General features: G+C 74.3%; 54 protein-coding genes and 1 pseudogene (1 of these 55 only partly in view). 32 read left to right on the top strand and 23 right to left on the bottom strand.

Annotation, left to right across the window (positions count from 1 at the left end; translation table 11 throughout):
* From DQ240_RS23925 to DQ240_RS05310, 3 genes are all read right to left on the bottom strand, one after another.
* Positions 1-183, bottom strand: a 183-nt coding sequence (locus DQ240_RS23925) for a hypothetical protein (RefSeq protein ID WP_233498512.1), incomplete at its 3' end; no start/stop codon positions are given.
* Between the two features lie 147 nt (positions 184-330).
* Complete coding sequence (locus DQ240_RS05315) at positions 331-960, bottom strand: alpha-ketoglutarate-dependent dioxygenase AlkB (RefSeq protein ID WP_113838549.1); 630 nt, start codon at positions 958-960, stop codon at positions 331-333.
* A 53-nt stretch (positions 961-1,013) separates the two neighbouring features.
* A complete protein-coding gene (locus tag DQ240_RS05310) occupies positions 1,014-3,239 on the bottom strand; it encodes a RecQ family ATP-dependent DNA helicase (protein WP_113838548.1) in 2,226 nt (741 codons plus the stop codon).
* A 73-nt stretch (positions 3,240-3,312) separates the two neighbouring features.
* Here DQ240_RS05310 and DQ240_RS05305 point away from each other — a divergent pair, with 73 nt between their 5' ends.
* Genes DQ240_RS05305 through DQ240_RS05295 form a run of 3 tightly spaced genes read left to right on the top strand, consistent with a single transcriptional unit; the run spans position 3,313 to position 6,354 of the window.
* Positions 3,313-4,152: a PHP domain-containing protein gene (locus tag DQ240_RS05305; protein ID WP_113838547.1), complete on the top strand. Its 840-nt coding sequence runs from the start codon at positions 3,313-3,315 to the stop codon at positions 4,150-4,152.
* A 50-nt stretch (positions 4,153-4,202) separates the two neighbouring features.
* A complete protein-coding gene (locus DQ240_RS05300) occupies positions 4,203-5,246 on the top strand; it encodes a carbamate kinase (RefSeq protein WP_113838546.1) in 1,044 nt (347 codons plus the stop codon).
* Between the two features lie 4 nt (positions 5,247-5,250).
* Positions 5,251-6,354 carry a ring-opening amidohydrolase gene (locus tag DQ240_RS05295; RefSeq protein ID WP_113838545.1) on the top strand — a complete coding sequence of 368 codons (1,104 nt, stop codon included), beginning with the start codon at positions 5,251-5,253 and terminating at the stop codon, positions 6,352-6,354.
* Positions 6,355-6,432: 78 nt separating this feature from the next.
* Here the strand turns inward: DQ240_RS05295 and DQ240_RS05290 are convergent, their stop codons facing one another.
* Positions 6,433-6,855, bottom strand: a complete 423-nt coding sequence (locus DQ240_RS05290) for an organic hydroperoxide resistance protein (protein WP_113838544.1) — start codon at positions 6,853-6,855, stop codon at positions 6,433-6,435.
* A gap of 105 nt (positions 6,856-6,960) precedes the next feature.
* Here DQ240_RS05290 and DQ240_RS05285 point away from each other — a divergent pair, with 105 nt between their 5' ends.
* Entirely contained in the window at positions 6,961-7,527 is a 567-nt protein-coding gene (locus DQ240_RS05285; protein WP_199589077.1) for a TetR/AcrR family transcriptional regulator, read from the top strand.
* Here DQ240_RS05285 and DQ240_RS05280 read toward each other — a convergent pair.
* Positions 7,516-8,055: an RNA 2'-phosphotransferase gene (locus DQ240_RS05280; protein ID WP_113838542.1), complete on the bottom strand. Its 540-nt coding sequence runs from the start codon at positions 8,053-8,055 to the stop codon at positions 7,516-7,518. The two genes, DQ240_RS05285 and DQ240_RS05280, sit on opposite strands and share 12 nt — an antisense overlap.
* 49 nt (positions 8,056-8,104) lie before the next feature.
* A complete protein-coding gene (gene rpsD / locus DQ240_RS05275; protein WP_113838541.1) occupies positions 8,105-8,707 on the bottom strand; it encodes a 30S ribosomal protein S4 in 603 nt (200 codons plus the stop codon).
* Positions 8,708-8,766: 59 nt separating this feature from the next.
* On the opposite strand from rpsD, the gene DQ240_RS05270 reads away from it, so the two are divergent.
* On the top strand, positions 8,767-9,540 hold the full coding sequence (locus tag DQ240_RS05270; RefSeq protein WP_199589075.1) for a DUF2470 domain-containing protein: 774 nt from the start codon (positions 8,767-8,769) through the stop codon (positions 9,538-9,540).
* Between the two features lie 85 nt (positions 9,541-9,625).
* Positions 9,626-10,708, top strand: coding sequence for a PP2C family protein-serine/threonine phosphatase (locus DQ240_RS05265; protein ID WP_233498511.1), 1,083 nt, complete (start codon positions 9,626-9,628; stop codon positions 10,706-10,708).
* Here the strand turns inward: DQ240_RS05265 and DQ240_RS05260 are convergent.
* On the bottom strand, positions 10,705-12,099 hold the full coding sequence (locus DQ240_RS05260; RefSeq protein ID WP_113838540.1) for a DUF1116 domain-containing protein: 1,395 nt from the start codon (positions 12,097-12,099) through the stop codon (positions 10,705-10,707). The two genes, DQ240_RS05265 and DQ240_RS05260, sit on opposite strands and share 4 nt — an antisense overlap.
* A complete protein-coding gene (locus DQ240_RS05255) occupies positions 12,096-13,562 on the bottom strand; it encodes an FdrA family protein (protein ID WP_233498510.1) in 1,467 nt (488 codons plus the stop codon). The genes DQ240_RS05260 and DQ240_RS05255 overlap by 4 nt, the downstream gene beginning before the upstream one ends.
* 142 nt (positions 13,563-13,704) lie before the next feature.
* Between DQ240_RS05255 and DQ240_RS05250 the strand changes: the two genes are divergently transcribed.
* The 5 genes from DQ240_RS05250 (at position 13,705) to DQ240_RS05230 (ending at position 19,768) form a co-directional block, all read left to right on the top strand.
* Positions 13,705-15,174 (top strand): uracil-xanthine permease family protein, encoded by a 1,470-nt coding sequence (locus tag DQ240_RS05250; protein ID WP_113838539.1) that lies wholly within the window; start codon positions 13,705-13,707, stop codon positions 15,172-15,174.
* Positions 15,171-16,049 carry a xanthine dehydrogenase family protein subunit M gene (locus DQ240_RS05245; RefSeq protein ID WP_113838538.1) on the top strand — a complete coding sequence of 293 codons (879 nt, stop codon included), beginning with the start codon at positions 15,171-15,173 and terminating at the stop codon, positions 16,047-16,049. The genes DQ240_RS05250 and DQ240_RS05245 overlap by 4 nt, the downstream gene beginning before the upstream one ends.
* On the top strand, positions 16,046-16,561 hold the full coding sequence (locus DQ240_RS05240) for a (2Fe-2S)-binding protein (RefSeq protein WP_113838537.1): 516 nt from the start codon (positions 16,046-16,048) through the stop codon (positions 16,559-16,561). The genes DQ240_RS05245 and DQ240_RS05240 overlap by 4 nt, the downstream gene beginning before the upstream one ends.
* Before the next feature lie 94 nt (positions 16,562-16,655).
* Positions 16,656-19,073 carry an aerobic carbon-monoxide dehydrogenase large subunit gene (cutA, locus tag DQ240_RS05235; protein ID WP_113838536.1) on the top strand — a complete coding sequence of 806 codons (2,418 nt, stop codon included), beginning with the start codon at positions 16,656-16,658 and terminating at the stop codon, positions 19,071-19,073.
* On the top strand, positions 19,070-19,768 hold the full coding sequence (locus DQ240_RS05230; protein ID WP_113838535.1) for a carbon monoxide dehydrogenase subunit G: 699 nt from the start codon (positions 19,070-19,072) through the stop codon (positions 19,766-19,768). The genes cutA and DQ240_RS05230 overlap by 4 nt, the downstream gene beginning before the upstream one ends.
* A gap of 40 nt (positions 19,769-19,808) precedes the next feature.
* On the opposite strand, the gene DQ240_RS23100 is transcribed toward DQ240_RS05230, so the two are convergent.
* Positions 19,809-20,810: a hypothetical protein gene (locus DQ240_RS23100; RefSeq protein WP_147261941.1), complete on the bottom strand. Its 1,002-nt coding sequence runs from the start codon at positions 20,808-20,810 to the stop codon at positions 19,809-19,811.
* A gap of 264 nt (positions 20,811-21,074) precedes the next feature.
* On the opposite strand from DQ240_RS23100, the gene DQ240_RS05220 reads away from it, so the two are divergent.
* The gene (locus tag DQ240_RS05220; protein WP_158548543.1) at positions 21,075-22,451 is read left to right on the top strand and encodes an alpha/beta fold hydrolase; all 1,377 of its coding nucleotides are present in this window, start codon (positions 21,075-21,077) and stop codon (positions 22,449-22,451) included.
* A gap of 9 nt (positions 22,452-22,460) precedes the next feature.
* Here the strand turns inward: DQ240_RS05220 and DQ240_RS05215 are convergent, their stop codons facing one another.
* The 4 genes from DQ240_RS05215 to DQ240_RS05200 form a co-directional block, all read right to left on the bottom strand.
* The gene (locus DQ240_RS05215; protein ID WP_113838532.1) at positions 22,461-23,384 is read right to left on the bottom strand and encodes an SDR family NAD(P)-dependent oxidoreductase; all 924 of its coding nucleotides are present in this window, start codon (positions 23,382-23,384) and stop codon (positions 22,461-22,463) included.
* Positions 23,385-23,424: 40 nt separating this feature from the next.
* Positions 23,425-24,369 carry an NADP-dependent oxidoreductase gene (locus tag DQ240_RS05210; RefSeq protein ID WP_113838531.1) on the bottom strand — a complete coding sequence of 315 codons (945 nt, stop codon included), beginning with the start codon at positions 24,367-24,369 and terminating at the stop codon, positions 23,425-23,427.
* A gap of 150 nt (positions 24,370-24,519) precedes the next feature.
* A complete protein-coding gene (locus DQ240_RS05205; RefSeq protein WP_113838530.1) occupies positions 24,520-25,023 on the bottom strand; it encodes a MarR family winged helix-turn-helix transcriptional regulator in 504 nt (167 codons plus the stop codon).
* Positions 25,024-25,122: 99 nt separating this feature from the next.
* Positions 25,123-26,250: a serine hydrolase gene (locus DQ240_RS05200; protein WP_113838529.1), complete on the bottom strand. Its 1,128-nt coding sequence runs from the start codon at positions 26,248-26,250 to the stop codon at positions 25,123-25,125.
* Positions 26,251-26,300: 50 nt separating this feature from the next.
* Between DQ240_RS05200 and DQ240_RS05195 the strand changes: the two genes are divergently transcribed.
* The 4 genes and pseudogenes from DQ240_RS05195 to DQ240_RS05185 all read left to right on the top strand — a co-directional run bounded on the left by DQ240_RS05195 (position 26,301) and on the right by DQ240_RS05185 (position 29,556).
* Positions 26,301-27,062: an SDR family oxidoreductase gene (locus DQ240_RS05195; protein WP_113838528.1), complete on the top strand. Its 762-nt coding sequence runs from the start codon at positions 26,301-26,303 to the stop codon at positions 27,060-27,062.
* Between the two features lie 89 nt (positions 27,063-27,151).
* Positions 27,152-27,604, top strand: a pseudogene (locus DQ240_RS23920) (D-alanyl-D-alanine carboxypeptidase family protein); the annotation flags it as partial.
* A gap of 189 nt (positions 27,605-27,793) precedes the next feature.
* Positions 27,794-28,456 carry a response regulator transcription factor gene (locus tag DQ240_RS23915; protein ID WP_233498517.1) on the top strand — a complete coding sequence of 221 codons (663 nt, stop codon included), beginning with the start codon at positions 27,794-27,796 and terminating at the stop codon, positions 28,454-28,456.
* Complete coding sequence (locus DQ240_RS05185; protein ID WP_113838526.1) at positions 28,453-29,556, top strand: HAMP domain-containing sensor histidine kinase; 1,104 nt, start codon at positions 28,453-28,455, stop codon at positions 29,554-29,556. The genes DQ240_RS23915 and DQ240_RS05185 overlap by 4 nt, the downstream gene beginning before the upstream one ends.
* 3 nt (positions 29,557-29,559) lie before the next feature.
* Here the strand turns inward: DQ240_RS05185 and DQ240_RS05180 are convergent, their stop codons facing one another.
* The gene (locus tag DQ240_RS05180) at positions 29,560-30,168 is read right to left on the bottom strand and encodes a TetR family transcriptional regulator (RefSeq protein WP_113838525.1); all 609 of its coding nucleotides are present in this window, start codon (positions 30,166-30,168) and stop codon (positions 29,560-29,562) included.
* Positions 30,169-30,303: 135 nt separating this feature from the next.
* Between DQ240_RS05180 and DQ240_RS05175 the strand changes: the two genes are divergently transcribed.
* The 4 genes from DQ240_RS05175 (at position 30,304) to DQ240_RS05160 (ending at position 36,657) form a co-directional block, all read left to right on the top strand.
* Positions 30,304-32,502 carry an MMPL family transporter gene (locus DQ240_RS05175; RefSeq protein WP_113838524.1) on the top strand — a complete coding sequence of 733 codons (2,199 nt, stop codon included), beginning with the start codon at positions 30,304-30,306 and terminating at the stop codon, positions 32,500-32,502.
* 309 nt (positions 32,503-32,811) lie between these two features.
* The gene (locus tag DQ240_RS05170; RefSeq protein ID WP_113838523.1) at positions 32,812-35,214 is read left to right on the top strand and encodes a hypothetical protein; all 2,403 of its coding nucleotides are present in this window, start codon (positions 32,812-32,814) and stop codon (positions 35,212-35,214) included.
* Complete coding sequence (locus DQ240_RS05165) at positions 35,204-36,022, top strand: ABC transporter ATP-binding protein (RefSeq protein ID WP_113838522.1); 819 nt, start codon at positions 35,204-35,206, stop codon at positions 36,020-36,022. Before DQ240_RS05170 ends, DQ240_RS05165 begins: the two co-directional genes overlap by 11 nt.
* Positions 36,019-36,657 carry an ABC transporter ATP-binding protein gene (locus DQ240_RS05160; RefSeq protein ID WP_113838521.1) on the top strand — a complete coding sequence of 213 codons (639 nt, stop codon included), beginning with the start codon at positions 36,019-36,021 and terminating at the stop codon, positions 36,655-36,657. Before DQ240_RS05165 ends, DQ240_RS05160 begins: the two co-directional genes overlap by 4 nt.
* Positions 36,658-36,667: 10 nt before the next feature.
* Here DQ240_RS05160 and DQ240_RS05155 read toward each other — a convergent pair whose 3' ends face one another.
* The 4 genes from DQ240_RS05155 to DQ240_RS05140 all read right to left on the bottom strand — a co-directional run bounded on the left by DQ240_RS05155 (position 36,668) and on the right by DQ240_RS05140 (position 41,908).
* Positions 36,668-37,744 carry an alkene reductase gene (locus DQ240_RS05155; RefSeq protein ID WP_113838520.1) on the bottom strand — a complete coding sequence of 359 codons (1,077 nt, stop codon included), beginning with the start codon at positions 37,742-37,744 and terminating at the stop codon, positions 36,668-36,670.
* 147 nt (positions 37,745-37,891) lie between these two features.
* Positions 37,892-38,794, bottom strand: coding sequence for a diguanylate cyclase domain-containing protein (locus DQ240_RS05150; protein WP_233498509.1), 903 nt, complete (start codon positions 38,792-38,794; stop codon positions 37,892-37,894).
* Positions 38,795-38,879: 85 nt separating this feature from the next.
* The gene (locus tag DQ240_RS05145) at positions 38,880-40,361 is read right to left on the bottom strand and encodes an MFS transporter (protein WP_233498508.1); all 1,482 of its coding nucleotides are present in this window, start codon (positions 40,359-40,361) and stop codon (positions 38,880-38,882) included.
* A 110-nt stretch (positions 40,362-40,471) separates the two neighbouring features.
* A complete protein-coding gene (locus tag DQ240_RS05140) occupies positions 40,472-41,908 on the bottom strand; it encodes an MFS transporter (protein ID WP_113838595.1) in 1,437 nt (478 codons plus the stop codon).
* 153 nt (positions 41,909-42,061) lie between these two features.
* Here DQ240_RS05140 and DQ240_RS05135 point away from each other — a divergent pair, with 153 nt between their 5' ends.
* Entirely contained in the window at positions 42,062-43,267 is a 1,206-nt protein-coding gene (locus DQ240_RS05135) for an EAL domain-containing protein (protein WP_113838519.1), read from the top strand.
* A 7-nt stretch (positions 43,268-43,274) separates the two neighbouring features.
* Here DQ240_RS05135 and DQ240_RS05130 read toward each other — a convergent pair whose 3' ends face one another.
* Positions 43,275-43,817 carry a GNAT family N-acetyltransferase gene (locus tag DQ240_RS05130; protein ID WP_233498507.1) on the bottom strand — a complete coding sequence of 181 codons (543 nt, stop codon included), beginning with the start codon at positions 43,815-43,817 and terminating at the stop codon, positions 43,275-43,277.
* Between the two features lie 64 nt (positions 43,818-43,881).
* Between DQ240_RS05130 and DQ240_RS05125 the strand changes: the two genes are divergently transcribed.
* Genes DQ240_RS05125 through DQ240_RS05110 form a run of 4 tightly spaced genes read left to right on the top strand, consistent with a single transcriptional unit; the run spans position 43,882 to position 49,830 of the window.
* Positions 43,882-44,706 (top strand): SDR family oxidoreductase, encoded by an 825-nt coding sequence (locus DQ240_RS05125; protein ID WP_113838518.1) that lies wholly within the window; start codon positions 43,882-43,884, stop codon positions 44,704-44,706.
* A gap of 43 nt (positions 44,707-44,749) precedes the next feature.
* Positions 44,750-45,832, top strand: coding sequence for a winged helix DNA-binding domain-containing protein (locus DQ240_RS05120; RefSeq protein WP_113838517.1), 1,083 nt, complete (start codon positions 44,750-44,752; stop codon positions 45,830-45,832).
* A 42-nt stretch (positions 45,833-45,874) separates the two neighbouring features.
* Entirely contained in the window at positions 45,875-47,959 is a 2,085-nt protein-coding gene (locus DQ240_RS05115) for a hydantoinase/oxoprolinase family protein (RefSeq protein WP_113838516.1), read from the top strand.
* The gene (locus DQ240_RS05110) at positions 47,956-49,830 is read left to right on the top strand and encodes a hydantoinase B/oxoprolinase family protein (RefSeq protein WP_233498506.1); all 1,875 of its coding nucleotides are present in this window, start codon (positions 47,956-47,958) and stop codon (positions 49,828-49,830) included. Before DQ240_RS05115 ends, DQ240_RS05110 begins: the two co-directional genes overlap by 4 nt.
* A 66-nt stretch (positions 49,831-49,896) precedes the next feature.
* On the opposite strand, the gene DQ240_RS05105 is transcribed toward DQ240_RS05110, so the two are convergent.
* The gene (locus tag DQ240_RS05105) at positions 49,897-50,292 is read right to left on the bottom strand and encodes a RidA family protein (RefSeq protein WP_113838515.1); all 396 of its coding nucleotides are present in this window, start codon (positions 50,290-50,292) and stop codon (positions 49,897-49,899) included.
* Between the two features lie 95 nt (positions 50,293-50,387).
* Between DQ240_RS05105 and DQ240_RS05100 the strand changes: the two genes are divergently transcribed.
* Positions 50,388-51,356, top strand: coding sequence for a YafY family protein (locus DQ240_RS05100; RefSeq protein WP_113838514.1), 969 nt, complete (start codon positions 50,388-50,390; stop codon positions 51,354-51,356).
* 29 nt (positions 51,357-51,385) lie between these two features.
* Complete coding sequence (locus DQ240_RS23200) at positions 51,386-51,538, top strand: hypothetical protein (protein ID WP_158548541.1); 153 nt, start codon at positions 51,386-51,388, stop codon at positions 51,536-51,538.
* Here DQ240_RS23200 and DQ240_RS05095 read toward each other — a convergent pair.
* Positions 51,527-52,306, bottom strand: coding sequence for a helix-turn-helix transcriptional regulator (locus tag DQ240_RS05095; protein WP_113838513.1), 780 nt, complete (start codon positions 52,304-52,306; stop codon positions 51,527-51,529). The genes DQ240_RS23200 and DQ240_RS05095 overlap by 12 nt on opposite strands.
* 87 nt (positions 52,307-52,393) lie before the next feature.
* Between DQ240_RS05095 and DQ240_RS05090 the strand changes: the two genes are divergently transcribed.
* Together DQ240_RS05090 and DQ240_RS05085 are read left to right on the top strand one after the other, a co-directional pair.
* Entirely contained in the window at positions 52,394-52,792 is a 399-nt protein-coding gene (locus DQ240_RS05090; protein WP_113838512.1) for a hypothetical protein, read from the top strand.
* A 17-nt stretch (positions 52,793-52,809) separates the two neighbouring features.
* Positions 52,810-53,175: a nuclear transport factor 2 family protein gene (locus DQ240_RS05085; RefSeq protein ID WP_113838511.1), complete on the top strand. Its 366-nt coding sequence runs from the start codon at positions 52,810-52,812 to the stop codon at positions 53,173-53,175.
* A gap of 48 nt (positions 53,176-53,223) precedes the next feature.
* On the opposite strand, the gene DQ240_RS23550 is transcribed toward DQ240_RS05085, so the two are convergent.
* Together DQ240_RS23550 and DQ240_RS05080 are read right to left on the bottom strand one after the other, a co-directional pair.
* A complete protein-coding gene (locus DQ240_RS23550) occupies positions 53,224-53,385 on the bottom strand; it encodes a hypothetical protein (RefSeq protein ID WP_199589074.1) in 162 nt (53 codons plus the stop codon).
* Positions 53,386-53,472: 87 nt separating this feature from the next.
* The gene (locus DQ240_RS05080) at positions 53,473-53,943 is read right to left on the bottom strand and encodes a DUF1992 domain-containing protein (RefSeq protein ID WP_158548539.1); all 471 of its coding nucleotides are present in this window, start codon (positions 53,941-53,943) and stop codon (positions 53,473-53,475) included.
* A 37-nt stretch (positions 53,944-53,980) separates the two neighbouring features.
* On the opposite strand from DQ240_RS05080, the gene DQ240_RS05075 reads away from it, so the two are divergent.
* The 3 genes in view from DQ240_RS05075 to DQ240_RS05065 are tightly spaced (at most 59 nt apart) and all read left to right on the top strand, a layout consistent with a single transcriptional unit that may run on beyond the window.
* Positions 53,981-54,526 carry an NUDIX hydrolase gene (locus DQ240_RS05075; RefSeq protein WP_113838509.1) on the top strand — a complete coding sequence of 182 codons (546 nt, stop codon included), beginning with the start codon at positions 53,981-53,983 and terminating at the stop codon, positions 54,524-54,526.
* Positions 54,527-54,585: 59 nt separating this feature from the next.
* Positions 54,586-56,064, top strand: a complete 1,479-nt coding sequence (locus DQ240_RS05070) for a SulP family inorganic anion transporter (RefSeq protein WP_113838508.1) — start codon at positions 54,586-54,588, stop codon at positions 56,062-56,064.
* Positions 56,064-56,253 carry the beginning of a MerR family transcriptional regulator gene (locus DQ240_RS05065; RefSeq protein ID WP_113838507.1) on the top strand. 206 nt of this gene lie beyond the right edge of the window, so 190 of the gene's 396 nt are visible here — the first part of the coding sequence; its start codon is at positions 56,064-56,066; its stop codon lies beyond the right edge, outside the window. The genes DQ240_RS05070 and DQ240_RS05065 overlap by 1 nt, the downstream gene beginning before the upstream one ends.

Here is a 56,253-nt window from a genome sequence, read left to right as displayed (position 1 = left end):
GCTGACACTCGCGATATCAATCAACCAAAGGAATCCCAGCACCACGAACCCGAAGATCCGCAGCACACGGGGTATTACTTGGCACTGACTTTCGGCACGCTGTTGAGTTCTCAAGGAACGGACGCGCTCGTACTCCGGCCTTTTCAGGCGTTCGTGCGAGGCGGTGTTCTCACTGTACCCCACGCTCCGCAACAGTGGTCCCTCGAGGGGCGCTTCCGGCGGTTGACCGGGCTGGAGGCCCGGTCCGTTCTCGCGTGGTGCAGGGAGAACCATACACGCCTCTGAGGGGGTCGTGCAGGGGGGTCCCCGGTGGGTGTCGGAGCCCCCTGCTCAGAGCACTCCGCGGGGGCGGAACTGGACGCTGACCCGCGGCCCTACCGGCTTCGCCGTCTTGGGGATGCAGTGCTCCCACGTGCGCTGGCACGAACCACCCATGACCACGAGGTCGCCGTGCCCGACGGGGAAGCGCAGGCTCTCGCCGCCGCCCACGGGGCGCAGCATCAGCGGCCGCGGGGACCCGAACGAGACGATCGCGACCATCGTGTCCGCGGACCGAGCCCGGCCCAGACGGTCGCCGTGCCAGGCCACGCTGTCCCGCCCGTCCCGGTACAGGCACATGCCGGCGCTGACGAACGGCTCGCCGAGCTCCGGGCCGTAGTGCTGGTTCAGCGCCGCCCGCGCCTCGGTGACCAGGGGGTGCGGGAGCTCCTCGTCGCCGCCGTACCAGCGCAGCAACCGCGGAACGGCGACCTCGCGCTCGTACATCTGCCGCCGGTCGGCCCGCCAGCCGATGTCGCCGAGCAGCACCTCGAGCACCGACTCCGAGCCGGTGACCCAACCTGGCAGGTGGTCGACCCAGGCGCCCCGGCTCAGGTGGTGCCGCTGCACCCGCCCGGCCAACGGCGTCAGAGCGGGTTCCTCGGCGAGGTCCCACATCGACGGCTGGTGCGCGAGCGACATGGGCAGAGGCTAGCGGAACTTTCGCACAGCTGTTCGAAAACCTGTGGAGAAGCTCACGCGGCGAGCGCCAGCGCGAAGGGCAGCACCCGCGAGGCACCGGCGAGCCGGAGCTCCCGGCCGGCGACCGTCATGGTCCAGCGCGAGTCGGCCAGGTCGTCGACGAGCAGCACCGGTACTGGGCCCAACTGGTCGAGCCGCTCCCGCAGCTCCGGTCCGACGACGATCCGCTGCCACACCGCGGCCAGCCGGAAGGCGCTGTTGCCGCCCGGTCCGCCGGTCGGGCCGCCGTGTGCCAGGGAGAGCTCGCCGAGGTACGGCAGCCGCCCCATCCGGGCCAGCCCCTCGGCGAGACCGGTCACCAGCCGGGGCCGCCGGCGGGAGGGGATCGCGACCACCGCGGCCGGCCGCTCGGCCCAGTCCCAGGCGCCGAGCACCCGCCCGCACGCCCGGAGCAGCTCGTCGTCCGGGGGCACGTCGGTGACCGACCGCCGGACCGGGACGTCGAAGGCCGCGTCCGGGTCCTCCTCGATGCCCGGCGCCTCCAGGTCGAGCACGACGGTGCCGCCCACGCCGTCGTCCCCGAGCAGCGTGCGCAGCCGCTGTCCCCAGCCCAGGTCGGTCAACCGGGCGACGGCGCGGCCGGGGTCGAGCTGCTCGGCCGGCGCGATCTTGCCCTTGACGGTCACGCCGAGCCGGTCGGCGCCGGTGGGCCACTGCGCCCGCGGCGGCAGCTCGACGCCCGGGCGGTCCAGGGCGGCCGAGGCCGCGTCCGCGGCGCCGGTGGGGATCTCCGTCGGGTACCAGGGGCCGGCGCAGACGTCGCAGCGACCGCAGGGGGCGGCAGTCGGGTCGTCCAGGGCCTCCTGGAGGAAGGCCATCCGGCACTGCGCCTCGTCGACGGGGCGGGCGTAGGTGATCATCGCCCGCTGCTCGGCCTCCCGGGTGCGCGCGACGCGGCCGTACCGGTCGGCGTCGTAGACCCACGGGACGCCGGTCGAGCGCCAGCCGCCCTGCACCCGCTCGACCGCGCCGTCGACGGCGAGCACCTTGAGCAGCAGCTCCAGACGGGACCGCCGGACGTCGGCCACCGTCTCCAGCCGGGCGACCGACCACGCCTTGCCGTCGGCCATCGCGGTGAGGACGGCGGCCGCGTGGTCCTCCCGCGGCATGGACGACGTCGCGAACCACTGCCAGATGGCGAGGTCCTCGGGGCCGGGGAGCAGCAGCACGTCGGCGTGCTCGACGGCGCGGCCGGCACGGCCCACCTGCTGGTAGTAGCTGACCGGCGACGACGGCGCCCCGAGGTGGACGACGAAGCCGAGATCGGGCTTGTCGAAGCCCATGCCCAGCGCAGAGGTGGCGACGAGCGCCTTGACCCGGTTCTCCCGGAGCGCCTCCTCGGCGTCCTTGCGGTCGGCGTCGTCCAGGCGCCCGGTGTAGGCCCGCACCTCGTGGCCGGCGTCGCGCAGCAGCGACGCCGTCTCCTCGGCCGCCGCGACGGTCAGCGTGTAGACGATGCCGCTGCCCGGCAGGTCGCCCAGGTGCGCGGCGAGCCAGGCGAGGCGAGCGCGGTCGGTGGGCAGCCGCAGGACGCCGAGGCGCAGCGAGTCGCGCGCCAGCGGACCGCGCACCGTCGTGACCTCGACCCCACCCGCACCGAGCTGCTCGGCGACGTCGGCGACCACGCGCTCGTTGGCCGTGGCCGTCGTCGCCAGCACCGGGGTGCCGGCCGGGAGCGTGCCGAGCAGGTCGCGGATGCGGCGGTAGTCGGGCCGGAAGTCGTGCCCCCAGTCCGACACGCAGTGCGCCTCGTCGACGACGACCAGCCCGCACCGGGCCACGAGCCCCGGCAGCTGCTCCTCGCGGAAGCGCGGGTTGGTCAGCCGCTCCGGGGAGACGAGCAGGACGTCGACGTCGTCGGCGGCGAGCCGGGCGGCGATGTCGTCCCACTCCGTCACGTTCGAGCTGGAGATCTCCACGGCGCGGATGCCGGCGCGGGACGCCGCGGTGACCTGGTCGCGCATCAGCGCGAGCAGGGGGCTGACCAGCAGCGTCGGGCCGGCACCGCGGCGGCGCAGCAGCGCGGTCGAGACGAAGTAGACCGCCGACTTGCCCCAGCCGGTGCGCTGCACGACCAGCGCCCGCTGGGCACGCTCCACGAGGGCGGAGACGGCGACGTCCTGCCCGTCGCGGAACTCCGCGTCGGGCCGGCCGGTCAGCTCGCGCAGGATCTCCAGCGCCTCGTCGGCGACGGGGGACGGCGGCGCGCTGGTGGTCATGTGCCCGACAGTAGGCATGCCCGCCGACATCCCGCGGCGCCCTGTGGAGAGCGGCGGGAGAGGATGGACGGCGATGCCCGCCAGCCCCGACCGGACGCCGCCGCCGGACAACCACGTCCACACGCACTGGTCGTGGGACACCGCCGCCACCTCCACGATGGCGCGCGCCTGCGAGCGGGCGGTCGCGCTGGGGTTGCCGGCGATCGCCTTCACCGAGCACCTCGACTTCACCGTCTGGGACCCCGACGACCGAGCCACCGACGAGGGCCTGGTCGAGCGGCACGCCTCCCGGCACGCGGAGATCGACGTCGAGAGCTACTTCGCGGAGCTCGAGGAGGTGCGCGACCGCTTCCCGGAGCTGCGCATCTGGTCCGGCGTGGAGGCCGGCGAACCGCACCTGTTCGGCGCGAGCATCGCCGCCCACCTGCGCAACGGCCCGGTCGACCGCGTCCTGGGCTCGCTGCACTCCCTCTCGTGGGGTGGCCGGCTGTACGGCGTCGGCCACCTGCTGTGGGAGGACGACGACGGGACCATGCGCCGCTACCTCGCCGAGGTCGTCGACATGATCGAGAGCAGCGACGTCTTCCAGGTCCTAGCGCACGTCGACTTCCCGCGGCGCTACTGGCCCGGCGGCACGCACCGGTACGTGGAGAAGGACCACGAGGAGGAGTACCGGGCCGTCTTCCGGGCCCTGGCCGGGACCGGGCGCGCCCTGGAGGTCAACACCAGCAGCCCGCTGGCCTCGGTGGACCAGGTCCGCTGGTTCCGCGAGGAGGGCGGCGAGGCGATCAGCTTCGGCAGCGACGGGCACCAGCCCGGTGCCGTCGGTCAGCGCTTCGACCTCGCCGTCGACATCGTCGAGGCGGCCGGCTTCCGTCCCGGACGCGACCCGTTCGACTTCTGGCGCCGCTAGGTCCCGTCAGGTACTTCACCGCTAAGCAACTCCTCGCTAGGGTCGCCGGGGTGACCCTCCCCCGCCGTGCCGTGGTCGCGCTCGGGGGCAATGCCATGACCGGGCCGGACGGCTCGGCGACCCCCGAGGCCCAGCAGGCCGCGCTGCGCGTGGCCGCCGGGCACGTGGCCGAACTGGTCGCCGCCGGCGTCGAGGTCGTGCTCACCCACGGCAACGGCCCCCAGGTGGGCAACCTGCTGGTGAAGAACGAGCTGGCCGCGCACGAGGTCCCCCCTGTCCCGCTGGACTGGAACGTGGCCCAGACCCAGGCGACGATCGGCTTCACCCTCGCCGACGAGCTCGACGCGGCGCTCGCCGCGCTCGGCCTGCCCCAGCGCACCGCGGCCCTGGTGACCCGCACGCTCGTCGACGCCGCCGACCCCGGTCTCCTGACGCCGTCCAAGCCGGTCGGCCGGTTCCTCCCGCGCGAGCACGCGGAGCGGCTGATCGCGCTCGGTCAGACCTGGGAGGACCGCGGCCCGCGTGGGTGGCGGCGGATCGTCGCCTCGCCCGAGCCGCGCTCGGTGGTCGACGGGCCGGCGGTGCACGCGCTGGCGGCCGCCGGCTTCGTCGTCGTCTGCGCCGGCGGGGGCGGGATCCCGGTCACCGACGACACCGGTGCCGCGTTGCGCGGCGTCGAGGCCGTCATCGACAAGGACCTCACCGCCGCCGTCCTGGCGCGCGACGTCGACGCCGACGTCCTGGTCCTCGCCACCGACGTCCCGAACGTCATGGTCGGCTTCGGCACGCCGGACGCCCGTCCGCTCGGCCGGGTGACCCCCGCCGAGCTGCGCGCGCACGCCGCCGCCGGGGAGTTCGCCGGCGGCAGCATGGGCCCGAAGGTCGAGGCCGCGCTGCGCTTCGTGACCGGCGGCGGCCCCATCAGCCAGAGACGCAGAGCCGTCGTCACCACGCTCGAGTCCATCACCGACGCCGTCACCGCGGACGACGTCGGCACCGTCCTGCAGAAGGACTCTCCTGCCCCCCACCGCTCGCAGGCTCGCGGCGGGCCCCTGCAGGAGGGCCACCCGTACCCGACACCAGAGGAAGAGTGACCGAATGCCCGCACCGATCGAGGTCCGCAAGGTCCCCCTGCACAACGTCAGCGACGCCTCGGAGCTGGCCAAGCTCATCGACGAGGGCGTCATGGAGGCCGACCGGGTGGTCGCCGTCATCGGCAAGACCGAGGGCAACGGCGGCGTCAACGACTACACGCGGATCATCGCCGACCGCGCCTTCCGCGAGGTGCTGCTGGAGAAGGGCACCCGGTCGAAGGAGGAGGTCGGGGAGATCCCGATCGTCTGGTCCGGCGGCACGGACGGCGTCATCAGCCCGCACGCCACGATCTTCGCGACGCTCCCGGAGGACGCCGTGGAGAAGACCGACGAGCCGCGGCTGACCGTCGGCTACGCGATGAGCGACGTGCTGCTGCCCGAGGACATCGGCCGCATCTCGATGGTGGAGAAGGTCGCCGAGGGCGTCCGCCGCGCGATGGAGGCCGCGGGCATCACCGACCCGGCCGACGTCCACTACGTGCAGACGAAGACGCCGCTGCTGACCATCGAGACCATCCGCGACGCCAAGTCCCGCGGCAAGGAGACGTACTACGAGGAGCCGCACGGCTCGATGGACCTCTCCAACGGGACGACGGCCCTGGGCATCGCCGTCGCCCTCGGCGAGATCGAGATGCCGGAGCAGAAGCAGGTCATGCGCGACCTGTCGCTGTTCAGCGCCGTGGCCTCGTGCTCGTCCGGCGTGGAGCTCGACCGGGCGCAGATCGTCGTCGTCGGCAACGCGCGCGGCCACGGGGGCAACTACCGCATCGGGCACTCGGTGATGAAGGACGCGCTGGACCAGGACGGTATCTGGGACGCCATCCGCCAGGCGGGCCTCGACCTGCCCGAGCGGCCGCACGTCAGCGACCTGGGCGACCGGCTGGTCAACGTCTTCCTCAAGTGCGAGGCGGACCCGACCGGCTACGTGCGCGGCCGGCGGAACGCGATGCTCGACGACTCCGACGTCTTCTGGCACCGGCAGATCAAGGCGACGGTCGGCGGGGTCGCGGCCTCGGTGACCGGCGACCCGGCGGTGTTCGTGTCGGTCGCGGCGGTGCACCAGGGCCCGTCCGGCGGCGGCCCGGTCGCCGCGATCATCAAGGCCTGAGGACTCGACGAGATCTGCACAGTCGTCGCCATCAGCGGTCGATGGTGACGACTGTGCAGATCTCGCGGAGGAGGGGGCTCAGGCGACGGTGGCCGTGAGGGTCACCGGGACGTTGCCGCGGGTGGCGTTCGAGTAGGGGCAGACCTGGTGGGCGGCCTCGACGAGGTCGTCGGCCGCGGCCTGGTCGATGCCGCCGAGCTCCACCTCGAGGGCCACGGTCAGCCCGAAGCCGCCGGCGTCGTTGCTGCCGATGCCGACCTCGGCCGTGACGGCGGAGTCGGTGAGCTTCAGCTTCTTCTGGCCGGCGACGAGCTTCAGCGCCGAGTGGAAGCAGGCGGCGTACCCGGCGGCGAACAGCTGCTCGGGGTTCGTCGCCCCGCCGGCGCCGCCCATCTCGCGCGGGACGGCGAGGTCGAGGTCGATGATCCCGTCGGAGCTGCGCGCGTGCCCGTTGCGCCCGTCGCCGGAGGCGGTGGCGACGGCGGTGTAGATGGCGTCCATGAGGCTCCTCAGCAGGTAGAGAGAACGATCGTTCTGCCCCAACTGCACCACAGCGCCGTCCACCATGCAAGACGGAACGTTCGTTCTCCCTCTACGATGGGCGGCGTGACCGCCCCCGCCCGCCCCTCGGCTGCCCGTGAGCGCCTGCTCCGCACGGCCGCGGAGCTCTTCTACGCCGAGGGGCTGCACACCGTCGGCGTCGACCGGATCGTCGGCGCCGCCGGCATCACGCGAGCCACCTTCTACCGGCACTTCCCGGGCAAGGAGGACCTCGTCGTCGCCTACCTCCGCGGGGTCGACGAGGCCGTCCGCGAGTACGTCGGCGGCCCTCCGGCCGACGCGGAGACGGCGGTCGCCCAGCTGCGGCGGCTGACCGAGGCGATCGGCACCGAGATGTGCCGGCCGGGCTTCCGGGGTTGCCCCTTCATCAACGCCGCGGCCGAGCACCCCGACCCCGCCGACCCCGTGCACCGCGCCGTCGCCACGCACCGCGCCTGGCTGACCGAGACGGTCACCCGCGCCTACCGGACCGCGGGGCACGCGGACCCGGAGGAGGCCGCGCGACGCTTCGTGATGCTGCGCGACGGCGCGATGGTGGCCGGCTACCTCGGCGACCCCGCCGCCGCCCGCGCCACCCTGACCGCCGGAGCCGAGGACCTCCTACCCGCCTGAGACGACCGTCAGGAACCGCGGCGGAACGGCGTCGACCAGCCAGACACCGTTGGCCGAGCGCGTGAAGACCGCGCCGGCGGCCGCCATCCCGGCCGCGTCCACCGCGAGGACGACGGGCCGGCCCCGACGCGCCCCGACGGCACGGGCCGTCGCCTCGTCCGGGCTCAGGTGCACCGCGTGCCGGTTCCCCGGTCGCAACCCCTCGGCGCGGATCGCCGCGAGGTTCCGCACCGGCGTGCCGTGGAACAGCACCGGTGGCGGGTCGACCGCCGGTAGCCCGAGCTCGACGGGGACGCTGTGCCCCTGGCTGGCCCGGATCCGGGTGCCGGTCCCGTCGAAGGCGAACCGGCGCTTGTCGTTGCGGGTGACCACGTCGTCGAGCTCGGCACGGGTCATGCCGAGCGCGGCGAGCAGCGGGTCGACGTCCACCCACCCGGCGTCGTCCAGGGCGAGCCCGACGCTGTCCGGCCGGTGGCGGAGCACGTAGGACAGCCGCTTGCTCAGCCGGACGACGTCCCGTTCCGCCACCCGCGGTCGATGCCCCCCTCGTCGCGGCGCCAACCGGGGCGGACGACGATCAGCGGGAGTAGTACTCCACGACCAGCTGCTCCTCGCAGACCACCGGGATCTCCTCGCGGGACGGCGTCCGCTCGACCCGGGCGACGAGGTCCCCGAGCGTCACCGACAGGTAGGCCGGCGGCTCGGCGTGCGCGCCCGAGGCGGCCACGACGAACGGCTCCTTGGCCCGCGACCGCTCGGCGATCTGCACGAAGTCGCCGGGCCGCAGCCGGTAGGAGGGGCGGTCCACCCGCCGGCCGTTGACCAGCACGTGCTGGTGGGTGACGAACTGGCGGGCCTGGTAGATGGTCCGCGCGAACCCGGCCCGCAGGACCGTGGCGTCCAGCCGCGACTCGAGGTCCTGGATCAGCGCCTCGCCGGTCTTGCCACCGGTCCGCCTGGCGCGGTCGAACGCCCGGCGCAGCTGGGTCTCGCTGATGTCGTACTGCGCGCGCAGCCGCTGCTTCTCCAGCAGCCGGGTCGAGTAGTCGCTGGCCTGCTTGCGCTTGCGGCCGTGCTCGCCCGGCGGATAGGGGCGGCGCTCGAAGTACGCGACGGCCTTGGGGGTGAGCGGCATCCCGAGCCGGCGGCTGAGCCGGACCTTGGGGCGCGGAGTGTTCACGGAGACCTCCAGTTTGGTTAGGCTCACCTTACTACCGGACGACAGCCGCGAGGGAAGCCATGACCGCACGCCGATCGACCCGCACGTCCCGGCAGCCCGCCGCGGCTCCCGCCCCGGCCGCCCCGAGCGCCGCCGAGCGCGCCCGCACGGTCGCCACCTGCTCCGCCGCCTGGGTGCACACCCTGGGAGAGGGCACCGCGCCGGTGCTGGCCGCGACCACCACCGCGGCCGGCGACGTGCTGCTGGTCGTGCCGCGGTCCGGTGGCCTGGCCGCCGCCGTCCGCCGCTCCCCGCTCGGCGACCTGCCGGCCAGGCTGACCGTCACCCGGCGCACCGTGCTCCCGCTGCGCGACCCGGTGCGCGGCCAGCTGGAGCTGGTGGGCTGGCTGACGCCGGTGCCGCACGACGAGGAGGCGGCCCTGGTGCTCGACTTCGCCGACGCCTGCCCGGCCGACGTCCTGCTCGACGTCGGCCTCACCGCGTGCCTGCTGCGGCTGGACCTGGCCGAGGTGCTGCTGACCGAGGGCGCCGGCTGCACGGAGGTCGACCCGGCGGAGTTCGCCGCGGCCCGCCCCGACCCCCTGGCCGCCGACGAGGTGGACCTGCTCGGCGAGCACGCCCGCCCGCTGGCCGAGCTGTGCGCCCGCGTGCGGCTCTGGGCCGGGGAGGACGACGGCGTGCACCTGTTGGGCGTCGACCGGTTCGGCATCCTCTTCCGGGTGGAGTGCCCCGCCTCGCGCTACGACCTGCGGGTGCCGTTCCCGGCCGCGGTGGCCGACCGACCGGCCCTCGGCGCGGCGCTGGACGACCTGCTCCGCTGCGCCCGCGCCTGAGCGCCACGCGGGACGCCGGCGGCTAGCCTGACTCCGGACCTGGCCCGGACCCCCCGGCCGGACCGACGGACGGGGAGGGGCCACGGTGACCCCGACGACCCTCCGCACCCACGCGGCGCCCGCCCTCACGCTGTTCGCCGTCGCCGCGATCGACGTCGCGGCCGGCCGTGAGCACGTCGTCCTCGGGCTCACCGTCGTGGCACCGATGGTCGCCGCGACCGTGATGGGGCGGCGGGTCACCGCCGCCTACGGCGTGGCCGCCCTCGTCACCGCGGCGTTGCTGGGCATCTACGACCGGCAGTACACCGAGGAGACGGTGCCCACCCAGATCGCCCGGCTGGTGCTGGTCGCCATCGGCGTGGTCGCCGCGGTCGCCGCCTGCACCGTGCGCCAGCACCGGGAGCGCGAGGCCGCGCGGCTGGCCGCCGAGCAGGCCGCCGACCGCGCCGTCCTCGCCGTCGCCGACGCCGTCCAGCGCAGCCTGCTCACCCAGCCGCCGGAGCTGGACCGCCTGACGACGGCGGTGCGCTACCGGCCGGCCACCGTCGGGGCGCACATCGGCGGGGACTGGTACGACGCGTTCGCCGTCCCGGACGGGACGACGATGCTGGTCATCGGCGACGTCGAGGGCCACGACGCCCGGGCCGCCGCCACGATGGCGCAGGCCCGCGGCATGCTCCGCGGCCTCGCGCAGTCGGTGGTGGGGTCGCCGGCCGCCGTCCTCACGGCGCTGGACCGGGCGCTGCTCGACCTGGACGTCGAGGCGCTGGTGACCGTCACCGTCGCCACGCTGGACGAGCGCGCCCCGGACGGCGCGGTGGGGCTGCGCTGGTCCAACGCCGGGCACCCGCCGCCGGTGCTCGTCGGCGCCGACGGCACCCCGGGTCTGCTCGAGCGCCCGGTGGACCGCCTCCTCGGGCTCGACGCCGCCGGTCCGCGCTACGACCACGAGCTCCTGCTGACCCCGGGCGACACCCTGTTCCTCTACACCGACGGGCTGGTGGAGCGGCGCGACGCCACCCTCGACGCCGGCCTGGGTTCCCTGGTGGACCGGCTGCACGGCTCGAGCGCGAAGCCGCTGGAGGAGGTCTGCGACTCGCTGGTCGCCGGCCTGGGTCCGCAGACCGACGACGACGTCGCTCTGATGGCCCTGCGGGTCCGCTCCTAGCGCGTCGCGGCGGCCAGCGCGGCCAGCGCCTGCTCGAAGCACTCCCGCGGCGGCTGGACCAGCCCGGCGCCCACCTGGCCGGTGCCGGCGACCCGCCCGGCCATCCCGGTGTTGATCTGCGGCAGCCACCCGGTGCGCGCCACGGAGACGACGTCGATGCCGGTCGGCGAGCCGCGGAAGCCCAGGATCGGGATCGCCATGGCGGGGTTCTCCGCGAGCGTCAGCTGGTACATCCGCTCGGTCGTCGCCAGTGCGTCGGGCACGGTGCCGCCGACGAACCGGACGATTGCCGGCGCGGCCGCCATCGAGAACCCACCGACGCCGTAGGTCTCCATGATCGCGGAGTCGCCGATGTCGGGGTTGGCGTCGTCGGGGCCGTAGTCGCCCAGGAAGAGGCCGACCGGCGTCTGCGCGGGGCCGGTGAACCAGCGGTCGCCGGTGCCGGCGGTCTGGATGCCGAACTCGGTGCCGTTGCGGGCCATGACGGTGACCATCGTCGACCCGGGGACGTCGCGGGCGGCGTCCATGGCCAGCTTCGCCGTCGGCATGCCGAGGTTGAGGAAGAAGTGCTCGTTGCCGCCGATGAAGCGCAGCACCGCCGCGATGTCGGACGACGGCGCGTCCACCGCGACGATCGCCGGGGAGAGCTCGCGCAGCGCCATCAGCGACCCGGCGCGGTTGCGGTTGTGCCCCTCGTCGCCCATCTGCAGCATCTGGGCGAGCACGGCCTTGACGTCGAGGGGGTCGCTCATCGACCGCACGGCCGCAGCCAGCACCGGCCCGAGGACGTCGCGCATCCACGCCAGCCGGGTGAGCACCTCCTCGTTGAAGGCGCCCATCCGCAGCACCTTGCCCAAGCCCTCGTTGAGGTTGCAGTAGGCCTTCCCGCCCTGGACCGGGTCCTCCAGGCACCACATCCACATGGACGGCGAGGTCACCCCGGCCATCGGCCCGACGGCGGAGTGGTGGTGGCACGGCTCGAGCGTGATCTCGCCGGCGGCGAGGATCCGCTCCGCCTCCTCGACCGACGAGGCCCAGCCCTCGAACAGGCAGCAGCCGATCAGCCCGCCGCGCAGCGGTCCGGACGCATCGGCCCAGGTGATCGGCGGGCCGGCGTGCAGGATCGTGCGGTCGGCCAGCCCGAGCACCTCGCGGGCGGGGCGGACGTCGGTGAGCACCGAGCCCGCGGCCAGCACCCGCTCGACCGCCGTCCGGTTGGCCGCGGCCCGGCGGGGGTCGAGGACCAGCGCGGCGAGGTCCGCGGGGTCGCCGAAGCCGGGCGGGCGCCAGTCGACGTCGGAGACCTCGGCGCCCTGGGCGCGCAGCGCGTCGGAGAAGACGTCGACACCCGCCGCGACGACGGCGGGCGGTCCGGCGAGCAGTTGGTTCATCGCGCGGCTCCCAGCAGGTCGAGGGCGAAGCGAGTGGCCTGGGCGTTGGAGGCGAAGACGTGCGCGCCGGCCGCGGCGAGGGCGTCGGCCTGGCGGCTCCACCCCTGCGGATCGGCCTCGGTACCGACCAGGGCAACGACCACGGGCGACGTCGTCCGGGCCAGGGCCGGGGCCAGCGCGGCCGCCGGATCGGGGTCGGCGCCGTAGCCGAGGACGACGTCCAGCAGCAGCACCGCGGGCTCGCCGGAGGCGGCCAGCCGGTCGATCGCCTCCAGCCGCAGCGTCGGGTCGATCATCGGGTGCGCGCGGCCCACGGTCAGCGCGTCGTCCCCGAAGTCGACGACGACGTGACCCGGAACGGAGAGGTCCGACCCGAGGGCGAGCTCGGGTCGCAGCGGGGTATTGGAGCGGACGTCACCCAGCACCGGCGACGCCAGCAGCATCGCCTCGTCGGCGAGCGTGCCGCCGGAGTAGAAGCCCTTGAGGACGGCGCCGCTCCCCGCGGTCCGGGCCGCCCCCGGCCGCGACGGCCAGTCCGGCACGTCGACGCCCATGTCCCCCAGCAGCGCCTCGACGGCGGCGGTGAGGTCGGGCGACTCGGGGCTCAGCGCCGCCGACAGCACGGGCGTCGAGAGCCCGCCCGCCACCTCGGCCACACGGGCGGCCACCGACGGCGCCGGGGGCTTGGACACCAGCAGCACCCGCTCGGTCGCGGGGTCGGCGTCGAGGGCGGCGAGCGCGTCGAGCGTGGCCAGCCCGCCGACGGCCTCGGAGAGGTCCCGGCCGCCCACGCCCAGCACGTGCGAGACGCCGACGCCGGCCATGTCGAGCAGGCAGGAGACCTGCTGCGCCCCCGTGCCCGACGCCGCGACGAGGCCGACCGGCCCGGGGCGGACGACGTTGGCGAAGCCGAGGGCGAGGCCGGAGACGATCGCCGTCCCGCAGTCGGGGCCCATCACGAGCACGCCGGCGTCGTGCGCGGCGCGCTTCAGCGCGACCTCGTGCTCGACCGGGACGCCGTCGGAGAAGACGAGGACACTCTGCCCGGCGGCGATCGCGTCGGCGGCCTCGGCGACGGCATAGGCGCCGGGCACGCTGACGAGGGCCAGCGCCGGGCCGTCGATCGCGTCGAGGCGTGCTCCGACGGTGCGCACCGGCACGGTCTGCGCCGACGCCGTGCTGCGCTGCCGTTCGGCCAGCGCCGCGTCGACGGCGGCCACCGCGCCGGCCAGGGCGGCGTCGTCGTCGGCCCGGATCGCGACGAGCAGCTGCTCGGGGCTCGCCGGCTCCTCGGGAGCCAGGCCCATGCCCTGGGCCAGCTCCACGTTGAGCGGGGTGGCCATGGCGACGAGGACCGCGGTGACGCCGTCGCGCGCGCCGACGTCCCGGCTGACCTGCATCAGCCGGACGGAGTCGGCGTACACGCCACTGCGCAGTGAGACGTGCCGGGCGGGGGCGTTCACGGCTCCGGACGCTACCGCCGGAAGTTGCTCAACGGTGAGACATCTCGGTAATAACGATTTAGCGCTGAGGCACTTCCGCTCGCCGTCCGCGCGGTGTCAGATGGGCCTCCCCCCATGGGATCGAGTGCTCGAGGAGCCCGGCATGGCGTTCGGTTGGAAGCTCTACGGAGACGGGAAGACCCCACCGCTCGGCGAGGCGGTGGCGCCCGACGAGCGGCTGTCGTGGCCGCGCACCGTCGGCATCGGCGCCCAGCACGTGGTCGCGATGTTCGGCGCCACCTTCGTGTTCCCGCTGATCATGGGCCTGGACGCGAACCTGGCGATCATGATGAGCGGCGTCGCGACGATCCTGTTCCTGCTCATCGTCAAGAACCGGGTACCCAGCTACCTGGGCACCAGCGCCGCGTTCGTCGGCGGCGTCGCGGCGATCCGTGCCAACGGCGGTGACTCCTCCGACGTGGTCGGCGCCATCCTCGTCGCCGGCGTCGTCCTCGCACTGGTCGGCGTGCTCATCCACTTCGCCGGCCTCGGCACGATCAACAAGGTGCTGCCGCCGGCGGTCACCGGCGCCGTGGTCATGCTCATCGGCTTCAACCTCGCGCCGGTCGCGGCCAAGACCTACTGGCCGCAGGACCAGTGGGTGGCGCTGGCGACCATGACCTTCGTGATCGTGGCGTCGCTGGCGCTGCGCGGGTTCCTCGCCCGCATCGCCATCCTGCTCGGCCTGGTGTTCGGCTACCTGCTCTCGGTGCTGCTGGACGCCACGGCCGGCCAGATCACCTCGTTCGACCCCAACACCGGCGGGGAGACCACCCGCGACCGGATCAACTTCGACGCGGTCGGTGACGCCGACTGGATCGGTGCGCCGGACTTCACCGCGCCGTCCTTCTCGCTGAAGTTCAGCCTGCTGGTGATCCCGGCCGTCATCGCCCTGGTCGCCGAGAACGTCGGCCACGTGAAGGCCGTCGCCGAGATGACCAAGCGCGACCTCGACCCGATGATGGGCCGCGCCGTGGCCGCCGACGGCATCGCGACCGTCGTCGCCTCCTCGGTCGGTGGCTCCCCCACCACCACCTACGCCGAGAACATCGGGGTCATGGCCGCGACCCGCGTCTACTCGACCGCCGCCTACTACGTGGCCGCGATCGTGGCGATCCTGCTCGGCCTCTGCCCGAAGTTCGGCGCACTGATCAACATCGTCCCGGGCGGCGTGCTCGGCGGGATCACCGTCGTCCTCTACGGGATGATCGGCCTGCTCGGCGCAAAGATCTGGAAGGAGAACCGGGTCGACTTCGCCAACCCGATCAACCTCGTGCCGCTCGCGGCCGGGATCATCATCGGCATCGGCGACGTCACGCTCGAGTTCTCCGACGACTTCTCGCTCAACGGCATCGCGCTCGGCTCGATCGTCGCCGTCGTGGCCTGGCACCTGGCCCGCGCGCTGGCGCCGGCCGAGATGCGCGAGGCCCTGACCCGCGAGGGCTCCCACCCGGCGTCCGGCAGCACGTTCGGCCACGACGGCGGGGGCGCCGACCCCTCCTCGGTGGACGAGGTCGGCCGGCCCGGGGTGACCGGCGGCTCGACGCCGGGATCGGGGACGCTCGGTCGGTGAAGCCCGCTCCCTTCCGGTACGCCGACCCCGGCTCCCTCGACGAGGCGCTCGACGTCCTCGTCGCCGAGGGGGAGGGCGCCAAGGTGCTCGCCGGCGGCCAGTCGCTGATCCCGCTGCTCTCGATGCGGCTGGCGGCACCGGCCACGCTGGTGGACATCAACCGGGTGCCCGGCCTCGACGCCGTCGAGGCCACCGGGGACGGCGTCCGGGTGGGCGCGCTGGTGCGACACCGGCAGTTGCTCGAGGACGACGCCGCCGCCCGGGTCCAGCCGCTGCTGGCCCGGGCGACGGCGAACGTCGCGCACCCGGCCATCCGCAACCGGGGGACGACGGTCGGCTCGATCGCGCACGCCGACCCCTCCGGGGAGATGACCTCGGTGCTCGCGCTGACCGACGGGTCGGTGACGGTGGCTTCTCCTGGCGGGCGCTCGACGGTCGGCTGGCGGGACCTCTTCGTCGGGCCGCTGGAGACCTCCATCCACGGGCCGGCCGTCGTCGTCGACGCCTTCTTCCCCGCGCTGCCGCCGCGCTCGGGGACCGCGTTCGCCGAGATCGCGCGGCGCAAGGGCGACTACGCGGTGTGCGGCGCGGGCGTCGTCGTCACGCTGTCCGACGACCGCACGGTCGAGCGCGTGACGGCGTCCTACATCTCCGTCGGGCTGGTGCCCGAGGTGCACGACCTGACCGAGGCCGTCCACGGGCAGACCGTGGAGCAGGCCGACTGGGCCGCGGCCGGGGCGCTGGCCCGCACGCTGGTCGACCCGGACGGCGACCTGCACGCCAGCGCCGACTACCGGCGGCTGCTCGTCGGGGTGCTGACCGAGCGGACACTGGCAGACGCTGCTGTCGAGGCCCTGGAGAGGACCGCCGCATGACCTCCGTCGACACCGAGCGGTCGATCACCGTGACGGTCAACGGCGTTCCACGTGAAGCAACCGTGCCGGTGCGGCGGCTGCTGTCGGACGCACTGCGCCACGACCTCGGGCTGACCGGCACGCACGTGGGCTGCGAGCACGGGGTGTGCGGGGCGTGCACGGTGTTGGTCGACGGATCGCCGGTGCGGTCGTGCCTGGTGTTCGCCGTGCAGGTGGACGGCGCGTCCGTGACGACCGTCGAGGGGCTCGCGCACGACGACCACCAGGGCGGGCAGGTGCTGCACCCGGTCCAGGAGGCCTTCCGCGAGTGCCATGCGCTGCAGTGCGGCTTCTGCACCCCGGGCTTCCTGGTGACGATCGCGGCCGGCCTCGAGGCGCGGGACCGGACCGCGGAGATCACCGAGGAGGAGGTCGACGAGATCGTCGGCGGCAACCTCTGCCGGTGCACGGGCTACGCCAACATCAAGAAGGCGGTCCGCCACGCGGCCGCCACGATGAAGGACGCCGGATGACCCCCGGCGCCGCGCGAGGCATGGGAGGCGATCCCCACGTTCTGAGCGCCTGCACGTGGGGTTTGCTTCCCATGCCTGAGAGGGAGGACGCCGGATGACCACCAAGCTCTTCGGCGAGCCGGTCCGCCGCCGCGAGGACGCCCGGCTGATCACCGGCAAGGGGCGCTACCTCGACGACATCGGCGCCCAGGCGCTGGCCGCCGCCTTCGTGCGCTCGCCGCACGCGCACGCCCGCATCACCGACATCGACGTCGAAGGCGCGCTCGACGTCGAGGGCCTGGTCGCGATCTACACCTACGAGGACCTCACCGGCCCGATGGCCGAGCCGCTGCCGGTGCTGATCCCGCACCCGCAGCTGCACGCGCCGCGCACCGGCTACCCGCTGGCCAACGGCGAGGTGAACCACGTCGGCGAGCCGGTGGTGATGGTCGTCGCGACCGACCGGTACATCGCCGAGGACGCCGCGGAGCGGATCGTCGTCTCCTACGAGGAACTGCCCGTCGTCGTCGGTGTCGACGCGGCACGCGACGCGGCGGCCGCGGTGCACGAGGAGATCCCGGACAACGTCGCCGCCCGGCACCACCAGGAGACCGGGGACGTCGAGGCCGCCCTGGCCGGCTCGCCGCGCACCCTCTCCTTCACGCAGTACATCGAGCGCAGCGCCTGCATGCCGCTGGAGGGCAAGGGCGTGCACGCGCGGTGGGACCCGGCGGACGCCTCGCTGCGCGTCTACTCGAGCACCCAGGCGTCGACGTCGGTGCGCGCGGCGATCGCGGCGAAGCTGGAGCTGTCGCTGGAGGACGTCGAGGTGATCGCGCCCGACGTCGGCGGCGGCTTCGGCGTCAAGATCGTGCACCCGTGGCCGGAGGAGCTGCTGGTGCCGATGGCCGCGATCAGGCTCGGCCATGAGGTGAAGTGGGCCGAGGACCGGCGGGAGCACTTCATCGGCAGCGCCCACGAGCGGCAGCAGCGGCAGGAGATCACCGTCGGCTTCGACGACGAGGGGCGGATCACCGCGCTCGACGTCCACGCCTGGCACGACAACGGCGCGTACACGCCCTACGGCATCATCGTCCCGATCGTGACGGCGACCCAGCTCGTCGGTCCGTACGCGATCCCCGTCTACCGGGTGGTCGTGGAGAGCGTCTACACGAACACGGTGATCGTGACGCCGTACCGCGGCGCCGGCCGGCCGCAGGGCTGCTTCGCGATGGAGCGGACGATGGACCGCATCGCCGACGTCCTCGGGCTCGACCGCGCCGAGGTGCGCCGGCGGAACCTCATCCAGGCCGACCAGTTCCCCTACGACCACCACCTGACGTTCCAGGACGGCCGGCCGGTCATCTACGACTCGGGCGACTACCCGGGGCTGCTGGCCAAGCTCGAGGCGCTGGTCGACTGGCCGGGCATCGAGGAGCGGCGGGCGGAGGCGGCATCGCGCGGCAAGCTGCTGGGCGCCGGGATGGCGCTGTACGTGGAGGGCACCGGGCCCGGCCCGTACGAGGGCGGGCACGTGCAGGTGCTCGGCAGCGGCAAGGTGCTGGTCTCGACCGGCCTGACGTCGCAGGGGCAGGGGCACGAGACGTCGTTCGCGCAGATCGTCGCCTCTGAGCTCGGCGTCCCGATCGAGGACGTCGAGGTCACCACCGGCGACACCCGACGCTTCCCGTACGCCGTCGGCACCTTCGCCTCGCGGGCCGCGGTGATGAGCGGCAACGCGATCGCGCTGGCCGCCCGCGGCGTGCGGGAGAAGGCGCTGCGGATCGCCGCGGAGGTGCTGGAGGCCGACCCGGACGACCTGGAGATCGCGGACAGCGTCGTCGGTGTGAAGGGGACGCCCGGCGCGACGATCCCGTTGCGCACGGTCGCCGTCCTGTCGAACCCGCTGCGGTACGCCTTCGACGAGGCGGCGAAGCAGGCGACCCAGTTCGCGCGGGCCGGCTCGGACGACAAGCCGCCCGTCGCCGAGGGCGATGCGCCGGGGCTGGAGCACCGCGACTACTACTCGCCGATCCGGTCGACGTTCGCGTCGGGTGCGCACGCCGCGGTGGTGGAGATCGACCCGACGACGTGGGAGATCGACGTCGTCAGCTACGCGGTGGTGCACGACTGCGGCAACGTGGTGAACCCGATGATCGTCGAGGGCCAGGTACACGGCGGGGTCGCGCAGGGCGTGGCCGGGGCGCTGTACGAGCGGATGGCCTACGACGCCGACGGGCAATTGCAGAACGCCTCGTTCATGGACTTCCTGATGCCGTACGCGTCGGAGGTGCCGGACGTGGTGATCGACCACCAGCAGACGCCGTCGCCGCTGAACCCGCTGGGGATCAAGGGCGCCGGCGAGGCCGGGGTCATCCCGGGGACGGCGGCGATCGCCTCGGCGATCGAGGACGCCACGGGACGGCGGATCGCCTCCATGCCGATCTCGCCGACGGAGCTGTACGACGTGATGCGCTCCCCGAACGCGGAGCTGACGGCGGCCGCGGGCCGCAGGACGGGAGTGGGTGCGTGAAGCTCGACGGCTCGGCGGTGCTGCACGGGACGCCGGAGCAGGTGTGGTCGGTGATCACCGATCCGGCGGTGCTGGCGCGGACGATCCCGGGTTGCGAGTCGCTGCGGCTCACCGGGCCGGACGAGTACGAGATGAACGTGTCGGTCGGCGTGGGCGCGATCCGCGGCACGTACGCCGGCGCGGTGCGGCTGACGGACCAGCAGCGGCCGACGTCGTACGTGATGCACGCGTCGGGTGCCGGGGCTCCCGGGAACGCGCGGGCGAAGGTGCTGATCTCCCTCGCTGCTGACGGCGATGGCGCGACGACGCTGACGTACTCCGCGGACGCCGTGGTCGGCGGCCCGGTGGCCGGGGTCGGCCAGCGGATGATCACCGGCGTCGCGAAGCGGATGGCGGGGCAGTTCTTTTCCGCGATCGACGGCGAGCTGACCTCGCCGGTGACCGTGCCGGCGGTCGAGGAGCCGCGGGCGAGCTCGGCCGCGGTGAGCTCGACGACCGCGCCAGCCGCGGAAGGCGTTACCGCGGGAACGTGCGCGGCGCCCGCGCCGCAGGTCTTCACCGGCGGCAAGGCCGCGGCTTCGGCCGGCGCCCAGGTCGACCTGCGCTCCTTCATGCTCGGCGTCGCCTCCGGCGGCATCCTCACCGCCTGGGGCGTCGCTCTCGGCTACCTCCTGGGCCGCCGCCGCAGCGGCTGACTGGCGGCGAGCCACATTGCCCCAAGGGGCGTCGGCCCCTCTACTCGACGACAGGGGGCGGCAGCACCTGGGCGAACGCTTCAGCCGCATCAGCAGGCATCCGAAATCCCTGGGCCTGCTGGAAACTCGCTTTGGATACGTCGTACACAGGCTGCATTGGGTTCTCAAGAACCGAGGGAGCCAATCCGCTATGTACCAGCTCATCCATGATCGAATTAACGGGTCTCGTGAAGCCCTTCAGACTACGTGTCGCGGGATACTGGCCGAGCCGATAGACGACAGAGCGGGGGGCATGACCTCCGTGGTGAGCCGCGTAGGCCAAGGTCGCGATCTGCACGTGATTTCCTCGAGCATCTAGCCTCGAAACCATCTCGTGAGCGAGCTCCGGGGTCCAGCCTCCACTTGGACCATCCGCCGCCTGGTCCACCTCACCGCCGCCATGATGATTCACAGCGACACGGATGATGCTCGTAAGCTGATCGATCGAGTCAACTAGCGAGGCCGCAGTAGCGTTTGATATGTCCACAGTTCGGTGGACCAGTTCATCTCGCGCCACCGTCAGCTCCTGCGCGAGCTTCACCGTCTCAGGGCTGACCCAATCACGGCGCCGCATCGCCTCGACCACGGCTAGGGGTCTCGCCGCGGAGCGAAGTTCGAGGCCTAGGAGGACTGCGGCCCGTCGAGCCGACTCTTCGAGTTCGTGCCATGCGCGAAGGACCGAGACCACGTCGGCGGAGACCAGGGTCCCCCGCAGCCCGCCAGGTCGCAGGTGGGGGACCGCCACATCCCCCACTTCGACGCCCTCTTCCGCGGGATAATGATCGGGCGACTCATGCTGAACACGGTCAGGCAAGGCAAGCGATGCCTTCTCCGCCTCTTCTGCCCGTTTGGCGAGACGGACGCTCGCGCCTAACGCTGAGAACTCTTCGACATCGCCAAGAAGCGCGGAAATCTGGCGCCGAAACAGAAAGCCTAAGAGTAGGACCACAGCTGGCCAGGCGAGCGCCTTCAGGTAGTCCAAGACGAGACCAGCGAGTTCCACTGGTGCAAGTTAAGCCTCAAGCGGCGGCACGGATGAATCCGTTCGCCCGACACGCCGTGCTGAACACAATCGGCCCTTTAGCCCGTCGCGACCAAAGCTGGGCCGCGCGGAGGGCGGCGAGGCCCCGCACAGACCTGCGCCCTGGCGAGCCTCCTCACATCAGACAGACGCCAACGGGGCGGCAGACGCTCCGCTCGTCCGTGTCCTGGTGCTGAAACGAAACGGTCAGTAGTTTCACGCCACCGCTCATCCTGGAGGCTCACCGTGATCGACGCTGCCCACGGACACCCCCGTACCAGCACCAAGCGCTCGGTGCTCGCCGTCGCGCTGGCCCTGCTGGCGCTCCTCACCGCGTGCTCGTCCGACTCCGACAGCGGCGACGCGTCCTCGGAGGAGACCGCCGAGTCGAGCGCGCCCACGGGCACGGACGACCTCCCGCCGCTGCCGGACGACGTCGCGCTGCCGATCGTCTTCGTCCACGGTTTCGCGGGCTCGGCGCAGCAGATCGAGTCCAACGCCATGCGGTTCGTGGCCAACGGCTACCCGGAGGACCGGATCGTCGCCTACGACCACGACGGCGCCGGTGTCGACATCGAGGGCTACGCCGCCGGCCTGACCGAGGTCATCGACGAGACCCTCGCCGAGTTCGACGTCGAGCAGGTCTACCTGATCGGCCACTCCCGCGGGACCGCCGTCTCCAACCTCTACCTGAGCGACCCGGCCCAGGCCGAGAACGTCGCCAAGTACGTCGCCATCGACGGCCGCCCCTGCCCCGAGGGCCCGGTCCCCTGCCTCGCCCCCACACAGGCGATGTTCCCCGGGCAGACGCACGTCGAGGTCGCCACCTCGAAGGGGTCCTTCGCCGCTCAGTACGAGTTCCTCGTCGGCGAGGCACCCGAGGTCGTCGACATCGTCCCGCAGAACGACCCCGTCGAGATCTCCGGCCGGGCGGTCAACTTCCCCGCCAACACCGGCCGCGAGGCCACCCTCGACGTCTGGGCCATCGACCCCGACACCGGCGCCCGCACCGAGGACGAGCCGCACGCCAGCGAGGAGCTCGGCTCCGACGGCGAGTTCGGCCCCATCGAGCTCGAGAACGGCGCGCACTACGAGTACGCGCTGAGCAGCGACGCCTCCGAGATCGTCCACCACCTCTACCTGCAGCCCTACGTGCGCAGCAGCAACTTCGTCCGATTGCTCTCCTCCGAGCCCGACGGCCCGGTGCGCACCAACACCAACACCGGCGACGACCACAGCGCGCTGGTCATCACCCGCATGCGCGAGTGGCACTCCGAGGGCGACGCCGACGTCCTCCAGCTCAGCGTCGACGGCGGCGAGCCCGTCGACGTCATCACCGACTTCGTGGGCAACGACGGCATCGGCTTGCACGTCCACGACGACGTCGCCACCCCCGGCGAGACCACCCTCGCCGCGCTGCCCTACTTCAGCGAGCAGCCGTTCCAGAGCGGCATCGACGTCTTCCTGCCCGCCTCGCCCGACGCCGACAGCACGATCACCGCGACCAACCTGCCCCGCGGCGACACGGGCCGGCCGCAGACCCTCGCCGTGCCGAACTGGCCCTCCAGCGGGCACACGGTGAGCCTCGTCTTCACCGACTGGCCGGTGGACGGCGCCGCCTGACCGAACCCCTCAGCCGACGGTGAGCGGGACGCCGGTCTCCCGCTCGGACACCTGCCACAGCTCGTCGATCCGCCGCTGCAGGTCCCAGCGGCGGAGCACCGGGTGCCGCACCGGCGGGCCGCTGGAGACGAAGCGTGGCGCGTACAGCTCACCCCCGCGCGCCCGCGGGTCGGTCGCGGCCCGCAGCTGCGGCCGGGCGCCCTCCAGCGGCGTCATCCCCGACCGCGCCGTCATCGCCTCGAAGAACGCCCCCGCCCAGCCGGCGCCGCCCTCGCGCACCGACCGCGCCTGCAGGTCGGTGTCCGACAGGCCCGGGTGTGCCAGCAGCGACGCCGCCGGCACCCCGGCCCGGTCGAACTCCTGCTGCAGCCCCAGCCCGAAGTGGAAGTTCGCCATCTTCGCCCGCGCGTACGAGGCCCAGGCCTTGTAGCGGCGCTCCATGTGCGGATCGGCCGGGTCGAGCGGCCGGCCCATGAAGCGGGCCACGCTGGTGACCGTCACCACCCGGGCGGCCGGTGCCCGGAGCAGCGCCGGCAGCAGGTGCGCGGTGAAGGCCCAGTGCCCGAGGTGGTCGACACCGAGCTGGGTCTCGAACCCGTCCGCGGTCCTCCCCCGCGGCATCGCCATCACCCCGGCGTTGTCCACCAGCAGGTCCACGACGTCGTGCCGAGCGAGGACGGCGCCCGCGGCCGCCCGCACGACCGACAGGTCGCCGAGGTCCAGCGGCACCACCTCGACCGAGGCCGCCGGGTACCGCTCGCGCAGCCTGGCCTCGGCGTCAGCGGTCTTCGACGGATCCCGCGCGGCCATCACCACGTGCGCCCCCGCGGCGGCCAGCGCGAGCGCGGTCTGGAAGCCGAGGCCACCGTTCGCGCCGGTCACCACCGCGGTCCGCCCGCTGAGGTCGGGGATGTCCTTCTCGGTCCACGCCATGACGACGACGTGCCCCCGCGGACTCCCGGACAACCGCAGGTCAGGCGTCGGCCACCAGGACGACGACCTTGCCGGGCAGCTCACCGCCGGCGGCCCGGGCGTGGACGCTCGCCAGCTCCGCCAGCGGCACCCGCTCGGCGACGTCGACCTGCAGCTCGCCCCGGTCGACGCGGGCGACCAGGTCCGCCAGCTGCTCGGCGTCGCTGCGGACGAAGAGGTCGATGCCCCGCACGCCGCGCGCCTCGTCGGACGGGGCCGGCATCCACACCGTCGTGTTGACCAGGGTGCCGCCGTCCCGGATCAGGCCGACCAGTGCGGCCAGCTGCGCCGGCTCCACCGGCGCCAGGTTGAGCACCAGGTCGACCGGCTCGGACACCGCCGCGGGCACGTCGGTGGTGGAGTGGTCGACGACCTCGTCGGCCCCGTAGCCGCGGACGCGCTCGCTGCTGCGCGGGCTCGCCGTGGCGATCACGTGCGCGCCGGCCGCCTTGGCCAGCTGGACGGCGTAGCCGCCGACCGCTCCGCCGGCGCCGTTGACCAGCACGCGCTGACCCGCCTCCAGGCCGCCGTGGTCGAACAGCGCCTGCCGCGCGGTGAGACCGACGGACGGGAGGGCGGCGGCGTCCGCCAGTGGGATCGCGGTGGGTGCCGGGGCGAGGACGTCGGCCGGCGCGACGACGTACTCCGCGGCCGCGCCGTCCTCGGTCATCGGCAGGAACCCGACCACCGCATCGCCGACCGCCACGGTGGCCACGCCCTCACCGAGCGCGTCGACCGTGCCCGCGACGTCCATGCCGAGGACGTGCGGCAGCGCCACCGGGATGGGGCCCTGCATGTAGCCGGCGCGGATGTTGCCCTCGACGCCGTTGAACGTCGTCGCGGCGACGCGGATGCGCACCTGCCCGGTGCCGGGGGCCGGCTGCTCCACCTCCTCGAGGCGCAGGACCTCCGGGGCACCGAACTCGTGGAACCGAACTGCCTTCATGGCTGCCTCGCTCGCTCGTCGTGTTGTGCTTCGAATCCGAAGCACTGCAGCAGACGGTAGTCCAAGTTCGAATTCGAAGCAAGTGACGGACGAGCGACATCCCGGTGACACCACGGGGTGTCACCGGGAGCCGTCAGGACCGCCCGGGGATCAGTCCGCGGTCTTGCGGCGGCGCGCCGCCGCCGAGCGGGGCGGCGTCGAGCGCATGTGTTCGCGCACCGGCGCCAGCAGGCCGGCGAGCGCCGCGACGTCCTCGCGGGAGAGCGGCTCGAACAGCAGGTCCTGGACCAGCTCGATGTGGCCGGGGAACACCGCGGCGAGCCGCGCCCGCCCGGCGTCGGTGATGGTGACCGTGATGCCGCGCTCGTCGTCCGCGGAGGGAGCGCGCGTCACGAGGCCCGCCGTCTCCAGCAGGCCCGCCTGGTAGGTCAGCCCGCTGCGGCTGTAGACGACGCCGTCGGCCAGGTCGGTCATGCGGGAGCTGCCGCCCGGGGAGTCACCGAGGCGGGCCAGCAGCTGGAACTGCACGTAGCTCAGGCCCCCGGCCTCCTTGAGCTGCGTGTCGACCGCGTGGCGCAGCAGGCTCGTCACCTCGATGAGGTCGAGGTAGGCGCCGAGCTGCACGGGGTCGAGCGACGGCGCGTCGTCGGGCATGGCGGGAGCCTAGGTGCCGCCGCAGCCGTCCCTTGCTCCGCGGACGCTCGTGCTCTGCCCAGCATGGTGGGCAGAGCACGAGCAACCGGGGAGGAACCCTCAGAGCGCGGCGTAGACCGCGCGGACGTAGGCCTCGGCACGCGCGTTGCCGATCAGCCCAGGCGCCATGCGGTTCATCATGTAGGTGATCGTGAGCCGCCGGTCGAGGTCCATCACCGCGAGCGAGCCACCCCAGCCGCCCCAGAAGAAGGTGCGACCGGCCGGCACGTACGGCACCACCGGCGAGCCCAGGCAGAAGCCGATCCCCCAGGTGAACGGCGCCTCCAGCACCAGGTCCACGCCGTCGGACTGCTGCCGGAACACCTGCTCGATCGTCTCCTCGGAGAGCAGCCGCACCCCCCCGGCGGAGCCGCCCAGCGAGAGCACCCGCAGCACGTCCAGCACCCCGCGGGCGTTGGAGTGCCCGTTGAGCGCGCCGAGGTCGGCCGCCCGCCACTCCGGCGAGGTCGTCGCCTTCACCGACATCGTCGGCGCGGTGAACGTGCGGACGGCGATCGAGTCCGGGTCGATCTCGCCGGTGGGTTCCGCGCGCGGCGGCGCCACCAGCGGCGCGATCCGGCCCCAGTCCCGCTCCTTCGCCCCCACCTGGAAGTCCGCTCCCAGCGGGCCGGCGATCTCCTGGCGCACGAACCGCCGGAACGTCTCGTTGGTGATCCGCCGGATCACCTCGCCGACGAGGAAGCCCTGGTTGGCCGCGTGGTAGCCCGACGCCGTACCCGGCTCCCACCACGGCCGCTGCGCCGCCAGCCGCTCGGTCGCCGAGGGCCAGTCGTACATGTCCTTGACCGAGAACGGCTGCTCCCAGCCCGACACCCCCGAGGTGTGCGACATGACGTGCCGCACCAGCACGTCCTTCTTGCCGTTGGCGCAGAACTCGGGCCAGTAGTCACCGACCGGCGCATCGAGGTCGAGCTCGCCCCGCTCGACGAGCATCAGCGCCGCCAGGTTCAGCACGCACTTCGTCGTCGACCAGACGTTGGTGATCGTGTCCTGCGTCCACGGCGTCGTCCGCGCCTCGTCCCGGTACCCACCCCAGATGTCGACGACGGTCTCGCCGTCCAGGTCGACGGCGACCGACGCCCCCAGCTCGTCGCCGTCCAGCTCGCGCGCCAGCGCCTCCCGTACGCCGGCGAAACGTCCCTCGCATGTGCCCTGCACCTCAGCCATCACCACTCCCTACCCGGAACGCGCCGCCCAACCGTCACTAGCCTGCCGGGATGCCCACTGCTCTGATCACCGGCGCCAGCTCCGGCATCGGCCTGGCCTTCGCCGGGCGGCTCGCCGCCGACGGGTACGACGTCGTCCTCGTCGCCCGCGACCGCGAGCGCCTGGAGGCCCTCGCCGCCACCCTGCGCGCCGAGCGAGGTGTCACCGCCGACGTCCTCGTCGCCGACCTGTCCGACCGCGAGCAGCGCCGCCCGGTGGAGCAGCGGCTGGAGCAGGGTGTGGACCTGCTGGTCAACAACGCCGGCTACGCGACGCCGGGCGACTTCACCGAGACCCCGCCCGAGGTGCTCGCCGCCAACCTCGAGGTCAACGTGGGCGCCGTCCTCGCGCTGACCCGTGCGGCGCTGCCGGGCATGCAGCAGCGGCGCAGCGGAGCGATCGTCAACGTCTCCAGCGTCGCCGGCTTCCTGCCCGGCCGCGGCTCGGTCTACGGCGCGGGCAAGGCCTACGTCACCACGCTCTCCGAGAGCCTCGCCGTCAGCGCCGCCGCGCACGGGGTGCGGGTCATGGCGCTGTGCCCCGGTTACACGAAGACCGAGTTCCACCAGCGAATCGGGCAGCAGCGCTCCGGCCCGGCGTTCCTCTGGATGGACGCCGAGCGCGTGGTCGCCGACGCCCTCGCCGACCTCGAGCGCGGGCGGGTGCTGTCGATCCCGGGCGCGGTCTACAAGGGCGTCTACGCGATCACCCGGATCGTGCCGCCGAGCCTCGTGCGCCGGCTCGCCGCGCGGTCGGCCAGCGGCCGCGGCTGACGATCCCGCGGGTCGAGCCGGTCCACGTATCGCCCACGTATGCGGAACTGGAGACGCTCTGGCAACCGGCTGCTGGCTGGACTGCCTGCATGCCGACCCGATCCCGCGCCGCCCTGCTCCTCGTCCCGCTGCTGCTCGGCGGCCTCACGGCGTGTGCCGACGCCGCCGGCGGCACCGCCCGCGACCGCGCGGAGAACGCGCTCGTCCCCGGCACGACGGGACAGGGCGCGCCACAGGTCGGTGGCGTCCTGACCGCGGCGGACGGCTGGCTGCCCGACGGCGAGTCGCTGTCCCCCTTCGACCCCGTGCCGGCCATCGAGAACCTCACCCCCGACGTCCGCGCCGCCGTCCAGCAGGCCGCCTCCGCCGCCGCGGACGACGGCGTCGTCCTGCGGATCACCAGCGGATGGCGCAGCGCGGCCCTCCAGCAGGCCCTGTTCGACCAGGCGGTCGTGGAGCACGGCAGCGAGGAGGCGGCCCGCGCCTTCGTCCTGTCCCCCGAGGAGTCCGAGCACGTCACCGGGGATGCCGTCGACGTCGGCCCCACCGAGGCCATGTACTGGATGAGCCGGTACGGCGCCGAGTTCGGCCTGTGCAGACCTACGGCAACGAGATCTGGCACTACGAGCTGGCCACCGAACTTGGGACCGCGTGCCCGCCTCCCCTGCGCGACGCCCGCGCCGGGTGAGCGGCATACGCCGCCGATACGTCGCCGTCCCTACCCTGACCCCGTGCGGGTGCTGATCGCGGAGGACGAGCCCTACCTGGCCGACGCCGTCCGCGACGGGCTGCGCCTCGAGGCCATCGCCTCGGACGTCGTCCACGACGGCGACAGCGCCCTGGAGAACCTCGCCGTCACCAGCTACGACGTCGTCGTCCTCGACCGCGACCTGCCGGGCACCTCCGGCGACGAGGTGGCCCGCCGGATCGTCGCCGACGGCCTGAGCTGCCGGATCCTCATGCTCACCGCCGCCGACCGGCTCGAGGAGAAGGTGGCCGGCTTCGAGCTCGGCGCCGACGACTACCTCACCAAGCCGTTCGCGATGCGGGAGCTCGTGGTGCGGCTGCGCGCCCTGGCCCGCCGGCCGGTCGAGGGCACCCCGCCGGTCGTCGAGTTCGCCGGCCTCACCCTCGACCCGTTCCGCCGCGAGGTCTACCGCGACGGGCGGTACGTGGCCCTGACCCGCAAGCAGTTCGCGGTGCTGGAGGTCCTGCTCGCCGCTCGCGGCGGGGTGGTGAGCGCGGAGTCGCTGCTCGAGCGGGCCTGGGACGAGAACGCCGACCCGTTCACCAACGCCGTCCGCATCACGATCTCCTCGCTGCGCAAGCGGCTGGGCGAGCCGTGGCTGATCGCGACCGTCCCCGGCTCGGGCTACCGGATCGCCGAACGGTGAGCGCGCGGCTCAAGCTGACGCTCAGCTACGCCGGCTTCCTCGTGGTCGCCGGGTTCGCCCTCGTCGCGCTGCTCGTCTACATCCTCCGGTTCGTCCCGGAGGGCAACCTGAGCATCCCCACCGCGGAGCCCGACGGCTCGCCGGGTCGACCCGGGCGGTTCGTCCCCGACCGCGGCGACCTGCTGACGGCGCTGTGGCCCAAGGCGTGGATGGTGCTCGGGGCGCTGGCGGTGGTCGGGCTCGCCGGCGGCTGGTTCCTCGCCGGCCGGATGCTGCGCCCGCTGCAGCGGATCCACCGGGTCACCCAGCAGGTGGCGGCCGGGTCGCTCGACCACCGGGTCCGGATGGCCGGCCCGCGCGACGAGTTCCGCGAGCTCGCCGACACCCTCGACACGATGCTCGACCGCCTCCAGGCCTCGCTCGACGAGCACCGCCGGTTCGCCGCCAACGCCTCCCACGAGCTGCGCACCCCCTACGCCGTGGAGCGCTCGATGCTCGACGTCGCCCTCGCCGACCCCGCCGGCGTCGACGTCCCCGAGCTCCTGCACCGGCTCGACCGGACCAACCGCCGGGGCACCGAGACCGTCGAGGCGCTGCTGGCGCTGGCCGCCCTCGACCAGGGCCGCACCCCTCCCCGCACGCCCGTCGACCTGGCGGAGATCACCGCCGCCGTCGTCGCCGAGCTGGCCCCGGTCGCCGGCGACGCGGGGATCGCCGTCCGCACCGAACTGGGCGAGGGCGACCTCGACGGCAGCGAGTCCCTGGTCCGGCAGCTGGTGGTCAACCTCGTGCTCAACGGGATCCGGCACAACACCGGCCCGGGCGGCAGCGTCACCGTCGTCACCGGGACGGCGGACGGCGGCCGGGCGCAGCTGCGGGTCACCAACACCGGCCCCTACGTCCCGGAGCACCTGCTCGGCACCCTGACCGAGCCGTTCGTCCGCGGAGCCGGACGGGTGACCGCCGGATCGGAGTCGATCGGGAGCGGGCTGGGGCTGGCCATCGTCGCCCGGGTTGCCGAGGACCACGGCGCCGACCTGGAGCTCTCCGCCCCGCTGTCGGGCGGGCTCCAGGTGACGGTCACCTTCCCGAGCCCGTGACGCTCAGGCCTCGCGGCGGCGGGCCGCCTTCCGGTAGCCGGCCAGCAGGTGCGCCCCGAGCTCGGTGAGCTCCTCGCGCAACCACTCGTCCGGGGCGTCGGCCGGCGCGGCGATCAGGCCGCCGGCCAGGGCCTGCAGGGTCGCCGCGGCCCAGATCCGGCTCAGCGCGTCGGCGTCGGCGCCGACCAGCATCGCCTCGGTGCGCTCCCGGATCTCGGTCGCCTGCTGCACGACGACGTCGCGGGTCATCGCGGCCGCGTCCCGGGCCAGCCAGACGGCGAACCGGCGGTGCCGCAGCAGGTAGTCCACGTACCGCCCGACCTCGACGACGCCGGCCCGGCGGGAGGACGCCGGCCGCTCCTCCCCCTCGGCGACCAGGGCGCTGACCTCGGCGAACGCCGGCTCGACCAGCGCGCGCAGCAGCTCGTCCTTGGTGTGGAAGTGGTAGTAGACGGCGGCCTTGGTGACGCCGAGACGGTCGGCGATGTCCTGCAGGCTCGTGCCCTCGAACCCGTGCGCGGTGAACAGCTCCAGCGCGGCGTCGAGCACCCGCTGCGCCCCCGCCGAGCGGGCGGGAGCCGCCGGAGCGGACGCGGGGCCGGTGCTGGTCACCGGCGCACTGTAGACGCTCCGGGCGTGACGCGGGTCATCCGTCACCTAGCCGTTCGGCTAGTACAGTCCTTGCCGATCGGCTAGGCGCCGCTGCCGTCGTCTCGCGCCCGACCACCGACCTCCCTGGAGCCTCCCGTGGCCGTCCTCCTCCACCGTCTCGGACGCTGGGCCTTCGCCCGCCGGAAGACCGTCCTGCTCGCGTGGGTCGTCGCCCTCGTCGGCCTCGGCGCGCTCGCCGGCGCCTTCGGCCGCGATGCCGACGCCCAGCTGAGCATCCCCGGCGTCGAGTCCGTCACCGCCCTCGAGACGCTCGCCGAGCGCTTCCCCGAGGGCGGCGCCGGCGGTGCCACCGCCCGGATCGTGTTCGCCGCCCCGGAAGGCAGCGCGGTCACCGACCCGGAGTACGCCGCCGCCGTCCAGCAGGCGCTGGCCGAGGCCGCGGAGGCCGAGCAGGTCGCCGCCGTGAGCGACCCCTTCGCCCGGCAGGGCGTCTCCCCCGACGGCGCGGTCGCCTACGCGACGGTCAGCTACGACGTCCAGGTCCCCGACGTCACCGACGACGCCCGCACCGAGCTGCTCGCCGTCGCCGACGCCGCCGAGGACGCCGGGCTGCAGGTCGAGTTCGGCGGCGAGGCCACCCAGGCCGCACCGGCGCAGGGCGCGGCCGAGGCCATCGGCGTGCTCGTCGCGATGGTCGTCCTCGCCATCACCTTCGGCTCGCTGCTGGCGGCGGGGCTGCCGCTGCTGACCGCCCTCATCGGCGTCGGCGCCGGCATGGCCGGGGTGCTCGCACTGTCCTCCGTCGTGGACCTGACCAGCACCACGCCCACCCTCGGCCTGATGATCGGCCTGGCCGTCGGGATCGACTACGCCCTGTTCATCACCATCCGGCACAAGGAGCAGCTCGCCGCCGGGATGGGCGCCCGCGAGTCCGCCGGCCGGGCCGTCGGCACCGCCGGCAGCGCGGTCGTCTTCGCCGGCCTCACGGTCATGATCGCGCTGGCCGGGCTCACCGTCGTCGGGATCCCGTTCCTCACCACGATGGGCCTGGTCGCCGCCGGCATGGTCGGCGTCGCGGTCCTGGTCGCCCTGACGCTCGTCCCCGCGCTGCTCGGCTTCGCCGGCGACCGCTTCGACCGCTGGAAGGTGCCGGGCCTGCGCCGCCGCCAGGCCGCGCTGGCGACCGGGGACTCCGCCGGCACCCGCTGGGCGCGCCGGGTCACCCGCCGCCCGGTCGCCGTGCTCGTCGCCGGCGTCGTCGGCCTGGGAGTCGTCGCCCTGCCCGCGCTCGACCTGCGGCTGGGCCTGCCCACCGAGGGCGACCTCGGCGCGGAGACCACCCAGCGGCAGGCCTACGACCTGCTCGCCGGCGCCTTCGGTCCCGGGTTCAACGGCCCGCTCACGGTCCTCGTCGACGCCACCGACGCCGACGACCCGACCGCCGCCTTCGCCGCCACGGCCGCGGCGGTCGGCGAGCTGGACGGCGTCGCGACCGTCGCCCCGCCGCAGCCCAACGAGGCCGGCGACACCGCGATCCTCTCCGTCATCCCCGAGGACGGCCCCTCGGCGGCCGGCACGGAGGCGCTGGTGCAGGACATCCGCGACCTGCGCCCCGGCCTCACCGACGAGACCGGCTCCGAGCTCGCCGTCACCGGCAACACCGCGCTCGGAATCGACATCTCCGAGAAGCTCGGCGCCGCGCTGCCGGTCTTCCTCCTGGTCGTCGTCGGCCTGGCGTTCCTGCTGCTGATGCTGGCCTTCCGGTCGGTCCTCGTGCCGATCAAGGCCACGCTCGGCTTCCTGCTCAGCCTCGCCGCCACCTTCGGCGCCCTGGTCGCCGTCTTCCAGTGGGGCTGGCTGGCCGGGCTGCTCGGCGTCGAGTCCACCGGCCCGGTGCTCAGCTTCCTGCCGATCCTGCTCATCGGGCTCCTGTTCGGCCTCGCCATGGACTACGAGGTCTTCCTCGTCAGCCGGATGCGCGAGGAGCACGTGCACGGCACGGAGCCGACCGAGGCGGTCGTCGGCGGCTTCCGGTCCGGCGCCCGCGTGGTGACGGCGGCGGCGCTGATCATGGGCTCGGTGTTCGGCGGGTTCATCCTCGGCCACGACGCCACCGTGAAGAGCATCGGCTTCGCGCTGGCGTTCGGCGTGCTGGTCGACGCGTTCGTCGTCCGGATGGCGATCGTGCCGGCGGTGATGACGCTGCTGGGCCGCCGCGCCTGGTGGCTTCCCCGCTGGCTGGACCGGGTCCTGCCCGACGTCGACATCGAGGGCGCGGCCCTCGAGCGGCGCGACGCCGAGACCCGGCGGGAGCTGGCCTCCGCCGACCGCTGACCCCGCGGACGCTCGTGCTCTGCCCGCTCGAATGGGCAGAGCACGAGCGCTCCGAGACCTGTGCGTGCTGGATGCCGGAGCACCGGGGCCGCTAGTTTCCGCGGATGCGCGCGCCTGGGCCCCGGTCGCGCCGCACGCTGCGGCGGCTGCGTATCGCGCTCCTGCCGCACCGGGACCAGGCGCTCGGGCTGACCGTGCTGGTCGCGGTCCTCGCCGCCGTGGTCGTCTCCGTCCCGCTGCTCGCCGGGTCCGCCGAGGAGGGCAGCTGGCAGCGCGAGCGGGCCGCCGCCGGCCGCCCGCGCTGGGCTGGTGGACGACGCCGTCACCGCGACCGCGACCGAGATCGGTCTGGACCCGCCCCGCGCCCTGGTCCGGATCCGCGACACCGTCTTCATCCCGACGCCCGAGGGCGCCAACCGGCTGCTGCTGTTCTCCCGCACCGGCGCGGAGGAGAACGTCGACGTCCTCGCCGGCGAGGCCCGTGCCGACGCCGTCCTCGTCCCGCAGCGCCTCGCCGACCTGAAGGGCCTGCGCCCCGGCGACGTCCTCACCACCGAGAGCTCCGACGGGACGCCGCTGGTGCTGCCGATCGGTGGCGTCTACGCCGACCTGCCTCCGGAGTTGCCGCCCTACTGGGCCGGGCAGGAGGCGCTCCTCACCCAGCCGCGCTACCGGGGCCTGGACGACCCGATCTACCCCACCGCGGCGGTGATCGCGCCCCGCTCGATCGTCCTCGCCGCCGCCGACGAGGTCGAGAGCGGCCTGTTCCTCGAGTGGTTCCTCCCGCTGGCCGACGGCCTGGACGTCGACGCCGCCCGGGCCGCCGCCGCCCGCCTCGACCGCTTCCGCTCGGCCCTGGCCTCGCCGGGAGGGGACGTCGGCCGGCAGGCCGCGGTCGCCGGCCTCGGGCCGCCCGCGCCGCAGTCCCGGCTGCCCGAGGCCCTGCGCACCGCCGACCGCACCGTCGAGCTGCTCGTCCCGCCGGTGACCGCCGTCGGCGCCGGAGGCGCGCTGGCCGCGCTGGTGCTGGTCGGCGCCTGGGCCGGGCAGCGGGTCCGCCGCCGCGAGAGCGAGCTGCGGGCCCTCCTGGTCCGGGGGCTCTCCCCCGCCCGGGCCGCCGGCGCCGCCCTGCGCGAGGCGGTCCTGCCGGTGCTCGGCGGCACGGCCGCCGGGAGCGCGGCCGGGTGGCTGCTGGTCCGCGCCCTCGGCCCCTCCAGCTCCCTGCCGGACGGCGTCGCCCGCTGGGCGGCCCTCGCGGCCGCCGCCGGTGCGCTCACCGCACTGGTCACCGTCGCCGCGGTCACCGCCGTGGCCGTCGGCCGGATGGACGTCGTCGGCCGCCGCCCGCGCCGCACCGTCCCGTGGGTGGCGGTCACGGCGGGGATCACCGTCGCGGTCACCGCGCTCGTCCTCACCGGCGACACCGACGACGGCGGTGACCTGCAGCTGCTCCCCCTCGTGCTCCCGCTGCTGGCCACCGTGGTCGCGGCCGGGGCGCTCACGGCCCTGCTGCCCCGGCTCGGCCGCCGCGGCCGGGCGCGCCTCGGGCGGCTGGCTCCCGCGCCGTTCCTCGCCCTCTCCCGCGTCGCGGCCGGACGCGGCGCCGTCCGCCTCGTCGTGGTGACCACGGCCCTGGCGCTCGGGCTCGTCGTCCAGGCGGGCACGCTCGCCGACTCCGCCGCGCGCACCGTCGACGCCAAGGCGGCCGTCGCCGCGGCCGGCGACGTCGTCGTCCCGCTGCTGCGGCGCGTCCAGGACGCGGGGCCCTCACCCGAGGGCGCCACGATCGTGGAGCGGGCCACCCGCCTCACGCTGGTGCCGCAGGACCTGGCCGTCGACGTGCTGGCCGTGCGGCCTCCCGACCCGGTCGACGTCGTGCGCTGGGACCCCCGGCTCGCCGACCGCCCGCTGGCCGACCTCGCCGCGGCGCTGGAGGACCACCGCGGCGACCGGGTGCCCGTCGTGGTCGCCGGCTCCGTCCCCGGGGACCTCGACGGGGACCTGGTGGCCGAGTTCGCCCGCGTGTACGCCGTGCCGGTGGAGGTGGTGGGCCGGGTGACCGCCTTCCCGGGGCAGCGGTCCGACGTCCCGCTGCTCGTCGCCGACCAGGACGGCTTCCGGGCGGCCATCGAGGCCGCCGGCCGGGACCCGGAGACCTTCCTCGACCAGGAGCTGTGGGCGCGCGGCGAGGCCGCTCCGGTGCTCGGCGCCCTCACCGCCGCCGGCTGGTCCTTCGACCCCGACCAGGTGGTCACCTCCGGCGACTTCGCCGCCCGCCCCGAGCTCAACGCCCGGACCTGGTCCTTCGGTCACCTCCGCGGCGTCGCCGCGCTCGCCGGCCTGCTCGGTCTCACCGGCCTGGCGCTGCAGGCCGTCGCCCAGCAGCGACGCCGGGCCGCCGCCTCGGTGCTGCTGACCCGCATGGGCGTGGGCGCCGCCGCCCAGCGCAGCGCCGCGGCGCTGGAGACGGGCCTGCTCGCCGGCCTGAGCGCCGTCCTCGCCGTCGCCGTGGCCCTGCCGGTGTCGGCGCTGCTCGTGGAGCTGCTCGACCCGGTGCCCGACGTGCTGCCCGGCCCGCTGGTCGCGGTGCCGTGGGGCTCGCTCGTCGCGGTCGTCGCGGGTGCCGCCCTCGCGACGGTCGCCGGGGCCGTCCTCACCGGCCGGGCCGCTCGGCAGGCCGACGGCGGACGGGTGATGCGCGATGCCACCTGACCCCCCGGCCGCGTCGTGTGAGGGACTGGTCCGCATCTACTGGTCCCCGAGCGGCGAGGTGCACGCGCTCAAGGGCGTCGACGTCGTCGTCCCGGCGGGCCGGGTCACCGCCATCACCGGACCCTCGGGCTCGGGCAAGAGTTCGCTGCTGCGGATCCTGGCCGCGCAGGACCGGCCGACCGCGGGGCGCGCGGTGATCGCCGGGCAGTCGCTCGGCGGGCTGTCCACCCGCGGCCTGCGCACCCTGCGCCGGCGCTCGATCGGCTACGTCTTCGCGCGGCCGGCGCAGAACCTCTCGCCGCACCTCACCGTCCGCGAGCACCTGGCCGCGGCGGCCCGGCTGCGCGGCACCGAGGGGGACGACGCCGCGGAGCTGGTCGACCGCCTGGGTCTCGCCGACCGGGTGGACCACCGGCCCGCCGAGCTCTCCGGCGGCGAGCAGCAGCGGCTGGCCTTCGCCCAGGCGGTGACCGGCCGGCCGGCCCTGCTCGTCGCCGACGAACCGACCAGCGAGCTCGACAGCCGCACGACCGCCGACCTCCTCGAGGCCGTGCGCGGCCTGGCCGGGACCGGGACGACCGTCGTGCTCGCCACCCACGACCCGCTCGCCGCCGCGGCGGCCGACCGGGTGGTCCACCTGCGCTCGGGCACGGTCGCGCACGAGGAGGTGGCCGGGCGCCGGCTCGCGGTGATCGACGGCGACGGCCGGATCCAGCTGCCGGAGGACGCCCTCGCCCGCTTCCCCGACCGGCGGGCGCTGCTCGAGGTCACCGAGGACGGCGTCGTGCTGCGGGAGCCCGGGCGGTGAGCGCGCTGCGCGGCGTGGACCTCGCGAAGTCCTACCGCCGCGGCCGGGAGCGGGTGCACGCGCTGCGGGGCGTGTCGCTGGACGTCGGACCGGGCGAGCTGGTGGCGCTACTGGGCCGCTCGGGGTCGGGCAAGTCCACGCTGCTCAACTGCCTGCTCGGCTGGGAGCGGCCCGACGCCGGCACCGTCTCCGTGCCGGGCGCCGAGGCTCCTGCGACGGCGCCGTGGACGACCGTCGCCGTCGTCCCCCAGCAGTTCGGGCTGCTCGAGGAGCTCACCGTCGGCGGCAACGTCACGCTGCCCGCGCGGCTGGCCGGCGACGCCGACCCGGCGGCGGCCGCGACCGCCGCCCTGACGGCCCTGCGCCTGGACGCTCTCGCCGACCGGCTGCCGAGCGAGGTGTCGCTGGGCCAGCAGCAGCGGACCGCGCTGGCCCGCGCCCTCGTCGTCCGCCCGGCCTTCCTGCTCGCCGACGAGCCGACCGGGCACCTCGACGAGGAGCTCACCGGCACCGTGCTCGGCGTGCTGCGGGAGGCCTGCGCCGGCGGGACCGGCGTGCTGGTGGCCAGCCACGACCCGGCGGTGGTGACGGCGGCCGACCGCGTGCTCCGCCTGGAGGACGGCCGGCTCGCCTGACCCGGCCGGGTCAGCCGGCCCGGAGCACCGGGTAGTCGGTGTAGCCCTCGGCGCCGTCGGCGTAGTAGAGGTGCGGCCGCTGCTCGTTCTCCGGGTGCTGCCCGGCCCAGCGCTCGACCAGGTCGGGGTTGGCGATCACGGCCCGGCCGACGGCGACGACGTCGGCGTGCGCGCTGTCGATGAGCGCGACCGCCTCGTCCCGGGTGGTGATCGAGCCGAAGCCGCTGTTGGCCATGAGCGGCCCGTCGAAGCGGCGACGCAGCTCCTGCACCAGGTCCCCGGCCGGCTCGCGGTGCAGCACCGAGAGGTAGGCCAGGCCGAGCGGCCGCAGCTGGTCCATGAGGTACCCGTACGTGGCCAGGACGTCGTCCCGGTCGGGCTCGAGGGCGTCCTGGATGCCGTGCTCCGGAGAGATCCGCAGGCCCACGCGCCCGGCGCCGATCTCCGCGGCGACCGCGGTGGCCACCTCGACGACGAAGCGGGCGCGGTTCTCCGGCGAGCCGCCGTACTCGTCGTCGCGGCGGTTGGACGCCGGGGAGAGGAACTCGTGCAGCAGGTAGCCGTTGGCGCCGTGCAGCTCCACGCCGTCCAGGCCGGCCTCGATGGCGCGGCGGGAGGCGTCGACGAAGGTCTGCACCCGCTCGCGGACCTCCGCGGTGGTCAGGGCGTGCGGCACGGGATAGGCGTGCTTGCCGGTGGCGGTCCGGGCCTCGCCGTCGATGGCGATCGCGCTCGGCGCCTCGACCCGGCGGCCGCCGTTGATGTCGGGGTGGGTGACCCGGCCGCCGTGCATGACCTGCATGACGATGCGACCGCCACGGGCGTGCACGGCGTCGGCGACGCGGCGCCAGCCGGCCACCTGCTCGTCGGTGACGATCCCGGGCTGGCCGACGAACGCCTGCGACTCGTGCACCGGGTAGGTCCCCTCGGTGACGATCAGGCCGAGGCCCGCGCGCTGGGCGTAGTGCTCGACGACGAGGTCGCCGGGGACGCCCTGCGCGCCGGAGCGCATCCGGGTCAGGGGCGCCATCGCCACGCGGTTGGCGAGCTCGAGGGCGCCCAGGGTCACGGGGGAGAAGAGGTCCACGCCTGGTTGGGACACACAGGCCCCGTCGGACATTCCGGAACGCGACCGTGATCACGCCCGGTCGGGGGAGGTCTCCCAGGACGCTCGGGCTCTGCCCCACATACGGGGCAGAGCCCGAGCACCGCGGGAGACACCCCGACGGCCCGGTCAGCGCAGCGTCTCCGGCGGGTCCTCCCGCACCGAGCGGCGCCGCCGGTGGGTCTTCACCCCGTACATCGCGCGGTCGGCCCGGGCGATGAGCTCGTCTGCGGTCTCGCCGTCCCGCCCGACGGCCACGCCGACGCTCACGCCGAGCCGCAGCGGCCCGGCCGGGGTGGTGAACGGGACGGTCATCCGCTCGGCGACCTCGGCGGCGAGCTGCTCGAGCTCCGCCGCGGAGGCCGCGGGGCAGACGACGACGAACTCGTCCCCGCCGAAGCGCGCCACCAGGTGCTCGGGCGGGACCGCCGCCGCGAGACGACCGGCGACCTCGGCCAGGACGCCGTCGCCCACGGGGTGCCCGTGCGCATCGTTGACCTCCTTGAAGTCGTCGAGGTCGCAGAACAGCACGCCGCAGCCCGCGCCGCCCTCCTGGTGCACGCGCAGCACCTCGAACAGGACCGCCCGGTTCGCGATGCCGGTCAGCAGGTCGGTCTCCGCGCGGTGCAGCAGGCGCGCGTGCCGCTGCGGGTCCTCGGTGACGTCGACCGCGACGCAGGCGATGGCGTGCGGGCGCCCGGCCTCGTCGGTGAGCACCGTGTTGCGCATCGCGATGCGGCGGCGCTCTCCGGTGCCGGTCAGCCAGTCCCCCTCCTGTGGGTGCGCCTGCCCGGTGGCGACGGCTCGGGAGACGGCGTCCCGGGCGAGCGCCACGTGCTCGGGCACCACGTAGACGTCGGTGAAGTGCCGGCCGAGCAGCTCGGCGGCCGACCGGCCGGTGAACCGCTCGAGGGCCGGGTTGGCCAGCAGGATGCGGCCCTCGCCGTCCACCACGACGAGCAGCGCCTCGGTGGTCTCGACCGCCGCGCGGAGCAGCACGGGGTCCATCCCGTCGACCTGCTCCGCCGTCACGTCGCGCGCGCTCCCGTGGCCGTCCGGGCCGTCGCGCCCGGTCCCGGGACCCTACGTCCGGGCCGGGACCGGCGCAGCCGGCGTGCTACTCGCGCCCGTCGCCGACCAGGGTGGCCGCCGGCACGACGCCGGCCTGCGGGTGGCGCAGCGGCGCCTCGGGCTCCTCGTGCGTCACCGGGTCGCGGCGGACGGCGGGGACCAGCAGCCCGGCCAGCGCGGCCAGCAGCAGCGCCCCGGCCGCGAGCAGGAACGCGGTGGTGTAGCTGGACTCGGCGGGGAAGCCCGAGGGCTGCAGGTCCGCCGTCACCACGCTGGCCAGCAGCGCGGTGCCGATGGCGCCGCCCACGGTGCGGATGTTCGCGTTCATCCCGCTCGCGACGCCGGTCTGCGACGACGGCACCGCGGCGACCACGAGGTTGGCCATCGCCGAGAACGCCAGGCCGAAGCCCACGCCCATGAGGATGCCGATCAGGGCGATCTCCCAGAGCGAGTCGTTGGCGACGGCGAAGAGGCCGAACCCGAGCGAGCAGGAGAGCGCGCCGGCGATGAGGACCAGCTTGGACCCGAAGCGTGCGACCAGGCGCCCCGAGGAGAGTCCGGTGAGGAACGAGGCGGCCGACTGCGGCAGGAGCACCAGCCCCGCCACGGTGATCGACGCCGCCAGGCCGTAGCCGGTCAGCTCCGGCGTCTGCAGGAACTGGGGGATGAAGGCGAACCCGGCGTACATCGCGGCGCCGAAGAGCAGGCCGACCAGGTTCGCCGTCCACACGCCGCGGATCCGCATCATCCGCATGTCGATCAGCGGCTGCCGGGCCCGGGACTCCACGGCGATCCAGACGACGAGCAGGACCACCGCGCCGACGAGCATCGCGACGACCGCGGGCGATCCCCAGCCCCACTTCGGCGCCTGGGTGACCGACAGCAGCAGGCAGACCAGCCAGCCCGACAGCAGCAGGGCGGCGAGGAGGTTGATGGAGCCCCCCGCCCGCACCCGGGACTCGGGGATGACCAGGTGGGCGCCGACGGCGGCGAGGACCACCGCGATCATCGGGAGGAAGAACAGCCAGCGGTAGCCGAGGCCGTCGACGATCGGCCCGGCGACCACCGTGCCGATCGCGCCGCCCACCGCCATGAGCGAGGAGATCGTGCCGACCGCGCCCGGTACCCGCTCCGGGGGGAACTCGTCGCGGATGATCCCGAAGGCCAGCGGCAGCACGCCTCCACCCGTCCCCTGGACGACGCGGGCGATGATCATGAGCGTCAGCGAGTCCGCCAGGCCGGCCAGCAGGCTCCCGACGGCCAGCGCGCCGAGGGCGGCGACGAAGACCCGCTTCTTGCCGACCATGTCGCCCAGCCGTCCCAGGATCGGCGTGCAGACCGCGGCCGAGAGGAAGTTGGCGGTGAGCACCCAGGCGACGTCGGCCTGGGTGGTGTCCAGCTCCGCCTGCAGCACCGGCAGCACCGGGTTGACCATCGACTGGAGCAGGACGAACGCGATGACGCCGACGGCGATGACCCCGTACGTCACCTGGTAGCTGGCGCGCGGCGGCGCGGGGTCGGCGGTCACGGTGCTCGCGAGGTCCTCTGTTCTCGTTGCTGTACGCAACCGACGATACGGGACGGTTCCGGTGGTCCGGCCCGTCGGCGACTACTCCTCGGCGCCGGCCGCGGTCGGGCTCACGTGTCGGTCGGCAGCGGGGCCACCGGGGACGCCGAGGGCCCGGCGACGGCGGCCCGGCGGGCGGCGCGGCGGGGGTCGGGCATGACGCGGGTGGCCAGCGTGGCGGCGAACATGGCGACGGTGAGCAGGAGGAAGCCGGTGGTGTAGCCGGCCTCGGTCGGCAGGCCACCGGCCGGGGCGGTGGAGGTGACCACGGTCGCCATCACGGCCGAGCCGATCGACCCGCCGATCGTCCGGATGTTGGCGTTCATCCCGCTGGCCGCGCCGGTCTGGTCGCGCGGGACGGAGGTGACGACGACGTTGGCCAGCGCCGCCTGCGTCGTCCCGGTGCCGAACCCCAGCAGCACGAAGGCGATGGCCAGCTGCCAGTGCTCGTCGTGCGCCACGGTCACCAGCCCGTAGGCGAGCGCGGTCAGCAGGGTCCCCGCGGTGACGATGTTGCGGGAGCTGAAGCGCCGGCCCAGGCGTCCGGCGAGCAGCCCCGCGACGAAGCCGGCGGCCGTCTGCGGCAGCAGCGCGAGCCCGACCTCGCTGATGCTCGACCCGAACCCGTAGCCCGCCGAGGACGGCGTCTGCATGAACTGCGGGATGAAGGCGAACGCGGCGAAGATCGTCAGCCCGACGAGGAAGGCGATCAGGTTCGCCGTCCACACCGCGCGCAGCCGCATCATGCGCATGTCGATGAGCGGCGCGGCCGAGCGCGTCTCCACGGCGATCCAGCCGGCCAGCAGCACGACGCCACCGGCCAGCAGCCCGACCACCGCCGGCGAGCCCCAGCCCCACGCGGTGGCGCGGCTGACCCCGAGGAGGACGCACACCAGCCAGGCCGAGAGCAGCAGCGCGGCCGGCACGTTGACCCGGCCGGGGGTCCGCACCCGGGACTCGGGGATCACCCGGTGCGCGACGGCGGCCGCGACCACCCCGACGCCCAGGGGCAGCCAGAACAGCCAGTCCAGGCCGAGCGCGGAGTCGATGGGCCCGGCGATCACCAGGCCGGAGCCGGAGCCCACGGCGATGAGGGAGGAGAGCGCGCCGATCGCGCTGGCCACGCCGGCGTCGGGGAACTCGTCGCGCAGGATGCTGTAGCCGAGCGGGATGACCCCGCCGCCGATCCCCTGCAGCACGCGGCCGGTGACCATCAGCGGCATCGCGCCGGCGAGCGCCGACAGCAGGCAGCCGACGCAGAGCACGAGGATCACCGCGACGAACAGCCGGCGCTTGCCGAACATGTCGCCGAGCCGGCCGACGATGGGCGTGGCGACCGCGGCCGCGAGCAGGTTCGCCGTCAGCACCCAGGTGACGTCGGCCTGGGTGGTGCCCAGGTCGGCCTGGATCGCCGGCAGCACCGGGATGACCATCGACTGGAGCAGCGAGTAGGTGCACAACCCCGCGGCGAGGACGGCGAAGGTCGCCCGGTGCGACCTGCGACCCACCCGCTCGTCCACGCGTCCCCCGCTCACTGGTTGCTGCCGCCGACCGAGCACTGTGACAGGACCCCGCGGTCGTGGCCCGTCCGGGTGACAGCCGCTCACACTCCGGCGCCGGGTTGCCGATGGAGGAGGACCACCACCGGAAGGGGCACCGCCGTGCGTCGACAGCGATCGGCCGCCGATCAGCAGATCGCCGAGCTCCTCGGCACGGCGCGCTCCGCCCTCGGCATGAGCGTCGCCTTCCTCAGCCGGTTGGACGGGACCACGCAGCACCTGGAGGTCGTCGACGCCTCCCTGCCGGCCTCGGTGCTCGTCCACGAGGGCGCCCGCGTCGTGCAGGAGACGTCGTTCTGCCAGGCGATCCTCGACGGCCGGCTGCCCGCGGTGATCCCCGACGTGACGGCCTCCCCGCTGGCGATGTCGCTGCCCTCGGCGCGCATCCCCCGCATCCGCAGCTACGTCTCCTCCCCCGTCCGGCTCAGCGACGGCAGCCTGTACGGCACGTTCTGCGCCTTCGGGTTCACCTCCGACCCCGAGCTGGGCAAGCGCGACCGGGCGCTCATGGACGTGCTCGCCGGCGCGGCTGCCGTGATCGTCGAGCCCGCGGTGCGCGACCAGGAGCGGCGCAGCGACATCGACGCCCGCCTCGGCCCCGTGGTGGCCGGCGGTGGGCCGACCGTCGTCCTGCAGCCGATCGTCGAACTGGCCACCGGGCACCGGGTCGGCGCCGAGGCGCTCAGCCGCTTCCCCGCCGAGTGGGAGAGGACCCCCGACGTCGTCTTCGCCGAGGCGCACAGCGTCGGCCGCGGGCACGAGCTCGAGGTGCTGGCCCTGCAGGGCGCCGCGGCGCACCTGGACCGCGTCGGCGGCTACGTCGCCATGAACGTCTCCCCCGCGACGCTGCTGACCCGCCCCTTCGCCGATCTGCTCGCCACGCTCCCGCTGTCCCGCGTGCTGCTGGAGCTCTCCGAGCACGACCCGGTCGCCGACTACGACGCCCTGACCTCGGCGCTGCTGCCGTTCCGTGCGGCCGGCCTGCGGCTGGCGATCGACGACGTCGGCGCCGGGTTCTCCTCGCTGCGGCACATCGTGCTGACCTCGCCCGACGTGCTGAAGCTCGACCGCAGCATCGTCGCCGGCGTGGGCGGCGATCCGGTGCTGCGGACCCTCGTCGGCTCGCTGGTCTCCTTCGGCCACGGCTGCGGCGCGACGATCGTCGCCGAGGGCGTGGAGACGGCGGACGACGCGACGACCCTGCTCGCGCTGGGCGTCGACCTGGGCCAGGGCTGGTTCTTCGGCCGTCCGGGCCCGGCCGAGGCCCTGGCTCCGGCGGCGGTCGTTCCCTCCCCGGCCCGCGTGTAGCCGCGGCTCACCGGCCGATGCGGTAGACGGCGTGGTCGGGCGGGTCGATCGGGTTGTCCGGCTCCAGCGGCCCCTCGGCGACGCGGGTGAACCCGGCCCGCTCCAGCGCCCGCCACGAGGCGACGTTGCCCGCCGCCACCGGGACGACGACGTCGCGCGCCGCCGGGTACCGCGCCCACCCCTCGGCGACGAACGCCGCGATCGTCGCCCCGCCGACCCCTCGGCCGCGCATCGCCGGCTCCCCGATCAGGTAGTCGATGCTCAGCGCCCCCTCCGGCACGGGGTACACCGGCGCCAGCTCCGCGATGTACTGCGGGTTGTCGGCGAACGTGTAGCGCTGGAGCAATCCGTAGGGCCGGCCGTCGGCGCAGGCCAGCTCGACCTCGGTGGGGTCGGCGCCGTCGAGCACCGGTCCGAAGTCGGTCTCGACCGCCTCCGGGGACGGGTCGTGCGCCCACCACCGCGCGACCAGCGGCTCGGCCAGCCATCGGCACAGCAGCGGGAGGTCGGCACGCGTCAGCGGGCGGAACGACACCTCGATGCCCGGCACCCGGCTGAGCGTAGGAGCCCCCGCGGGACAGCGGGGAGAGCTGCGCAGGGGTAGAGAAGAGGCCATGTCGAAGACCTGGTTCATCACCGGCGCCTCGCGCGGGTTCGGCCGCGAGTGGGCCACCGCCGCCCTCGAGCGCGGCGACTCCGTGGCCGCCACCGCGCGCGACACCGCCACCCTCGACGACCTCGTGCAGCGCTTCGGGGACGCCGTCCTGCCCCTGCAGCTGGACGTCACCGATCGCGAGGCCGGCACCGCCGCCGTCCGCCGTGCCCACGACACCTTCGGCCGGCTCGACGTGGTCGTGAACAACGCGGGCTACGGCCTGTTCGGCATGGTCGAGGAGGTGTCGGAGGCCGAGGTCCGCGCGCAGTTCGACGCCAACGTCTTCGGCGCGCTGTGGATCACCCAGGCCGCGCTGCCGCTCATGCGGGCGCAGGGCTCGGGCCACGTGCTCCAGGTCAGCTCGATCGGCGGGATCGTCGCGCTGCCCAACCTCGGCGTCTACAACGCCTCGAAGTGGGCGCTGGAGGCCTTCAGCCAGTCGCTGGCCACCGAGGTCGCGCAGTTTGGCATCAAGGTCACGATCATCGAGCCGGCCGGCTACTCCACCGACTGGTCCGGCTCCTCGGCGCAGCACGCGGAGCCGAACCCGGCCTACGACGAGTTCCGGGGCAAGGTGATGGCCGGTCGCGCCAAGGCCGCGCAGTCCGCGGGCGACCCGGCCGCCACCGCCGCCGCCGTCCTCCAGCTGGTCGACGCCGACGAGCCGCCGCTCCGGGTCTTCTTCGGCAAGGCCCCGCTGGCCATGGCGACCAAGGAGTACGAGCGGCGGCTGGCCACCTGGCGAGAGTGGGAGCAGCTGTCGATCGCCGCGCACGGCGGCTGATCGCGGCCACGTCCTTGCACCGATCGGTCCTACGGTGCCTGCCATGACGCTCACCGCGACCGCCGCCGAGGTCCTCGGCGCCCGCATCCGGGCGCAGCAGCTGGACCGCGACGCCGGGACGACCGGCGACACCGCCGTCCTCGACATCGGCGTCCAGGACACCGGTCCCGACGGCGGGCTCTGGGCGCTCGCCCTGCGGGGCGTGCGCCCGGAGCCCGGCGAGCTGTCGAGCGTCTGGACGATCCGCGGCGCGCCGCACCTCTACCGGCGGGCCGACCTGCCGGCGGTGGCCGCGGCGACGGCGCCGTTCTCCGAGGCCGACGCCGCCAAGCGGATCTTCGACGGCGCCAAGCCGCTCAAGGCGGCGGGCATCCCGGTGCTGACCGCGCTGGACACGGTCGCCGGGGCGATGCGCTCGATCGTGAGCGCCCCCATGGTCAAGGGGGAGATGCCCGGCCGGCTCCGCGAGGTGCTCGACGAGCCCTACCTGCGCTACTGCCGCCCCTGCGACGCGGTGCACGCCTACGAGCAGACGTTCCGGCTGTCGGCGCTGCGGGCGGGGCTGGAGCTGCAGCCGGGCACGTCCCCGCCGGTGCTGCAGCCGGTGCCCGGGCTGGTCCCGGCCGAGGAGGTGCCCGAGCGGTTCGACGTCGTCCGCGCCTACCTGCGACTGCTCGGCCCGGCCACCCCGCAGCACGTCGCCGGATACCTCGACGCCCCCGTCAAGGAGGTCAGGGCGCGCTGGCCCGCCGATGCCGTTGAGGTCGACGTCGACGGGGAGCGGCGCTGGACCCTCGACGCCGACGGTCTCGACGCCCCGCCTCCGGCCGTCACCCGCCTGCTCGGGCCCTTCGACCTCTTCCTCCAGGGCCGCGACCGCGAGCTGATCGCCCCCGACCCGGCGCACCGCACGGCCCTGTGGCCGGTGCTGGGCCGGCCGGGCGCGGTCCTCGCCGGGGGCGGGATCGCCGGGCTGTGGCGGCCGCGCAAGGCAGGGTCCTCGATGACCGTGGCCGTCGAGCTGTGGGCCCCGGCGACGGCGGCCCTGCGGCGCGCGGTGCAGGAGCAGGCCGAGCGGCTGGCCGCCTTCCGCGCGGTGGGGCTGAAGGCGGTCGAGTTCGGCTGACGGGTCTGTCCCGACGGGTTCCTCAGCCCTAAGGTATCGACCATGAGCGCCCCTCCCGCCGCGCGCCGGATCCGCATCGGCATCGACACCGGGGGCACCTTCACCGACGTCGTCGCCGTCGACGAGGAGACCGGGCGGACGGCGACCACCAAGACGCCGTCCACGCCCGCCGACCCGGCCGAGGGGTTCCTCGCCGGCGTCCGCAAGGTGCTCGACCTGATGGACCTGCCCGGCGAAGCGGTCACCGCCGTCAGCCACGGGACGACGGTCGCCACGAACCAGCTGCTCGAGGGCAAGCTCGACCGGATCGGCTTCATCACCACCGAGGGCTACGAGTCGGTGCTGGAGATCGCCCGCCAGTCGGTGCCCGACGGCTACGGCAACAGCTACTTCTGGGTCAAGCCGCCGCGGATCGTCCCGGCCGACCTCGTCCGCACCGTGCGCGGCCGGCTGGACGTGACGGGCGAGGAGGTCCGGCCCTTCGACCGGGACGACGCCGTCGCCGCCGCCCGCTTCTTCCGCGACGCCGGCATCAGCACGGTCGGCGTCTGCTTCCTGCACTCCTACGCGAACGACGCCCACGAGCGGGCGATGCTCGAGGTGCTCCGCGAGGAGCTCCCCGGCGCGGTGGTGTCGCTGAGCTCCGAGGTGCTGCGCGAGTACCGCGAGTACGAGCGCTCGGTGACAACGCTGGTCGACGCGGCGGTCAAGCCGCGGGTCGGCGCCTACGTCACGAACATCCGCCGGCGGCTGGACGAGATCGCGCCGGGCGTGCCGTTCTACGTGATGAAGAGCAACGGCGGTGTGCTGTCGGCCGAGGAGGTCGTGCACCAGCCGATCACCACGATGCTGTCCGGCCCGGCCGCGGGGGCGCTGGGCGCCGCGCTGATCGCCGGCGCGGCCGGCTTCGACCGGGTGCTGACCTGCGACGGCGGCGGGACCTCCACCGACGTCACGGTCGTCGTCGACGGCGAGCCGACGCTCACCACCGAGGGCTCGGTCGGCGCGTACCCGTCGAAGATCCCGATGATCGACGTCGTCACCGTCGGCGCCGGCGGCGGCTCGATCGCCTGGCTGTCGCCCGAGGGCACGCTCAAGGTGGGCCCGCAGTCGGCCGGCGCCGACCCCGGCCCGATCTGCTACCCGTCCGGCGGCGACCGGCCGACCGTCACCGACGCGCACGTCGTGCTGGGCCGGATCCCCCCGCACCTGCTCGGCGGGGAGATCCCGCTGTCGGTGGACGCCGCCCGTGCCGGCCTCGCCGCCCTCGGCGAGACCCTCGACCTGTCGCTGGAGCGCACCGCCACCGGCATCCTCGAGATCTCGGCGTGGAACCAGGCGAACGCGCTGCGCCAGGTGACGGTGGCCCGGGGCCTCGACGTCCGGGACTTCACGCTCACCACGTTCGGCGGCTCGGGCTCGCTGCTGGCCTGCCGGCTGATGGACGTCCTCGGCCTCCCCCGCACGCTGGTGCCGCCGAACCCGGGCAACGTCAGCGCCTTCGGGCTGCTCACCGTCGACGTCCGCAACGACTACGTGCAGACGGTGGTCTCCAAGCACGCCGATCTCGACCTCAGCCGGGTGCGCACGGTGTACGCCGGGCTGGAGGACCGCGCCCGCGCCGCGCTGGACGGCGAGGGGTTCGCGCGCGCCGACCAGCGCATGCAGCGGACGGCGGACCTGCGCTACGTCGGCCAGGCGTTCGAGGTCCGCGTGCCGGTGACCGACGGCGACCTCGACGCCGCGGCCGCCGAGGAGGTCGCGCAGGCCTTCCACGCCGCGCACCGGCAGCTGTACGGCTACGACTTCGCCGACGACCCGCGCCAGGCGGTCGAGTGGGTGAACCTGCGGGTGAGCGGGATCGGGCCGATCCGCCGTCCGGACCTGGTCGAGCTGCCGCCGGGCCAGGGCGGGACGGACCGGGCCGTCACGGGTTCTCGGCGGGTGTTCTTCGACGACTGGGTGGACACGCCCACCTACGACCGGCCGCGGCTCGCGCCGGGCGACGTGGTGGCCGGACCGGCCATCATCGAGGAGTTCGGCTCGACCGTGCCGGTGCACCCGGGCTTCCGCGCCACCGTCGACCCGCACGGCAACCTGCTGCTCACCAAGGAAGACGCCTCGTGACCGAGCAGAAGGTGGACGCCGACCCGGTCCTCGTCGAGATCGTCGCGGGCACGCTCGCCGCGATCGAGCGCGAGGTGGAGACGGCGATCGGGCGCACCTCGCGCTCGCCGATGATCCGCGACGCCCACGACTTCCGCGCCGGCATCCACGACCGGCAGCTGCGCAAGCTCACCGGCCGCTCGTACTCGGCGCTGGTGCAGCCGGTGGTGCGCGACTACCCGATCGAGACGATGAACGTCGGCGACGTCTACTTCCACAACGACGTCTACCTGTCCGAGGGCGGGATCGGGCACCTGCCCGACCTCTGCGTCACCGTGCCGGTGTTCGCCGGCAACCCCGACACCGGAGCGCCGGAGGTGGTGGCGTTCGTGCAGGCCTTCGGCCACCACGACGACATCGGCGGCGCGGTGCCCGGCTCGATGCCGTCGGCGGCGACCTCGGTGTTCGAGGAGGGCCTGATGGTCCCGCCGATCAAGCTGTGGGACCGGGGCGTGCCCAACGAGAGCGCGCTGAAGATCATGACGCGCAACTCCCGGATGCCCGACTCGCTGGCCGCCGACCTGGACGCGGAGTGCTCGGCCTGCCTGGCCGGCGCCCGGCGGCTGGGCGAGCTGTTCGACCGGTACGGCGTCGCCGCGGTGGAGGCCTGCTTCGAGGCGATCCTGAGCAACTCCACCGAGGTCTACCGGCGGGAGATCCTGAGCCAGATCCCCGACGGCACCTACGTCTGGGAGGACTACGCCGAGCACGACGGGGTCGAGGAGCCCAAGCTCCACCGCCAGCGGATCACGCTGACCATGGACTCCTCCGCCGACGTGCCGCTGGTCATCGACTTCACCGGCACCGGCCCCCAGGCCAAGGGCCCGATCAACCACTGCGGCGACTACGCCGACGGCAACTTCCTCAAGAAGTGGCTGGCGCCGATCCTGCGCAACCTCGCCGCGACGCCGGAGCGGATGGCGCAGCTGGACGTCAACGAGGGCGTCGTCCCCCTGATCGAGATGCGCTTCCCGGAGAAGGGCACGCTGCTGACGCCGATCTTCCCGGCGCCCACCAACGCGCGGACCTTCGTCATCCTCCGGCTGCTCGGCGTGCTCGCGGGCGTGCTGGCCAAGGCAACCGGCGGCCGGATGCCCGCCGACCAGGAGACGATCCGCTACACCGGCGTCTACGGCACCGATCACGACGGCAACCCGTACCTCATGCGCGAGGTGCTCGGCGGCGGCTCGGGCGGCCGGTACTACGCCGACGGCGAGGACACCATCCACGTCGTCCCCGACTCCCGGAACCTGCCCACCGAGTTCACCGAGTCCCGCTTCCCGCTGAGGGTGGAGCGGCTCGGCCTGGCCATGGACTCCGGCGGGCCCGGGCGCCACCGCGGTGGCTGCGGCTACGAGAAGCACATCCGGGTGCTGCGCGACGCCCACTTCATGTCGATCGCCGACCGCTCGATCCTCGCCTGCTGGGGCGTCAACGGCGGCAGGGCCGGACGGCCGTTCCAGATCACCGTCGACCCGGGCGGACCCGGCGAACACGACGTGGACGCCCTCGCCGACGCCGAGCCGCTGCCGGCCGGCACCGTCGTCCGGATCCGGACCACCGGGGGCGGGGGCTGGGGCGACCCGCTGGACCGCCCGGTCGAGGAGGTGTTGCGCGACATCGCGTGGCGCAAGGTCTCCGTGGCCGGCGCCCGCGAGGACTACGGCGTCGTGGTCCTCGACGACGGCTCGGCCGACGAGGCGGCGACGGCGGCGCTCCGGGACGAGATGCGCGCGGCCCGCACCGGCGAGCAGCCGTTCTTCGACCGCGGCCCCGGCTACGCGAGGCTCTCCGGCGGCGCTGCGTTCAACGAGTTCGACGTCCTCCGGTAGTACCTCCGCGGACGCTCGTGCTCTGCCCCGTATGTGGGGCAGAGCACGAGCGTTCCGGGCGGAACCTCAGGCGACCGCGGTGCCCTCCAGCTCGACCAGGAGGGAGGGGATCGCCAGCCGGGTCACGCCCAGCAGGGTGCTGCTCGCCGCCACGCCGGCCGCACCCAGCCGCCCGGCCAGCACGCCGTAGTGCTCCAGGAGCAGGTCGACGTCGGTCGTGTAGACGGTCAGCCGGACGAGGTCGGCCAGCGACATGCCGGCCCTGGCGAGGACCGCCTCCAGGTTGTCCAGGCTCAGCGCCAACTGGGCCGCCATGTCCCCCTCGTGCTGCGGGACGCCGTCGCCGCTCGTCGCCGTCTGCCCCGCGCAGTACAGCGTCCGGCCGTGCCCCGAGACGAGCTCTCCCTGGTCGTAGCCGAGTGCCTCCGACCACGGCCACGGGTTCACCCTCGTCCGCTCCATGCCCACGTCTCCTCCATCCGCTCGATCGGTGTCGTGGGAGCAGACTGCCGACGAATCACGACACCCTCTGTCGTGATTGGCCGTACGTTCTCCGCGTGCGTGCCGACCGGCTGGTGGCGCTGATCCTGCTGCTGCGCCAGCGCGGTCGGTTGTCCGCGGCCGCCCTGGCCCGCGAGCTCGAGGTGTCCACCCGCACGGTGCTCCGGGACGTCGAGGCGCTGTCGGCTGCCGGGGTCCCGGTCTACGCCGAGCGCGGCCGGCACGGCGGCTTCGCGCTGCTGCCGGGGTTCCGGACCGAGCTCACCGGGCTCGACGCCGAGGAGGCGCTCGCGCTGCTGGTCGCCGGGTCCCGGGCCGGCGCGCAGGCGTTCGGCCTCGGATCGGCCCTGGCCACGGCGATGCTCAAGGTGGTCGACGCGCTCCCCGACAGCCACCGGGACGCAGCGGTCGGGATGACCGCCCGCCTGCTCGTGGACCCGGAGACCGACCTGCTCGAGCGCCGCGCGGAGCCCGAGGAGGTCCCCGACGCCGTCGTGGCCGAGGTGCGGCGGGCGGTGATCCACGGGCACCGGCTGCGCATCCGCTACGCCGCGCTGGACCAGCCGCCGCGGGAACGCACGGTGGACCCGATCGGCCTCGTCACCGTCCGCGGGCAGGGGTACCTCCTGGCCCGGCGCGCCGGCGAGGACCGGACGTACCGGCTGTCCCGGGTGCTGGCCGCCGAGGAGCTCGACGAACCCGCACAGCGGCCGGACCAGGTCGATCTGGAGGGGATCTGGCGCGAGCGCGGCACGAGGTTCCGGACCGGCGGGGACCGGGTCGCGGTCACCCTCCTCCTGACCCCGGCCCGGCGCGACGAGCTGGTGGGCACCGCCCTCGCCGTCGGCACGGAGCGGGTCGATCCCGACGGCCGGCTGCGGCTGGAGGTCACCTTCCAGGACGTCCGGCACGCGCTCTGGGCGATGTGGCGGCTCGCCACCGACGCGGAGGTCCTCGACCCGCCGGAGCTGCGCACCGCGCTGCGCGACCGCGCCGCCGCGATCGCCGCCCGCTACGGCGACTGATCCCGGCCGGGAGAGGGCAGGGACGCGGCATGAGCGGACCGCGCGAGGAGACCGAGACCGGGGAGCACGGGGAGGGGGGCAACAACCTCCGCCCGGGCCAGTACGACGAGGGCGGGCACGGCGGCATGGCCACCCGCGAGCTGGAGGCGAAGGAGGCCGAGGAGGCCCGGTCAGCCGACTGAGGCCCGCAGCGCCTCGGCCGTCGCCGCGTCGGCGGGCAGGAACGCCTCGACGCTCAGCTCCGCGGCGGTCACGTCCACGGCGGTGCCGAAGGTGGTCACCGTGCTGACGAACGAGAGCACGCCGTCGTCGGTGCGCAGCCGCAGCGGGACGACGATGCCGTCGGGCGTCGTCCGGTCGGTGCCGCCGGGCAGCGCGGCCAGCTCGCGGTGCAGCGCCGCCAGGGCGGGGTCCCCGGTCAGCGCCGCCTCGCGGCCCAGCCGGTGCAGCACGTGCCCCCGCCACTGCGGCAGGTTCCCGATCCGCGGGGCCAGCCCGTCGGGGTGCAGGCTGAGCCGCAGCACGTTGACCGGCGGCTCGAGCAGGTACGGGGCCGCGCCCGCGGTGAGCAGGTCGACCGTCGCGTTCGCCATCACCAGCTCCCAGGAGCGGTCGACCACGAGGGCCGGGTACGGCTCGTAGGCACGGAGCACCAGGTCCAGCGCCCGGGTGACCGCGGCCATGTCCGGGTGGTCCAGCCCGCGGTGCCCGTAGGCAGGGGCGAAACCGGCGGCCAGCAGCAGCTCGTTGCGCTCCCGCAGCGGCACCTCGAGCTGGTCGGCGAGGTGCAGCACCATCTCGCGGCTGGGCCGGGCACGTCCGGTCTCGACGAAGCTGAGGTGCCGGGTCGAGACGCCCGCCTCGCTGGCCAGGTCGAGCTGGGAGAGCCGGCGACGGCGGCGCCAGTCGCGCAGCAGGTCGCCCACGGGCGGGCGGACGGCGGTGGTCACGCCGCGGACGCTAGCGAGGCCGGGAGCCGCCGTCGCTTACCCCGGAGGTAATCGACGCCGTTCCCTGCGGCCGCGACGTTTCCCGGCATGACGATGACCACCGCCACCCGCCGCCCCCTCGACCTGCTCCGCCTGGCGCTGCGCCTCGACGCCGCCGTCACCGGGGCCAACGGCGCCGCGTACCTGCTCGCGGCACCGCTCCTGCACGACCTGCTCGGCGCCCCTCCCGGGACGCTGCGCGGGCTCGGCGCCTTCCTGCTCGCCTACGGCGTCGCCGTCGCCCTGGTCGCGGCCCGCCCGGCCGTGCCCGCCGTCGCCACCGAGGCCGTCGTCGCGGCCAACGCGCTGTGGGCGGCCGGCAGCGTCGCCGTCGTCGTCGCCGGGGTGCTCTCGCTCACCGGCGTGGGGACGGCGTGGGTGCTCCTGCAGGCCGCCGTCGTCGCGGGCTTCGCCGCCGTCCAGCTCACCGCCCTCCGCCGCTCCTGAGATCCGAGGAGACCGACATGACCGCCACCGCCGCTCACGCCGAGCGCTACATCGCCGCCTGGAACCAGACCGATCCCGCGGCCCGGCGCAGGGCCGTCGCCGAGGTGTTCAGCCCCGACGCCCGCTACACCGATCCCCTGGTCGACGCCGAGGGGCGCGCGGCCATCGAGGCGACGATCGCCGCCGTCCAGCAGCAGTTCCCCGGCTTCGTCTTCCGGCTGGCCGGACCCGCCGACGCCCACCACGACCAGCTGCGTTTCACGTGGCACCTCGGCCCGGAGGGCGACGAGCCGCCGATCACCGGGTTCGACGTCGCGGTCGTCGACGCCGACGGACGGATCCGCACCGTCCTCGGCTTCCTCGACCGGGTGCCGACGTCCTGAGGGAGACGACCCCGGCCACCCCTCTCCGGAGGGGTGGCCGGGGTGCGTTCAGGTCAGGGGCTCGGTGGGGCCGGGCGAGGGCTTCGCCTCGTCCCCCGTGGTCTCCTCGCCGGGATCGGTGGCGCCCGCGACGTCCTCGGGCGCGGTCGGGGTCTCCTCCTCGACGTTCCTCCGGGCCTGGTCGCGATCGGTGCCTGGTACCTCGGACATGACGGTCCTCTCGTCGGAACGGACACGCCCTGCCTACCCCCGGCCGTGATCCCGACGCGGGCGTTCGCCAGGGGCACAACCGCGGGATCACCCGCGGCGCCACCACCGCCGGCGCGGCGCCGGCGGGGGCTGCTCGACCGGTGGCGGGGGCGGCGGCCGGTGCGCCGTCCAGTGCCCGACGAGCCCCTCGACGTCAGCCAGGCCCGGCACCGCCGCCCAGCGGCTCTCCGCCGGCCGCCGCCAGAAGGCCTCCACCCGCGCGTTGTAGTCCTCCGCCACCGCCCGGACGGCGTCCTCGCTCGGCAGCCGCAGCACGCGCTCGGGCAGCTCGTCGCGCTCGCGGCGCAGCCGCAGGCCCGGCGGCAGCATGTCCGCGGTCTGCACGCCCTCGCGGCGGGCCTTGGCCAGCGCCCAGTCGTAGGCCGTCTGCTCGGGATCGATCTGCAGCGGCTTCCCCGCGCCGGGCAGGCCGGTGAACGCGCCGCGCTCCTGGGCCTGCCGGATCTGCTGCTCCACCCAGGTCTCGAACGAGACGCCCTGGGGTTTCCGGTCGGTCATCGGGTCCCATGGTCCCCGTTCTGCGAGGCTCGGGCACATGCGCCAGACCAGCAGCCGGGAGGTCTACCGGAACCCGTGGATCCGCGTCCGGGAGGACACCGTCGAGCTCGTCGACGGGTCCTCCAGCATCTACGGCGTCGTCGAGAAGGCGGACTTCGCCCTCGTCCTCGCCTGGGAACGCGACGGTCTCTGGCTGGTCGAGCAGTACCGCCACCCCGTCGGCCGCCGGGCGTGGGAGTTCCCCCAGGGCGGCTGGCCGCAGGGCGCCGGCGGGACGCCGGAGGAGCTGGCCCGGGCCGAGCTCGCCGAGGAGACCGGTCTGCGCGCGGGCGAGCTGCGCCACCTGGGCCACCTGGACCTCGCCTCCGGCCTGTCCACGCAGGAGTTCGACGTCTGGCTGGCGACCGACCTCACCCCCGGTCCCACCGCCCGCGAGGCCAGCGAGGCCGACATGCGGCACGCGTTCGTGTCCGAGGCCGAGCTGCGCGCGATGATCGGCGACGGCCGGTTCACCGACAGCCCCTCGCTCGCCGGCTACGCGCTGCTCCTGCTCGACCGGGCGGGCCGGCCACCCGCCACGTGACGGACCTCGCACCACTCGACCCTCACGTGAGAGGAGAGTTGCAGGCAGAGTGGGACCACGTGCCTCCCGCCCCCCCCGCCCTGCGCGCGGCCCGTCCCGCCTGGCTCTCCCCGCGCGTCGCCCGCACCGAGGTGCTGGCCGGCCTCGTCGTCGCCCTGGCCCTGATCCCCGAGGCGATCAGCTTCTCGATCCTGGCCGGCGTCGACCCGCGCGTGGGCCTGTTCGCCTCGTTCACCATGGCCGTGGTCATCGCGTTCGCCGGCGGGCGACCCGCCATGATCAGCGCGGCGACCGGGGCGATCGCCCTCGTGGTGGCACCACTCGTCGCCGATCACGGGCTGTCGTACCTGATCGCCGCGGTCATCCTGGGCGGGGCGTTCCAGATCGTCCTGGCCGTCGCCGGCGTCGCGCGGCTCATGCGGTTCGTGCCGCGCAGCGTCATGGTCGGGTTCGTCAACGCGCTGGCGATCCTCATCTTCAGCGCCCAGGTGACCCACCTGGTCGACGTCCCGTGGCTGGTCTACCCGATGGTCGCGGCCGGCCTCGGGATCATCTTCGGTCTGCCCCGACTGACCAGCGCCGTCCCCGCGCCGCTCGTCGCGATCGTCGTGCTGACCGGCCTCACGGTGCTGGCCGGCTGGGAGCTGCCCGACGTCGGGGACGAGGGCGCACTGCCCGACAGCCTGCCGTTCCTCGTGCTCCCCGACGTCCCGCTGACCTGGGAGACGCTGACCATCATCGCCCCGTACGCGCTGGGCGTCGCCTTCGTCGGGCTCATGGAGTCGCTGATGACGGCGAAGCTGGTCGACGACATCACCGACACCTCCTCCGACAAGACGCGGGAGTCCTGGGGGCAGGGCGTGGCCAACATCGTCACCGGCTTCTTCGGCGGCATGGGCGGCTGCGCGATGATCGGCCAGACGATGATCAACGTGAAGGCCTCCGGTGCCCGCACCCGGCTCTCGACCTTCCTCGCCGGCGTCTTCCTGCTGGTGCTGGTCGTCGCCCTCGGGGACGTCGTCAGCGTCATCCCGATGGCCGCCCTGGTCGCCGTGATGGTCTTCGTGTCCATCGCGACGTTCGACTGGCACAGCCTGCGCACGATCCACCGCATGCCCCGCAGCGAGACGACGGTGATGCTCTCGACCGTCGCGGTCACGCTCGTGACGCACAACCTGGCGATCGGTGTCGGCGTCGGCGTGCTCGTCGCCTGCGTGCTCTTCGCCCGACGCGTCGCCCACGTCGTCGAGGTCGAGCGGGTCGTCGAGGGCGACACGGCGCGGTACACCGTCGACGGCGCACTGTTCTTCGCCTCGAGCAACGACCTCTACACCCAGTTCGAGTACGCCCAGGACCCCCCGCGGGTCGTGATCGACCTCTCGAACGCCCACGTGTGGGACGCCTCCACGGTCGCGGCGCTCGATGCGATCTCGCACAAGTACGAGACGCGGGGCAGGCAGGTGGAGATCGTCGGTCTCGAGGGTCACTCCGCCGCGCGCTACGAGCGGCACAGCGGCCAGCTCGCCGGGTCGCACTGATGGGCCGGCTGGTGCAGATCGGCCCGGTCGCCGAGCGGACCGGGCTCAGCCTGCGCACCATCCGCTTCTACGAGGAGAGCGGCCTGGTCGTGCCGAGCGCCCGGTCCGAGGGCGGGTTCCGCCTCTACAGCGACGACGACGTCGCCCGGCTCGAGGTGATCAAGCGGATGAAGCCGCTCGGGTTCGCCC

This window comes from Blastococcus sp. TF02A-26, from assembly GCF_003319125.1.
Lineage (GTDB): Bacteria > Actinomycetota > Actinomycetes > Mycobacteriales > Geodermatophilaceae > Trujillonella.
Note: the sequence above shows the minus strand (reverse complement) of the source record. Positions and strands in the feature narration are given on the sequence as shown.

What these genes read in the sequence shown, in the direction of transcription:
- DQ240_RS05315 (WP_113838549.1), bottom strand. Translation starts at nt 960, where the DNA reads ATGTCGCTCGCGCACCAGCCGTCGATGTGGGACCTCGCCGAGGAACCC.
- DQ240_RS05310 (WP_113838548.1), bottom strand. Translation starts at nt 3,239, where the DNA reads ATGACCACCAGCGCGCCGCCGTCCCCCGTCGCCGACGAGGCGCTGGAG.
- DQ240_RS05305 (WP_113838547.1), top strand. Translation starts at nt 3,313, where the DNA reads ATGCCCGCCAGCCCCGACCGGACGCCGCCGCCGGACAACCACGTCCAC.
- DQ240_RS05295 (WP_113838545.1), top strand. Translation starts at nt 5,251, where the DNA reads ATGCCCGCACCGATCGAGGTCCGCAAGGTCCCCCTGCACAACGTCAGC.
- DQ240_RS05290 (WP_113838544.1), bottom strand. Translation starts at nt 6,855, where the DNA reads ATGGACGCCATCTACACCGCCGTCGCCACCGCCTCCGGCGACGGGCGC.
- DQ240_RS05270 (WP_199589075.1), top strand. Translation starts at nt 8,767, where the DNA reads ATGACCGCACGCCGATCGACCCGCACGTCCCGGCAGCCCGCCGCGGCT.
- DQ240_RS05260 (WP_113838540.1), bottom strand. Translation starts at nt 12,099, where the DNA reads ATGAACCAACTGCTCGCCGGACCGCCCGCCGTCGTCGCGGCGGGTGTC.
- DQ240_RS05250 (WP_113838539.1), top strand. Translation starts at nt 13,705, where the DNA reads ATGGCGTTCGGTTGGAAGCTCTACGGAGACGGGAAGACCCCACCGCTC.
- DQ240_RS05240 (WP_113838537.1), top strand. Translation starts at nt 16,046, where the DNA reads ATGACCTCCGTCGACACCGAGCGGTCGATCACCGTGACGGTCAACGGC.
- cutA (WP_113838536.1), top strand. Translation starts at nt 16,656, where the DNA reads ATGACCACCAAGCTCTTCGGCGAGCCGGTCCGCCGCCGCGAGGACGCC.
- DQ240_RS05215 (WP_113838532.1), bottom strand. Translation starts at nt 23,384, where the DNA reads ATGGCGTGGACCGAGAAGGACATCCCCGACCTCAGCGGGCGGACCGCG.
- DQ240_RS05210 (WP_113838531.1), bottom strand. Translation starts at nt 24,369, where the DNA reads ATGAAGGCAGTTCGGTTCCACGAGTTCGGTGCCCCGGAGGTCCTGCGC.
- DQ240_RS05205 (WP_113838530.1), bottom strand. Translation starts at nt 25,023, where the DNA reads ATGCCCGACGACGCGCCGTCGCTCGACCCCGTGCAGCTCGGCGCCTAC.
- DQ240_RS05200 (WP_113838529.1), bottom strand. Translation starts at nt 26,250, where the DNA reads ATGGCTGAGGTGCAGGGCACATGCGAGGGACGTTTCGCCGGCGTACGG.
- DQ240_RS05195 (WP_113838528.1), top strand. Translation starts at nt 26,301, where the DNA reads ATGCCCACTGCTCTGATCACCGGCGCCAGCTCCGGCATCGGCCTGGCC.
- DQ240_RS05165 (WP_113838522.1), top strand. Translation starts at nt 35,204, where the DNA reads ATGCCACCTGACCCCCCGGCCGCGTCGTGTGAGGGACTGGTCCGCATC.
- DQ240_RS05125 (WP_113838518.1), top strand. Translation starts at nt 43,882, where the DNA reads ATGTCGAAGACCTGGTTCATCACCGGCGCCTCGCGCGGGTTCGGCCGC.
- DQ240_RS05120 (WP_113838517.1), top strand. Translation starts at nt 44,750, where the DNA reads ATGACGCTCACCGCGACCGCCGCCGAGGTCCTCGGCGCCCGCATCCGG.
- DQ240_RS05115 (WP_113838516.1), top strand. Translation starts at nt 45,875, where the DNA reads ATGAGCGCCCCTCCCGCCGCGCGCCGGATCCGCATCGGCATCGACACC.
- DQ240_RS05105 (WP_113838515.1), bottom strand. Translation starts at nt 50,292, where the DNA reads ATGGAGCGGACGAGGGTGAACCCGTGGCCGTGGTCGGAGGCACTCGGC.
- DQ240_RS23200 (WP_158548541.1), top strand. Translation starts at nt 51,386, where the DNA reads ATGAGCGGACCGCGCGAGGAGACCGAGACCGGGGAGCACGGGGAGGGG.
- DQ240_RS05090 (WP_113838512.1), top strand. Translation starts at nt 52,394, where the DNA reads ATGACGATGACCACCGCCACCCGCCGCCCCCTCGACCTGCTCCGCCTG.
- DQ240_RS05085 (WP_113838511.1), top strand. Translation starts at nt 52,810, where the DNA reads ATGACCGCCACCGCCGCTCACGCCGAGCGCTACATCGCCGCCTGGAAC.
- DQ240_RS23550 (WP_199589074.1), bottom strand. Translation starts at nt 53,385, where the DNA reads ATGTCCGAGGTACCAGGCACCGATCGCGACCAGGCCCGGAGGAACGTC.
- DQ240_RS05080 (WP_158548539.1), bottom strand. Translation starts at nt 53,943, where the DNA reads ATGACCGACCGGAAACCCCAGGGCGTCTCGTTCGAGACCTGGGTGGAG.
- DQ240_RS05075 (WP_113838509.1), top strand. Translation starts at nt 53,981, where the DNA reads ATGCGCCAGACCAGCAGCCGGGAGGTCTACCGGAACCCGTGGATCCGC.